The organism is Rhodococcoides fascians A44A (assembly GCF_000760735.1).
GTDB lineage: Bacteria > Actinomycetota > Actinomycetes > Mycobacteriales > Mycobacteriaceae > Rhodococcoides > Rhodococcoides fascians_E.
Genome location: NZ_JMEX01000009.1, coordinates 58,630 through 116,300 on the forward strand (window position 1 = coordinate 58,630; position 57,671 = coordinate 116,300).

The window sequence follows — 57,671 nt, forward strand, 5'->3', positions numbered from 1 at the left end:
CACTCGTAGCACCTGGGGCAGTGCTGCGAGATCGGAGGCGTACCGAGCGAGGCCGTCCGGTGCGATGGTCGGTGCGACGAGCAGAATTGCGTCTGCATCCTCGCTGGCGTAGTCGTCGCGGATGGTGTCGTACAGGGCGCGGACCGGAACCGACTGCGGCAGGATGCGATCGTCCGGTGCGCCGAACCGAACGCCTAGTACCGGCGCTCCGAGCAGTATCAAGATCACCACACCGGCGATCGCGAACACTGCAGGTCGGCCGGTCGTGGCCACGGTGATCCGCCGCCACACGGTACTTCCGTCGGTGTCCGGTTCCTTGCGCCGTAAGGCGCGGTGCCCGAGCAGCACCAATGCGGCCGGGAGTACGACCGTAGCGGCGAGCACGGCGGTGGCGACGACGGCTATCCCGGCGTAGGCGAACGAGGCCAGGAACGGGAACGGGAAGACCAGCAGAACGGCCAGTGACGCGGCGACGGTGGCGCCGGAGAACATGATGGTGCGTCCGGCTGCCTGCGCTGCTCGCTGCACGGCCAACGTCAGGTCAGCGGTGCGGCGGGCTTCCTCTCGGAAGCGGTAGATCAGGAACAGTCCGTAATCGACGCCGAGTGCAATGCCCATCACCAGCGCGATGTTCGCCGCGAAGGTCGATACTTCGGTGAAGGCTGCCACCACGCGCATGATGGCCAGGGTGCCGACGACGGAGAACAGTCCGGTTGCGAAGACCACTGCGGCGAGACGGAGCCGCCGTAGGACGGCCCACAACAGTGCGATCACCAGCGGGGCGATGATCAGCTCTGCTCGGAGAAAGTCGGTCCTGGATTGTTCTGCGACGGAGCGGAACACCTCGTCGCTGCCGCCGAGAGCGATGTCGATGTTCGAGGTAGCCGACCGGCTGAGTGCCTCGTCGAGAGCGGGAAGGACCTGTTGCCGGATTTCGGTGGCGTCGCCCGGTGCCCACGCCTGGATCAGCGCCGAGCTGCCGTCCCCGGCGGCGAGGGTCGGAACCTCTTCGGTCCAGTAGGACCATGTGTCGTCGATGCCGGGGAAGGTGTCGACGAACTCGGTCAGACGTAACCCGTCCGCGGCGACGGCCGAGCTGTCGACGTCGCCGGTCTTCGCGGTGACGAGGATGGTGATGTTGGGTGTGCCGGTCTGAAAGGTGTCGTTGAGCAGCGCCTCGGCTGCCGCAGACGGGGCGTTGGTCGCCTCGAACCTGTTCAGGGACAGTGCATTCATCGCACCGGCAGCGACTGCTGCGAGCACGAGGAAGAGGACGCCGGCCACTACGAGGGTGAGGCCGGGTCGAGTTGTGGCGAATCGGGTGGGCATCGCGGGTCCCCCTGCTACCGTGGATACGAGCGATTGCTCGTGATTTGCGAGAATACGAGCGAAAGCTCGTCTTGTCTACCGGAAAGCCTGGAGTTCACATGCCGAATACCTCGACGCCAACTACCTCTCCTGCACCCAAGCGTCAGGATCGCGGACTCAAGCGCATCGCTGCGATCCTCGACGGTGCGGAGGAGTTGTTCGGAGAAGTCGGGTTCGACGCAGCGACCACGAACGCTATCGCCAGCAAATCGGGCATGTCACCGGGTTCGCTGTACCAGTTCTTCAGAAACAAGGAAGACATCGCCGCAGCATTGGCGGAACGCTACGTCGTGGAGTTGACCGACGCCCAATCGGCCGCGGTCGATCCGCGACCGGACGGCTTCGTGGAATCTCTACCGCAGTTCATCGACCGGGCCGTCGACAATATGGTCGCCTTCAATGCGGCCAATCCGGCTTTCCTGCAACTGTTCTCGCGAGCAGATACCCAGCCTGCCCTGTATACCGCAGTCGTACCATTGCAGAGCGAACTCTCCCAGAGGGTCGCCCAGACCTTGGCCGCACTCGCACCGACCCTGTCCAGCGAACGCATCGACCTCCACGCGCTGGTGGCCTTGCAGATCACCCGCGGAATGATGCCCGTCATCGCCGCAGAAAAAACTAACAAGAAGGACCAGCTCGTGACCGAGCTCAAGGCGGCACTGATTCGTTACCTGTCCGAGGCACTCGCCTCACCCTGACGGAACAGAGACCCGCGCCGCCGCAGGCCGTGCGTACTCCCAGTCTGAAAAAAGCTGCAGCAGTAGCTGTTTTGACGTTTTTCAGTTGTGCTGCCAGCAATCACTGCTTTTCGTACACTATGGGATCCGCGCCGATCGATACTTCGATGCGTGGTGGAGCATTCGGTCGAGGCTCAACGCCCCGCGTCGTATGCTCGGTCAGCGATCGGCGACCTTAGGCGCGCACCCGGCGGCGGACCATGCGACCGGCGTGCATCGCCGCAACTTTGGTCCAATCAGGGTGTGCAATTAGCCGTCACAGCTGGACCGATGACCGCCGGACTCACGCAGGTTCCGGTGTTGCCGCGCCGGTCACCGCATGACCTGGGGGACGGTTCGCTGTTTTTCGTTCTTTGGGTGTGTCGATCAATGCGTTATGTGCAGCATCGCGTACCCAGCCTGTGATTCTGTCGAGGGTTTCGGATGGCAGGTGCCATCGTTGCCAATACAGGGGAATGGTGACGTTGTGGTCGGGGTCGAGGTGAACGAGTGTCCCGTCGGCGAGGTCGCGTGCGATTTGTCCTTCCGGTAGCACGCCCCACCCGAGTCCGAGTCGAGCTGCAGTCAGGAATTCGCGGTTCGATGGGAGGTAGTGGATCGGGGGCTCACGGTGCGCCTTGATCTTGCGTAGATAGGCGTGTTGCAGGTCGTCCTTTTTGTCGAATCGCAGCATCGGGAGGCGGCTGGGATCGCAACCGTCGGAGTCGGCGTCGCGAATGAGTGAGGGTGCGCACGCGGGCCAATAGACCATGGCTCCGAGCGGTTCGACCGTACAGCCAGGTGCTGCGGTGCGTGAGGTCGTCACGGCGGCCATGACCGCGCCTTGACGCAGTAGAGCGTCTGTATGGTCCTGATCTTCGATGTGGAGGTCCAGCAGTATCCGTCGGTCGACGGCTATCGCTTTCATCACCGGTTGGAACCACGTCGAGACCGAATCGGCATTGATAGCAAGTGAAAAGCGCAGCGGTGCAGCAGTATTCGTTGTCGTTGAGCCGCCGCGTAGCTCAGCGTCGGCGTCGACGGTGAGGACTTCGATCTGCCGCGCGAGTCGGAGCAGGGCTTGCCCGTTTCTGGTGGGTAGTACCGGCCTGGTTCGCTGTAGCAGCGCGGCCCCCGACGCTCGTTCGAGCGCGGTAATGCGTTGGCTGACTGCAGAAGACGAGATGTGCAACGCCGTTGCAGCTCCCTCGAACGACCCTGAATCGCAGATCGCGGCAAGTGTGGCGAGCTGATCGTGGTTGTACATCCACAAATACTAAACCTAGATCAGCGATACTTAGGAAACGTGCATCGATGCTGGAGCGGTCGTACCGTTCTTGCCGTGAACAACCCCGTTCTGGCCTATCTCCCCGTCGCTATCGTCTTCGGAATAATCCCAGGTCCTGACGTCATGTTGGCGGTCAAGCACTCGCTTACCGGCGGTGTGCGTCACGGCATCGCCGTAGCTTTGGGTGCGGCGACGGGGTCGATGGCCTGGGGCATCGCTGCGGCCGTGGGGTTGGCGTCCTTGCTCACCAGCGTCCCCGGGGCATTCGACGCGGTACGTATCGCAGGTGCCGCCTACCTGGTGTTTCTAGGAATTCAGAGTATCTGGCAGCGCAAGGGCAGCTTCACCGACGTCGATGCCGCGACTTACAACGCGCACCAGCCGAAGTGGTCGCGAGCGTTCATGACCGGTTTCGTCGCGGACCTGTTGAATCCGAAAATGGGTGCGTTCTACCTGGCGGTGCTGCCGCAGTTCATTCCGCGCGACGGGAACGTTTTCGTTTGGTCCATGCTGCTCATGTCGATCGAGTTCGTGGTGGCGCTGATATGTCTGTCCTCGTACGCACTTCTTGCCTCGTCCGCTCGCCGGTTCTTGGAGAAGGGCCGCTTGGGGGCGTGGCTCGAGCGTGGACTGGGTGTTGTTCTGGTGGGATTCGGCGTCCGGCTGGCCTTCGAGTAAACACCCCCGCCGTCCGAGCCCTTCTCCCTTCGCTCTTTCAACTACTCGACCCGAGCCCGACGTGACTTGATTGTGTAACGACGCCTTGGCCCGGGTCCGCGCCCCGGGCCGTCCAATCCCGCCAGGTCTTGGCTTTGCCGTGCCCTAACCCGAACTTTCCTGTACCGAAACCGAACCATCACGCACACAGAGGGGTACCGATCAATGAGCGAAAAGCTCTGGGGTGGAAGATTCTCCACCGATATCACCGACGATGTACTTCGCTACACAGAGACAGCATCGGTAGACAGCAGAATGCTCGAACACGACCTGTGGCAGAACATCGCTCATGTTCTGATGCTCGGTCGCGCGGGAATCAACACCGAACCCGACACCAAAGCGCTTCTCGCTGGGCTGCTCGACATGGAGAGCAGCCGAGCCGACGGTGGATTGCAGCTCGACGTCCGACAAGAAGATGTGCACCTCAACACCGAATTCATGCTCATCGAACGGATCGGACCCGTCGGCGGCCGCATGCACACCGCACGGTCCCGAAACGATCAGGTGCAGACCGACGCACGCATGGTCACCCGCGAGTGGCTGCTCGATGCCAGCGAAGAACTGCTCATGTTCGTGCAGGATCTGCTCGGGTGCCCCGAGTCGGAACGAGAAGCAGTTCTACCCGGCTACACGCATTCGCAGGCAGCGCAACCGATTTCGGTAGCATTTTGGAAGGCTGCGCACGCACAGGCCTTGCTGCGTGATGCCTCCCGACTGATGGATGCCTGGAAGCGCATCAACATCAATCCGCTCGGCGCGTGTGCGCTCGCCGGAACTACATTCGCCCTGGACCGCGATTACACCTCCCGGCTTCTCGGGTTCGATGCACCGATGGTCAATGCGCTCGATGCGACGTCGACGAGGGACTGGACAGTCGAAGTAGCGGGCGCAGCTGCCAGCGGTGCTGTGAATCTATCTCGCATGCAGGAAGAGATCGTCACCTGGAGCTCGAACGAATACGCTCTCGCCGAAGTGCACGATTCGTTCGCGACCGGTAGCTCGATCATGCCGCAGAAGAAGAATCCGGTGGTTGCAGAACTGGCGCGAGGGAAGTCCGGTCGCGCGGTGGGTGCGCTGGTGCAACTGCTGGTGATGGAGAAGTCGGTCGGTCTCGGGTACAGCTGCGACCTGCAGGAGGACAAACCGGTTTACTGGGGCGCCCTCGATACGTACCTCGACACCATTCGCCTGTGCCGACGCCAGAACCTGCACACCGCGTTCGACGGTGCTCGCGGCAGAGCCCTGTGCTGGGACAACTTCTCGACCGCGACAGAGATCGCCAACATCTTGGTCTCTCGGTTCGACGTTCCTTTCCGCACAGCCCACCGCATCACCGGTGACCTCGTCAACGCCGCCCTCGCAGCCGGTCACACCCTGCGCAACGTCGCGTTCACCACCACTTTCCTCCGCGAGGAACACGACATCGACATCAGTGAGGTCGACATGAAGCAGATATGCGATCCGCTCCACACACTGCGCAGCTACATCTCTGCCGGATCCACCGGACCGACGCGGGTCTCCGAACAGCAGGAGCAAGGCCTGGCCGACGTGACCGACAGACTCGCCGAAATCCGGCAAGCCAGAACCCGCCTCTGGGAGGCGAAGGCGGAATGCCTACGAGCAGCGCGATCCGTCGTCGGCGGCGTGAGCGTGCCCGAACTCGCGATGGAGGTCGGGGTATGAGCATCGTCCTGGCATATTCCGGCGGATTGGACACATCCGTTGCCGTGCACTGGCTCAAAGAGCGCTATCAGACCGAGGTCATCGCGTACTGCGCGAACCTCGGCCAAATCGAGGACCTCGAGGCCGTCTCGAAGCGCGCAACCGCGGCCGGCGCGTCGGAAGTTATCGTCGAAGACGTCCGAGACCTGTTCCTCCACGACTATGCAATCCCGGCTCTCGCCGCCGGCGCTGCATACGAGGGAAAATATCTTCTGGCTGCACCGTTGTCTCGACCGTTGATCGCCGAGCGGCTGGTCAGCATCGCTCGCGAACGCGGTGCATCCGCAGTCGCTCACGGTGCCACGGGCAAGGGAAACGATCAGGTCCGGTTCTACACCTCCGTGCGGGCGTTGGCTCCCGAGCTCGACATCCTCGCACCTGTCATCGATTGGGAAATGACCTCCCGCGGTAGCGAAATTGCCTACGCCGATCGTCACGGTATCGATGTGGGTGTCAGCAAGACGACGCCGTACAGCATCGACACCAATATCTGGGGCACCAGCATCGAGTGCGGGGATCTCGACCTCATCGACCACGCTCCACCGCCCGATGCATGGCAGATCACGACCGCGCCGGTGCAGGCACCGGATCGTCCAACAACGATCACGATCGAGTTCGAAGCAGGCATCCCCGTCGCTCTCGACGGCCGCAAGCTCGACCTGATCGACCTGGTCAGCGAACTCGGGGACACAGCGGCCGCGAACGGTATCGGGCGTACCGAAATTCTCGAGAGCCGCATCGTCGGATTCAAGAGCCGCGGAATCTACGAAGCACCCGCTGCAACAGTTCTTCTCGCTGCACGAACCGATCTCGAAGCACTCGTACTGGACCGAGAGACGCTCCACCACAAGCGGTCCATCGCCGACCAGTACGCAGAGTTGGTCTACTACGGCTACTGGTTCACCGATCTGCGTGCAGCACTCGATGCTTACTGCGCCCGTCTGGCTCACCGCGTGACGGGCACAGTGACCGTCGAGCTGTACAAGGGCTCCGCTCGATGCATCGGCCGGACGTCCCCGAAATACGGCCGATACAGCTCGGCTCTGGCCGATTACGAAGAGGCAGACACCTTTCTACACGAAGCAGGTGCCGGATTCGCGTACTGCTGGGCTCTCCCACTCACCGAAGGAGTTGTCACTCGATGAAAGACACCCGCTCTGTTCTGCTCATCTCCGACGGATCACGGTGGGGCGAACTCGCCCACGACTTTCTCCGCCGCAGATTCGCCGACGTCGACTGGTTTGCCTGGGACTACGGCGATCCAGTAACTCGATCGTTCGATCAGTGGCACGGGTGCGACCTGCTTCTGTCCTTCAAATCGGACTTCATCCTGTCCGAGGCCACACTCGATCGAGTGCGGGAACTGGCCGTGAACTTCCACCCGGCGACCCCGAACTACCGAGGGATCGGCGGATATCGCTACGCGATCGACGACAACCAGACGCAATTCGGGGCCACCTGCCACATCATCACCCCGAAGGTAGATGGCGGTCCGATCATCGCAGTCGACCGATTCGACATCGTCCCAGGCGAATCCGAGACGAGCTTGAGCGAACGCACCGCCGCCGCCGCACTGGCTCAATTCCATCGAATCGTCACCACAATATGCAACGGCACCGCTATCAGCGCCGATCACAGCGAACAATGGGGACAACGTCTCTACACACGCCGCGCCCTCGACGCAGACCGCCGAAAGCGTGGGGAGCTGGTCGAAGCGTGAGAACACTGCACTCACCCTCCGCCACCCACGAGCCCCACGATCGGCCCAGGTCGCCCGAAGCCCATGGCGGTACTGCAGTTCGCAACGGCCCCTTGGCGATCATCGAATTCGACGGTGAAGGACACAACACGTTCTCCACAGACAAGATGCGCGGCATCACCGAGTTGGTCTGGCAGCTAGGGGACACCCCGGATGTCGAGGGGCTGGTTCTGTACGGGGGAGACGGTCGATCCTTCGGTGTCGGCGGTGACTTCAACGAAGTCAAGGACTTCACGGGAGGCTCCGAGGTCAACCGATGGATCGACGCCTGCGTGGACATGTATCGAGCAGTTCTGTCGATCTCGAAACCGACCGTGGCAGTCATCGACAAATACTGCATCGGCATCGGTCTTCAGTTGGCACTGTGCGCCGACTGGCGCATCGGAACGTCGACGTCGGACCTCCGTATGCCCGAGCTCAAGTTGGGTATCTCCTGCATACTCGGAGCTCCGCTCCTGCAACGCCGAGTAGGGCCTGCCGTGGCGAATCGAATGATCATCGGGTGCGATCGATGGCTCGGTACCACCGCACTCTCCGACGGCCTCCTCGATGAACTCGTTGCAGCCCATAGTGACCCGCTCGCTGCAGGATGCACCCGAGCACAGGCACTGGCCGAGTACCAATCGGTGCCGTTTGCCCGCACCAAGGCGTTCGTCAACCACGATCTGCTGCTCGACATGGAACGAGCCCGTATTGCAGCAATAGCCGGCCACCGAGCGGGGTTCGCTGCAGGCGATGCGGCCCAACAGAAGATGCGCACAATTGTCGGAGACAACCCATGACCCCAACCGATCATGGGTGGGTCGTCTTTTCGCACAGCGGCCGCATCCGCCGTGTTGGCGGACATACCGGCCCCGTTCTGAACCGCAACGACGGAACAGTCATGATCACGACGCCGCTGCACGGCGAATGCCGAGTCTTTCTCTCCCGCACCGATGATGCACGGACATGGGCGGTGGGAGCGCAATTCGCGGCGACCGCCGCGAGTGTCGGTCACCGCGCAGGAACCACCACGGCACTTCGCCCCGGGACGACTCTGGTCTGCTCCGCCGACGGAGAGTTGTCGGTGCACCGCGCTGTCCCCCGATCGTCGCCGTCGGGCGGTGTCCCAGGGTGTTCGCTCGAACAGGCCATGGGGTGGCTCGACCATGGATTACGCACTGCAGCAACGGAAATCGCATCGTCGGGTCGTCCCATTCGCTTACTGCTCTCCGGTGGTGTCGACTCCGGACTCCTCGCCTCCTACTTGTGGAGGGCCGGTGCCGACGTCCGTGCACTGACCCTCCGCACACCCTGGGGTGACGAAATCGACGGTGCCTCTCGAACAGCGCGCCACGTCGGTCTGCCGCTCGACGTCATCGACGTCACCGCACAGGAATCGACAGCGGCGATCTACCCGTGCATGCAGCACACTCAATCCGATGATGCAGAAGTCATCACCGTGCATCTGCTGGTGACAGTGGCCTTCGAGTTGGCGCGAGCATGTGGTGCCGACCTCGTGACCGGACTCGGCAGCGATCTGCTCAACGCCGGAAGCGATTTCGGTATGGGCGCAGTCGCCGGCGATCTGAACGAACGTATCGACGACGCCAGCGCATCAGGAATGATGGTGACCGGCCAATTCACCCCAGGGCCGCGCATGTACCACCCGTACTGGAGTCCTGCTCTACTGCACCTTCAACAGAGTGTCCCCGCTCAGCTGAAGACCGTCGACGGCATCGAAAAGTACTACCTCCGCGAGCTCGCGGCCTACCAACTGCCCCGTGAGACTGCGTTCGGGAGAAAAGTCGCAATCCACCAAGGGGCGGGTTTGTCAGCAGGGTTGGACGGCGCGCTCGGAGAACAACTGGCTGCCGTCTGTGCCCAAATCCGGGCACAGACCCTCGATGAGGTCCCTCTGGGAAACCACGATGTTGCGGTCGGCGGTGAGCAGCGGTGACGGCCACCGATCCCGGAGATCTCGCGGCAGTGGCCACCCGGGATGGATTCGCTCTGGTCGGCGACGTCGACTTCGGCAGAAGCGACTTCGAGGTCTTCGTGCAGGGGCTCGGGACTCTCGCCACACATCGGTTCGGCACCGGAAGCGCAGGTCTGCTCGATCTCGACGCAAGCCCGCTACCGGACCGCGTCGTCACCGGGCGCAGTGCCCTGCCTCTGCACACCGACGGCACACTTGTCGGGACCTGTCCCAAATACATTGCGCTGTATTGCAATGCAGTCGATCAGCCCACAGGATCCGGACGCACAGAACTCTGTCTGCAATCGGATCTACTCGATGCAACACTCCCACCGGACCTGAGCACGGTGACCGACGTGGATTGGGAGTACTACGTCACCGACCAATCCCACTTTCCCGACGTCGCGCACCGCTGGCTGTCGATTCCACCTGCAGTGCGATCAGCAACGGGGACAACGCGGTTGAACGTGGCACTCCCGTTCACCGAGGAACGGACCACCCCCGCAGGATGGTCGGTCCGTCTGGCGGGCTCGACCGAAGAAGACAGCCGGGCCGTCTTCGCACGGCTCGACTCCTACCTGCGGGGCAGTACCAGCTTCTACTCGCACGACTGGGCCCCGGGTGATCTTCTCGTCCTCGACAACGAACAGGTTCTGCACGGGCGGACAACGATCGAACCGGGCAGCGTCAGACACTTGTTCCGAGGACAGATCAATGTCTGACGCGCGAGGGTTCCTCGCCGCACTGAACAGCATGCCCCAACAGGATCAGGACGCACTTCACCAGGGACGACGCCATACGACGTTCGGGGAGCTGTCGGCCGCGGCGATGGCATGGCGTGATGCACTGGCACCGGTGATCGACGAAGGCGACGTGGTCGTCGTCGATCATCACCCCGGGGCCGCAGACTTCGTTGCAGCACTACTGGGAACGATGGCCGCCGGCGGCGTGCACCTGGCGAGCCGGACGCGGCATCCAGCATGGGACCGACTGAGCGCACTGGGCCGCCGCTGGCACGCCATTACCGACCACGACATCGACCCCGACCTGCCCGAACTGGCCTCCGTGTTCGATGCAGCAACCCGAAAGCTCCGATACTGCAACCCAACGCGTCAATGCGACGTGACCGAGCACGACACCGTGCGAGGAAGAATCCTCGAAACATCCGGATCGAGTGGTGAGCCGAAATGGGTGTACTGGACCGAGGAATCGCTGTTCGCCGACCGCACCGACTGGTGCCAGCAGCTCGGTCTGACAGCCGACGATGTGATCATCAACATCCACCCCCTCGATTTCGCGCACGGGATGGACGTTCACGTTCTCGCGGGCTTGCTCTCGGGAGCACCCACGGTGCACCTCGACGCCGGTCTCCCGGCCTCTGCCCACGCGAGAGCGATTTGCGACTGGAACGGTACCTATATGAGCGCCCTTCCCTCGCACTACGACGCGATCGCAGCGTCACCGGCGGCATCGGAGCGAATGGGTGAACACCTGACCACCGCACTGACGGGCGGGGCTCTCCTGACGCCGACCACTGCGCGACTGATCCACCAGCGGTGCGGGGTCCACCTACGCAGGCTCTACGGGGCCACCGAGTGCGGCATCATGTGCGCAGATCTGCGGCCACAGTTGCAGAGCGCGGCCGAACTGCGGCCCCTACCCGGGGTGGAGATGCGAGTGCGCCCCATCCACGGAATCGACGCAGATACCTATCGAGTGGGCGAGCCCGAATTCCGCCGAGCGCACCGAGCCGAAGGCTACTGGGGACACCCGGACCGTACACAGAGCGCATTCACGGACGGCTGGTATCGAAGCGGGGACGCGGTGATGGTCCACGACAACGGTGCCATCAACGTCCTGGGCCGCATCGATGACGTATGGACAAACAACCACGGTCAACTCTGTTCGGCAGGCGTCCTGGTCGACGAGATCACCGCACTCGACGAGGTCGACGAGGTCGTCGTCTTCGCCCCAACGGCCACAGGAGCAGACACACCGACGACAGTACTGTGCCGCCTGGCACCCACCGGGGCAGACCTCGGACGAATCCACCTTCGCGTCACCGAAGTGATGAACAGCTGCGGTCTCATCGGAAAGATCACTCTGATGTCCGACTGGCCGAAAACGTCTGTCGGCAAGCCCGACCGGCGCGCATTGCTGGCATGGTGCAGAGCGTCCTGAGTTCGACATCACACGGATCAGAAAGGGCAGACATGAGCGCCGCGTCCCCACAAGGGTTTCACTGCTGGACAACCCATTTAGGACTGGCAGACGAAGGTAAAGACGACTTCTCCATGGTCATCTCCGACAGGCCGTGCACCTCGTCGGTCGTTTTCACGAAGTCACTGTTCGCGGGCCCCTGCGTCACCTTGAGCAAGACCTCGATCGAGCAGACCAGTCCGCGCGGGGTCCTCGTGTTGGCGAAGAACGCCAACGTCGCGACCGGCGCGGAAGGGCTCCGCAACGCCAGCGAGATACGCGCATCCGTCGCACGAACCGTAGGAATCGAACCCGATGCCCTGATAATGGCCTCCACCGGAGTCATCGGAGTGCAATATCCGATGGACACCATCCGCGCCGGACTCGACGGGCTCGGCCAGGGAACACCACTCGACGCGCACGCGGTGGCCCGAGCGATCATGACCACCGACACCCGCGCCAAGGTCTCCGAACGAGCCGTCGGCACCAGCACCATCGTTGGAATCGCGAAGGGCGTCGGGATGATAGAACCGGACATGGCGACCATGCTGTCGTTTGTCTTCACCGACGCCGACGTCCCCCAGGACACGCTCAACCGAATCTTTCGTGACGTTGTCGACCGCACCTACAACTCGGTCTCGATCGACACCGACACCTCCACCAGCGACACAGCGGCGGTCTTCGCCAATGGTGCCGCCGGCCCGGTACCCGATACCGAGTTCGAGCAGGCTCTCGAGGAAGTGTGCACGGATCTGGTGAAAATGATTGCCAGCGACGGCGAAGGTGCGACCAAGCTGATCGTCACTACGGTCTCGGGTGCATCGAGCGAGCGCCAAGCGCGCGTGGTCGGGAAGTCGATCATCAACTCTCCCTTGGTCAAGACGATGATCCACGGTGAAGACCCCAACTGGGGTCGAGTTCTCATGGCTATCGGAAAATGTAGCAACGAGGTGGACATAGAACCCGACAGAATCCGAGTCGCATTCGCGGACATCGATGTGTATCCGAGCTCGTCACTCGACCAGCACGACACCGTCGAGGTGGTTCGTGAACACCTTGCAACTGCCACCGTCGAGATCAACGTAGACCTCGGAATCGGCACCGACACCTGGAGAGTGTTCGGTTGCGACCTCACCGATGAATACATTCGAATAAACGCGGACTACACCACATAGAGATCACTCCAATCACTTCACCAACAGGCCGCAGTAACGTGGAGTGGGCATCCGGCCTCGACGCCTCGACCTGTCGAAGCCGTTACAGCACGTCGCCTGTGGCCGTTGATGTTGCCGGTTCTGCCGGACTCTGGACATGAGCAAATTAAAGACCGAACACGATTCGCGCCGGGGGGCGAAAATGGCTGCAACCGATAGAGAACCTTCAAAAAGGTTCCGAGACAATGCCCATAACGACCGCAATGCCACAACTCTGATCAAAACTTCCGACCACGCATCTAGCGAAGAGCGTAGTCACGAGCTGTACACCGTGTACGGAACCGCGTGTCACGCGCCTGAACGACAGTGTATGACACGACTCACTGCGCGAATAGTCGATGGGGACAGCTTAGCGTCGATTCGGTGCGGACCAGGAGAAATTACTCGTCGACAGGTTGATCTCGAAGCCGATCCACGATTCTCCGTGAGGATTCAATACGTCTTATCGGGCGAAGTAATTCTGTCGCAGAACGGCGTCCAAATATCGCTGAAGAGTGGAGGCATTGGCCTATACTATAGCGATTACAGTTATACAATGACTGTAACCCGTGCCAGCTGTTTAGCGGTAGTCACGTTACGGCAGAGGGTGGGCTCAAGAGAAGACTTCGACGCCGCCTCGGGTCGAGGTCTTCGCGTTGTGCCAAACGCTGAAGGTACGGGGAAAATACTCTCAGATACTTTACATTCTACTTCGAGAGAAATTGGAATGCTGAACACGTTCACGGCTCATAATGTCATCTCAGCCGTTCGATTACTGGCGTGGGAAGGAATGCACCCGCCCCATGGCCACGCACCGCCTGACCAGCAATCCGGCCTCGTAGCGACGGCGCGCTTGATGATCGAGAAGAATCTTTCTGATCCCACGCTCAATCCCGACCTACTCGCGCGCAAACTACATGTATCGGTTCGTCAGCTGCATCGCGCTTTCGAGCGAGAGGAGCGAACTCTGTCCGCTTATATAGCATATGAGCGCATTGAAAGGTGCGCTGCCGATTTGATCGACCCAAGCTTACAACAGATACCGATAGGCGACATCAGTGCGCGGTGGGGGCTTAGTGACCAGTCGAGACTTTCTCGGCTATTTCGCGAGTTGAAGGGTTGCTCGCCTTCGGAATTCAGAAGGTTTTACGCGGAACCCAGCTAATTCGAGAACACATCCACCGATCAATTCCGAGTGGTCAAGACCGGAACGAAGGTTCTCGTACCGGCGCGCCGCGTCGACGTGATCGAACTCGCTGGGCAACAAGTACACGACCGGGTGACGGATTCATCAAGACAAAATTCTTGACCTTGCTCGAGGTAGTGACGGTCCGGCTATCCGTCCACGGTAGCTACCACGCAACTCCGTCACGTCCGCGCGCACTCGCGCCGATCGGGGCATCGCCTTCACGGCATAAGACGATTGATCTGCGGGTTCTCGCGGTAGACGTGGCTGTAGTCGTTGTCGACTTTGGAGGGCCCGACTCCGAGGACTTGATCGTTGGCCGGTTGCGGCTTCCATGGTCTCCTCACGGCCGGCGCAGATGGGTGCCTACCTGCACTGGACCCCGTAGGGGACTTCGACCCCACTTGTCGCACGGTGCCAAAGTTTTGTCGCTTCGCGACGAAGAGCTGTGGAGGTATTTCCGCAATTAATTTCGATAAGTAGCGTCGAAGACATCATCAAGTCGCCGACCTTGCAGGTCGCAATGGTTCATTCGACATGTCGACTTGAGATACAGAAATGATGGGGAGAACCGAAGAAGGAGACTGTGATGATCTCGGCAGATCAATATGCGCGCGATAGCTATGAACGTGAGTTGAAAGCTCACTGGGACGCTAAAACAACCGATGACATCAATCTCCTACTGGGCGCTGATGATGATCTTTACCACCATCACTACGCGATTGGCGATTTCGACCGCTCTATTCTGGATTCCGTAGGTGAGGAGCGAGAGAACGCGATTTTGCGAGAGTTGCATCGAATGGAGAATGATCAAGTCGGACTGATCCTCGACGCCCTCGGTCCTTTGCCGCCCAACTCTCGCGGCATGGATGCCGGGTCAGGTCGCGGGGGAACATCTTTTCGTCTCGCTGGAGCGACGGAGAGCCGAATCGACGGCGTCAATTTTTGCGAACATCACGTCGCGTTCGCCGAGCAGATCGCACGCAAACGCGGTTGGGATAGCCGCGTTCAATTCCACCTCGGGAACATGCTGCAGGCACCATTTCCTGATCACACTTTCGATTTCGTGGTCTCAAACGAGACGACGATGTACGCCGACGCGTACGAAGCAATGGCCGAGTTCTCCCGCCTACTGCGACGGGGCGGTCGCTACGTAATGACCACCTGGTGCCGCAACGACGCAGTCGACCCACGCTCGGACGCGACAAGGCAGATCGATGAACATTACGTATGCCGAATGCACCGCCGAAGCACTTACTTCAAGGCCTTCGCGGCAAACGGCCTGATTCCGTACCGCGTGGCTCAGTACACACACGAAGCTATGCCGTACTGGGAGCTACGCAACAACAGCAAACTCCGCACCGGCGTTGAGGATGCGTTCCTCAGCGGCTACAGCGACGGTTCACTGAACTACCTAGTGATTGCGGCCGAACGCATCTGAGACATCCACCCGGAAACCACAAACTTGAAGGAGCCTGAAATGCCGAACCTCGACGTGGCAGTCCTCGGCCAGCATGACGTACAGCAGCGCCGCTACTGGGATGCCAAAAAATCCGACGATATCAACCTGCTGCTGGGCACTGAAGACGGCTTGTACCACCACCACTACGGAATCGGTGACTACGATCACTCTGTACTCGCTGCACCTGCGGAGCTGCGGGAGTCACTGATCCTGCGCGAACTTCACCGGATGGAGTCGCTGGAAATCAACCTTATCGTCGATGCATTAGGGGAGGTCTCACCGAGCTCTCGTGTCATGGACGCGGGATCGGGGCGAGGCGGAACGACCTTCACAATCGCTGATCGATTCGGCTGCCGGGTAGACGGGGTGAACTACTGCGCTCACCATGTCGAGTTCGCAGAGAAGTTGGCCCGTGAACGCGGGAGCTCGGACCGTGTGCAATTCCACTTCGCAAACATGGTTCAGGCCCCCTTCGAGGACAACACCTTCGATTACATCGTCTCCAACGAAACCACGATGTGTGTCGACCTAGGGGAGGCGTTCACCGAGTTCGCCCGGTTGCTGCGCCCCGGCGGCCGCTATGTCGCAGTCACCTGGTGCCGCAACGACGTAGTTGCTGAGCGTTCCGAGGCATCACGGTTGATCGACGAAGAATATCAGTGCGCTATGCACACCCGCAGTACTTATTTCCAAACTCTGGCAGCAAATGGTCTGGTGCCGTATCACGTTCAGCGATACACCGACGAAGCCATCCCGTACTGGGACCTGCGCAACCAGGCAGCGTTGCGCACAGGTGTCGAGGAACCATTCCTCCAGGGCTTCCGCGAACGCAGCATCGACTACTTGGTTATCGCGTGCGAGCGTCTGTAGCGGTGGCCTGAGATATCCGAGTTATCCACGCGCCAGCGATCCTCGGCATCGGCGCGCCACTTCGTCCTTCTACAAACAATCGAAGGGATTCCGGTATGGCCGGAACGGCTGATTTACCTTTAGAAATGCGACGCAACGGCCTGAACCCGACCGAAGAGCTCGCCCAGGTCCGTGACCGCGACGGTGTTATCCCAGTAGGAGAACTCTACGGGGCCCCGGCTTTTCTCGTCTGCCGTTACGAAGACGTCCGGCGAATCTTCGCAGACTCAAACCGGTTCAGCAACGCCCACACGCCAATGTTCGCAATACCCAGCGGCGGCGATGTGATTGAAGATGAACTAGCCGCCATGCGCGCCGGTAACCTCATCGGACTCGATCCCCCCGACCACACCCGCTTGCGTCATATCCTTGCTGCGGAGTTCTCAGTGCACCGGCTCAGTCGCCTGCAGCCGCGCATCGCAGAGATAGTGGACAGTGCATTGGATGGTCTCGAGCAAGCCGGGCAACCCGCCGACCTTATGGACCGTTACGCGCTACCAGTCTCTTTGCTCGTACTGTGTGAGCTGTTGGGAGTGCCCTATGCCGATCGCGACGAATTGCGAGATCGAACAGCACGCCTCCTGGATCTGTCGGCATCTGCAGAACAACGAGCGGTTGCCCAGCGAGAAGACCGTCGATACATGGCCACCCTGGTTACCCGTGCGCAGGAACAACCCGGTGACGACTTGTTGGGAATTCTGGCGCGCAAGATTGGCGACAACCTCAGCACCGACGAACTTATCAGCATCATCAGTCTGATCATGCTCGGTGGACACGAGACCACAGCAAGCATGATCGGCCTCAGTGTACTGGCCCTTTTGCATCACCCGGAACAAGCCGCCATGATGATCGAGGACCCGAACTGCGTCAATTCCGGAATTGAGGAATTATTGCGGTGGTTGTCGGTCGCCCATTCGCAGCCACCGCGCATGGCAGTAACCGAGGTGCAAATCGCCGGGGTGACCATTCCGGCAGGATCTTTCGTCATCCCGTCCCTATTGGCCGCTAATCGCGACAGCAATCTGACGGACAGACCCGACGACCTCGATATCACCAGGGGAGTAGCCGGTCACCTCGCCTTCGGGCATGGCGTCCATTTCTGTCTTGGGCATTCACTCGCTCGGATGACCCTGCGCACGGCCGTGCCGGCGGTACTGAGGCGCTTTCCCGACCTAGCCCTCTCACCCTCGCACGACGTTCGGCTCCGCTCCGCCAGCATTGTTCTCGGCCTCGAAGAACTACAGCTGACGTGGTGAGAAGCGAGCGGTCATGAAAGTCGTCGTGAACGAGCGGAGGTGTTTCGGCTCCGGTCAGTGCGTGCTCGTCGCGCCCGAGGTCTTCGAGCAGAGTAACGACGGCACAGTCACATTGCTCGTGGACAAACCTTCCCCAGACAACCATTCGCTGGTACGCGCGGCTGCACGTTCCTGCCCAGCTACTGCTATCCGCTTCGAAGAGAATGCGATGCGACAAGAGCCAACCGAATTCAGCTATGACGATCTGCCTGCTCTGATCTCCCGTATGCGGGGAGACGAAAGGCACTCGTTCTCATCCTCATCGACGATGGACGTGCTGTGGGTACTCTACGACGAAATCCTCAACGTATCCCCCGAGAGCCCCGACGACGACGACAGGGACCGCTTCTTGCTGTCCAAAGGTCACGGCCCGATGGCCTACTACGCGGTACTTGCGGCCAAAGGGTTCCTCCGACCAGAGCTCCTCGATACCTGGGCGACAAAGAACTCACCACTCGGCTTCGCGCCGGATCGAACCAAAATCTCGGGTGTAGAAATGTCGGGTGGCTCGCTCGGCCATGGCTTGCCGCTCGCAGTGGGCGTCGCGATGGGACTCCGTATACAAAATCGTCACGCACCGAGAGTCTTCGTGCTCATCGGCGATGGAGAGTTCGATGAGGGCAGCAACCACGAGGCGATGGCTTTTGCAGGACGCGCGCGCTTGAACCAACTGACGGTCATCGTCCTGGACAACGGCACGGCAAGTATGGGTTGGCCGCATGGAATCGATAAACGGTTCGACGGTGAGGGTTGGGACACAATCAACATCAACGGTGCTGACCATGAGGAGATCGCTGCGGCACTGAATCGAGATCACAACGACAGACCGCTCGCGGTGGTCGCCACCGTGACTCGGCAATCGGCCCGTTCGTCCATTCAGCAGAGATGAATCGCCATGAATTCCGCAGACACGCAAGAACCAAAGTCCTTCAACCACACTGACATGTGGACCGCATTCGGAACGACCATGTCTGGTGCATTGGAAACAGACCCCCGCGCCGTAGTTGTGCTGGCCGACATCGGAGCCCACCTCTTCAAAGCGGCCGCGATCGCAGATCCCAACCGCGTGATCAACGTAGGGATCAGGGAACAGCTGATGATGGGGGTAGCCGGCGGGCTCGCCATGTGTGGCATGCGACCCGTGGTACACACAGTCGCCGCCTTTCTCGTCGAGCGGCCTCTTGAACAAATAAAGCTGAACTTCGCCCAGCAAGATGTCGGCGCAGTCCTGGTCAGTTGGGGAGCCTCCTACGACTTGTCGGAGTTCGCCTTCTCCCATTTCACCCCGGGCGATATCACCGTCATCGATTCGATGCCCAACTGGACAGTTCACGTGCCAGGCCATCCACAGGAGGCCGCCGATCTTCTCCTCGAATCGCTACCAGGCGATGGACGGGTCTACCTACGGCTGTCGAGTCAGGTCAACCGTTACCCCCATGCGGTCCGAGGGACATCGTTCACACCTATCAAGTACGGCACCCGCGGAGTCGTCCTCGCAGTCGGGCCCTGTTTAGATGCGGTGCTGTCGGCAACCTCCATGCTCGACGTAACCATCCTCTACGCGGCGACGATTCGCCCCTTCGACGCCACGGGCCTGTGTGCCGCGGTGCAAGCCGTGAACCGTCCGAACGTCGTGTTGGTCGAGCCCTATCTGGCAGGCACCTCGGCGCACCAAGTCTCGTCCAGTCTCGTCAGCCATCCCCATCGGCTGCTCTCCCTGGGCGTTCGACGTGAGATGGAAGATCGCCACTACGGAACCCCCGACGACCACGACCACATTCACGGACTTGACGCCCGTTCCCTGAGTAATTCGATCAATTCCTTCCTCGGCTGAGCACGACCCGCGAGAGAAAGGAATCGGGATGAAGGAATCAACCATGGCACAGACGCAAGCAAGGTTTGATCGGGTGCGATGGGAACCCGGCGTATACGCAATCGTCGGTGCCACCGGAATTGGAAAGAGCGCCGAAGCGAGCAAGTTGGCATTGAGTCACTCGGCTCCGATTGTTGTTGCCGACCGTATCCAGTGTTACTCCGATCTCCTGGTCACCAGTGGTCGAGCGTTCGACGCGAAAGTGGAAGGGCTCAACCGCGTTTGGCTCGACAACCGGACCATACATCAGGGCAACTTCGATCCGGACGAGGCCTTTGACCGGCTGATAAAAGTACTGACCTCGTACGTTGATCGCGGCGAAGCGGTGGTAATGGAGGGCGGTTCGATATCGCTCATTCTTCGATTCGCGCAAACGATATCCAACCTACCGTTCCCAGCTGTCGTGAATGTTATGCCTATTCCTGATAGGCAACACTACTTTGCCCAGCAGTGCGCAAGGGCACGACAAATGTTACGGGGAGATTCAACGGGCAGGAATTTACTCACCGAACTGGCGGAAGCGTGGGTTCTAGGCGATCAGCACAACTTCATAGCCTCGGTTGCGGGTCTGGACTGTGTACTCGACTGGTGCGCCACGCATTCCGTAACACCAGAGGAGTTGGCCAACCGAGACCTCACCACGGAGGTGCTCGACGAACTGGCGGCATCAATGGGTGGCCGGTATGTCGAGCACGGCGTCCTTCAGCAGGAAATATTTTTAAGAACCTTCGGTGCCCCAGGTGTGACCGCCAGATGAGCGGGATCTGGCACACCGACGACGTGCACCTGACATCCGCCGGGGCTGATTTCGGAAACTGCATCCATGCGAAACCGTCCGTCGTTGTCGTGCCACGGACCGTGGCCGACGTGCAGGAAGCCCTGCGCTACACCGCGGCGCGGAACCTATCGCTCGCGGTGCGCGGATCCGGACACTCGACTTACGGGCAATGCCAGGCAGATGGCGGAGTCGTGCTGGACATGAAAAGGTTCAACACCGTCCACGACGTTCGATCGGGGCAGGCCACGATCGATGCGGGTGTGCGATGGAGCGACGTGGTCGCTGCCACGCTCAGCCGCCAGCAAACCCCTCCGGTACTCACCGACTATCTCGGGACCACCGTCGGCGGAACGCTTTCGGTCGGCGGCTTCGGGGGATCGAGTCACGGCTTTGGCTTGCAAACCGACAACGTGGACTCTCTTGCTGTAGTTACCGGATCGGGAGATTTTCGGGAATGCTCCGCCGTATCGAACAGTGAACTTTTCGACGCCGTGCGCGGCGGCCTCGGTCAATTCGGCGTAATCGTCAACGCGACAATCCGTCTGACCGCTGCTCACGAGTCGGTTCGACAGTACAAATTGCAGTATTCCAACCTCGGCGTATTCCTTGGCGACCAACTCCGCGCCATGTCCAACAGACTATTCGACCATGTACAAGGACGAATTCGTGTCGATGCCGACGGCCACTTACGTTATCGACTGGACCTAGCCAAGTACTTCACCCCACCACGAAGGCCAGACGACGATGCGCTGTTGTCATCGCTCCAATACGATTCGTGCGCCGAATACAACTCGGACGTAGATTATGGTGACTTTATCAACCGTATGGCGGATCAGGAGCTTGATCTTCGGCACACAGGTGAGTGGTTCTATCCACATCCATGGGCCAGCCTGCTGATCCCGGCAGACAAGATCGAGCAGTTCATCGAAACTACCAGCTCCTCATTGACGGATGACCTAGGAAACTCCGGGCTGATCATGGTTTACCCGATTCCAACAACACCGATCACCGCACCGTTCATTCCGATTCCTCACTGCGACACATTCTTCATGTTGGCCGTACTTCGAACAGCATCCCCAGGGGCCGAAGCCCGAATGATTGCCAGCAACCGCCTGCTCTATGAACAGGCTCGGGATGTAGGCGGGGTGGCCTACGCAGTCAATGCTGTCCCCATGTCACCGGGAGATTGGTGTACGCACTTCGGTTCGCGATGGCAGGCCATCGCACGGGCTAAGCGTCGCTTCGACCCATACAGGATCCTCGCCCCTGGATACAGAATGTCATTCGACTGATGAACCTTCGACCAATGCCCGCGACTACGGTCTCGGCACAGGCCCGCCCGACCCCCAAGAGCGTCACGGTCTTCTGCGGAGCTATGCCAGGGCGCGGGACCAAATATGGACAGCTCGCAGAGGGGATGGGGCGTGCGATTGCTAGATCGAAGCTGCGCCTCGTTTATGGTGGCGCCCGAGTCGGCCTCATGGGCACCCTCGCGAACGCGGCCTTGGACTCCGGCGGAACCGTCGTTGGCGTGATCCCTGAGAGCTTCACTGCGATACCCGAGGCTGCGCATCATGGACTGACAGAACTACACGTCGTCCATGACATGCACCAACGCAAAGCTCTCATGGCCGAACTCGGTGACGCATTCATTGCCCTCCCCGGCGGTGTCGGAACCGCAGAAGAGTTCTTCGAGGTCCTTACGTGGTCACACCTGGGGCTTCACAATAAACCCTGTGTACTGCTGAACGACAACGAGTATTACCGCCCCTTGCTCTCCTACATCGAGCACGCTGCCGTCGAAGGATTTATCACCCCCGCAACCCGGTCTCGCGTAATCGTCTGCAAAGACATCGAGGGGGCTATCGCGGCCATTCGCTCACCCTAATTAGTGGGACTTCTGCCTGGCCGGTAGATCTGCTCCGTCCTCGGTGCATTCTATATCGCTCACGTTCCACCCAGTTCGTCCGTATACGAAATTTGGAGGCACGTCGATGTCTGTACGAAAATTTCACCTAGGCTGGTTTGTCGGTTTCTTTGCTAACGATTTCACCGGCGACTTCTCGCCGCCTGAAGAGCCATGGGATGGCCGATTCTATGTCGAGATGGCGAAGTCGCTAGAGCGCGCAGGATTCGACTACATGATGTTCGAGGACACGGTGTCGGTACCCGATGCATACGGGCGATCCTTCGATGCGTACCTGAAACACGCCCTGTGGGTGCCGAAACACGACCCAGTGCCGTTGGCGTCGGTGATCGCGGCCGCGACCGACCGCATAGGCGTAATCGCTACGATGTCGACGGCCTTCTATCCCCCATACATGCTGGCACGCACTGTCTCTACGGTCGACCACATCGCTGGTGGGCGCTTTGGATGGAACATCGTCACCACCGGTCAAGATCAGGCCGCGCGCAACTTCGGCATGGATCGTCTGCTGCCGCACGACAAGCGCTACGAGGTAGCACATGAGTACGTCGACCTTGTCCGAGATCTATGGAATTCCTGGGATCGAGACAACATCGTCCGTGACCGCGAGTCAGGGACTTATGTTGCGCCCGGCACTGTTCGGGCAGTGAACCACACTGGGGAGCATTTCCGTTCGGCGGGTCCGCTCAACACGGTGCACCCACCCAATGGGCAACCAGTTTTCGTCCAAGCTGGCGGATCCCCCAAGGGCCGCGACTTCGCCGCGAAGTACGCCGACTCGATTGTTGCCAACGTCAACACCGTGGAGACGATGCGGGAGTTTCGTGACGATGTCCGTAACCGGGCGCAGGCACACGGTCGAGACCCTGACGACATCAAGGTTCTCTTCATCGCGATGCCAGTACTCGGTGCCACTATGGATGAGGCTCAGGCCGCGAATAAACGGAGAATGACCAGCGACCGGGCCATCGAAAACATTCTTTTGCAACTGTCTTTCGTCACCGACATCGACTTCTCTCAGTTTCCGCTCGACGAAGTACCTCCGCAAGACTTGACAACCAATGGCGAGCAGTCATCACTGGAGAGCTTCCTGCAGCACGGTAGCGGTAAAACTCTGCGCGAGCTGACCATTGATTACCTCGCTCCGTCTATCGAACTGGTGGGGACGCCTGATCACGTAGCGGAGCGCATGGGGGAGATCGTCGACGAGGTAGGCGGTGACGGATTCTTGATTTATACCGGGTCGAACTCGCTCACCCGCCGATTCATCGCTGAGATTACCGACGGCCTCGTGCCAGCTTTACAACGAATTGGGCGAACGCGGGTGGGATATTCGTCGGTGTATCTACGTGACAACCTTCGTGAGTTCTAGTTTTGGTGCTCGTTCGCGCCATCTCCCGAGGCCATCCCATGATCAGAAACGCTCCTGGTGGTGCCGGGCTCGTGATCATCGAGCTGCACGTCCCCTATCGAACAGCAATTTAAGTGACAGGAATTTGTGGTGACTGTGGATTACTCTATTCGGGGGCTCGCTCCCAGTGAGGCGCTCTACGTCGACTTGGGAGTTTTCATCGGGTATTCGGTGCGGGCTCGCGGCGATTTGAACATATCGGGGCTCTCGGCGGCATTTGCGACATTGCGACGCTCGTATCCTGTGTTGGCTGCGCACGTGGAGACGATCGATGGAGACCATATGATCGTCAAACCATCCGGTCCGCTGCCCGGCCTCAGCGTGCACACAGGGGATCCCGGTCAGCCGCTGAGCGGGGTGAACCTCAGTGCGGGCCGCGCCCTTTCCGGGCTACACGTCGTCGGCGATTCCGCCTGCGCGAGTGTGACTTTACTAACCCACCACTGCATAGCCGACGGTCGCCATTCTGTAGATTTGCTCAGCGATCTGTGGTCTTTCTACACCGACATTGTGGAAGGAAAGACCCCTGACGCGGTTGTTCATGGCTATCCCGAGTCGCTGGAAAAGCTGTTCTCCGAGAGAGGAATCGACACACCCGATGTCGGCAATGACGAACCATTAGAGTCGGCATTAAACAGGCCGCCGACGGCTGGCTATACCGAGCCACATCGTGCGATGACCCAACTGCGTTGTCGTTTGAGCAGGCGAGTCACGACCGGGCTCATCGACTTCGGACGTCACCATGGAGTTACGGTAAACGGCCTAGTATCTGCCGCTATCATGCGGACCGAGTCAGATCTGAGAAGTGTTCGGCTCGCCGACATCGCCTACCATTTTATTGTGGACCTCAGGCCTCACGTCACACCTGCAGTGGATTCCACCGCGGGAACAAATATTGTCGGCTTCCCCGTCTATCGGGCTACGGCCGAGTCCGTAGAAATCGTGGATCTGGCTCGCAGTTTAAATGAGGAATTGCACATCGATCTCGCCGCCGGCCACCTCCAAAGTGAAGCCCTGACAGCCGCGAAGATGGCAGTGCTGTTGCCTGAACCCAACGAGGTTCGTTGCACCAATGGAGGCACGGTTCCACCATTGCGATCGCCCGCAGGACTCAAACTCGAGGACTGCCGGCCCGCGCCAGCTGGGTTTTCCTTTCCTGTTTACATCGTCCATGGGTATGGCGGTCGACTGAACATCGAGTTTGCTTTGCCGCACGGAGCTTCCCGCTACGACATCGGCCGAGGCCGGGAACGGATCAGAACGCTCGAATCCCACCTTCGTTCCGTGGCGTGATTGACCAGGCACCGGTTCCGTGAGGCCGCGCCACGCAAGGTCAGCGGATCAACCGTTATTCAGACAGTCCCGGTCTCGCAGACGAGGCTCAGCGAAATTCCGCAACGCTTCGGAGATGCGTGGGGCGTTGAGATCGGTGATCGTGGCGAGGTAGACGTTGGCGCGGTGTCCGCGGTGAGCGAGGACGGACAGGAGTTGGAGACTGCGGTTGCAGGTGAGGCGGAGGGTGTCTACGACGCCTTCGAGGGAGTCGATGACGAGGTATGCGGGGGTGAAGTCGTGGGTTGTGGCTTGACCGTTGTCGATCAGAGTTTTGCGTTGGGTTGTGAATCGCCAAACGGAATCCATGATGTCGACAGGGTCCGGGTCGGTGTCCGCGGTGGTCGAGAACGTGGGGGTTCTGGACGGGCCAGTGATCATCCATACGTGCGGAGAGTGGCCGCTGAGGGTGTCGGCGAGGGTGTGTGCGAGGTGCGTCGACGCCGCGGGATCGGCGTTCAGGAGGAGATGACCGTCGCGCTGGGGGTGCCACGTTTTGGTACCCCCAGCGTCGTGCACGTCGATGCGGACAGCGATGTCGGTGTCGGGGTCGTCCAGCTCTGTCAGCATCGTGACGGTTCCTTGTGTTCGAGTAGGGAGGTGGGTCGGCTACGAAGCAATCTGTGCCGTGGGGTTGGTGATGCGGGTGCGGAAGAGGTTGGTGAGCTCGTCCGCTCCGGTTCGACCGTTGTCGGCCATCGGTTCGTTCGCGTAGGAGTTGTGCGAATCGGTGGCGAGCGAGGTGGCGTAGTTGAGCACCTCGTCGAGCACGCGGCCTGGGGTGAGATTATCGGCCAGCCGGTTCAAAAGGGGGAACTCGTCGAGGGGGAGTGCGCGGAGGGTCTTGCGGACCGCGTTGTTGACCTGGCCCACGAGTTTGCCGAGATCGGCCGGTAGAGCCACATAGTTCTGGGCCGCGGCGTTGGTGGAGATCCGCGCTGCGGTGGTGCCGATCGCGATGTACTCGTTGATAGGCAGCTTGGACACCACGGTCCCGATCATCGAACTGAATTGGCTCGCGAAGCTGATGACTTGGGGTGTGAGGGTCGCCAGCAGTGCCGGAACGGCGAACATGTCACCGCGGTGGATTGCATCGGTGAGCTGCGAGACGGTGGTGGCCATCGGGGCGATGTCTGCCCCGGGGATGGTCATTTCTGCGACCTTTGCGCTCAGTGTTGAGACGTTGCCGGCGAGGTCGAGTGCGAGCTGCGGCACGGTGAGCATGTTGCCTGTGGTCACTGCGGTGTTCAGTTTGCCGAGCGTGTCGGTCAGGGGTTGGCCGTCGAGACCGAGAAGCGTGGTGACGACTCCGGCGACCGAAGACGCGGGATCGGTGGCGTCGATCTTCGATCCGAGTTGCCCGATGAACTGTGTGGCGATGGCGTCGTCGGGGGTGTTGCAGTACGTGTCGTCGGGATCGCACACGCTGGCGGTGACGTTGTTGAGAGCTCCGAATCCCTTGGGTCGCGCACCGACGAAGCCGTTGCCGGTGGTCTTGGTTCCGAGTTGAACGCCGGCGGTCGGGCTCTGGCCGGGGTCGGCCATCAGGCCCACGGCAAAGATGCGATCGGCGCTCACCGGGCCCTCGCCGTTTCCGATCTTGCTGGCTAGATCTCCCGCGGCGTCGGCCCCTTGGGAGAAGCCGGTCAGCCCGAACTTGGTGCTCGGGCATTCGGCTGCCTTCTCGGAGATGTGTTGCGATGCGCGATCGATCGCTTCCTTCTTACTGGTTCCGTAGGTCTGGGCCTTGTCGTTCACGATCGTCGCGACGTAGGGAACTGTGTATGTCTGCAGTTCCTGGGATGAGAACTCGGAGTCGAGTGGGTCCACGACGTTGCGGAGCATTCCGACCGGCACATTCGGATCGGCCTGCTCGTTGGTTTCCGTGGTGCCGGGTATGGCCACCAAGATGTTGTCCGGGCATGCCGGAGCACCGGCTTGCGGATCGGCAATGGCGGAGGGAATGACGACGATGCTGGCAGCGACGGCGAGCCCGACTGCGCTGACAACGATCCTCTTGCGTGTACGAGATGCGGTCATGATGTGCGTCCTTTGTAGGTGAGAGCGGGGTTGGTGCAGGTGGACTTCAGCTCGCCAAGGCGGACTCATGGTGTGATCGGGTGTAGAAGAACGTCCGCTTTCCCGGCGAGGGAGTGTTGCCGGTGCGTGCTGCTACTCCGTCGCGGACTCGCGCGACAGCGCGGCTCAAGCGCTGTCGAAGGGCTGCCGGTGAGCAGTTCTCCTCGACGGCGAGCGATGCGAGATCGGCACCTTCGGTGACGAGATATGCACGGATCAGAAGTGAGTGCTCGTCGGCAGTGATGGTCTTGGACTGCACTGCCCATGCAAGAACCGAATGCAATTCCCGTGCCGATACCTCCCCCGGATTGCTGGTCGTGCGGTCATCGGATCCGTCGGCAACCCGGTGGAGCTGGTCGGGTTCGGCCGGCGTTTCCACCGCAGATTCGCAGGTCTTGGTGATCAGACCCAGCGTCCGAAGCGAGAGTGCCCCGGCAATCCCAGTGCCGCCGGGACGGTGCGAAGCGATCACCTCGTAGAACGCGGCGATGGTACGCGAGGCACGTTCTTCGCGGCTGTGATCGGTTCCGTCCAGCCGCGCGTAGCGATGGATTCGGACCAGCTTGGGGAGCATCAACCGGACCAAAACTGTGCCGGCGAGGGCGCTGCCTGCACTGTGCTCGGTGAGCAGAAGGGACAGGGTGGCGTCACTGTCCTGAGCGGCAAGCTCAGCGATGTCGGCCACGGAGCGAGCGGACGACCATGCGGGGTGTCGATCGGCCCACGTGCGGACTTCGCGGCCTGCGAGAGCGTCGACACAGAGATTGGTCCACTCGGCGTTGATCGTCGTAAACAGCGATGTGCTGTATCCGAGTGGGGTGGAGGAATGCGAGGAAGGCTGCGGCGAGGTCACTGGGGCGCTCCTGATAGAGGCAACTGAAGTTCGATCGCCTCTGACACAAACAGCGCCTTATATCCGCTGAGCTGCGGATTCTTACTCGAAAAGGCGGAGCTGTTATACCCGCCGGGTCCGGCGGAACCAGAAAACGGCAGCGCCCCGCGTTCGACATAGACCGCTGTGACCTGCGGTTACACGGCGACGGTGATAACAGCCCGACGAATCGCAGCGGGGCGGTGAAAAAAAGTTCGAGAAATTTCCGGTCGCCTCTGTCACAGACCCGCCCGCGAAGGGATCTACCTGTTCTCAGAAGCCCGTACACGGCGGGCTACCGACAGGAGGACCCCGGATGGACGACCACGATCCGTCGGCCGCATTGCTCTCGGACACCGCTCGCGTGCACTCGGTGTCCGAAGAGATCCGCGGCCTCGCGGCGCAACTCGGCGACAATCCGCTCAGCGCAGAGATCGCCAGCCGCGTCCGCGAGGTCGTGCTCGGTGAGCCGGCCGAGCAGGCGCGGGCAGCGCTCGAACGGATGATGGCGACCCGGGGTCGAGGCGCTCTGCGATTGGTCGACGAGGGCTTCGTACCCGCCACGGTCGAGCCGTCTCGGCACGAGGAGATCTCATGAAGATCCATCTCCGTAAGAAGGGCTCGAACAAGCCGACAGAAGCTGCGCCGGCCACCGAGCTTCATCAGTGGGCCGGCAAGCAAGCGGTCGCGACCAAGGCGATGAAGTGGGGTCTGTTCGCGGCGATCGGCTCCGGAGTGGTGGCACTGGTTCTCGTCTTGGCCGGCGTCGGGTCCACGACGCCGATCCAGAGCAAGGCAAACCCTCAGACGGTCATCGACACAGCCCGCGAAGCAGCAGCGACCGACCTCGCGCAGGACTTCGTGTTGACGTGGTTGCAATCCAAGCGAGGAGACGAGAAAGCCCTCGCGCGCTTCGTCCGCACCGACGGCATGTCGCTTCCGGCTCAGGCGAGCTATACCGCGTCCGAACCTCGAATCGCGAGCGTGAAAGCAATCGACCCGCCGGCGCGAAATCAGGGTCCCACAGGATCGACATCGCAAGGAGGACCGCTACAGGCGGCCGGCCAGAACTACGCGATCGTTGTGTCGGTCTCGGTGGTTCCGATCGGGGCAGACCCGGCGACGAAGCCGGAACGTCGATACTTCTCGGTCCCTGTCGTGTTCGTGGGAGACGACGCGCGGGCTGCAGCAGTCCCTGCTGCTGTGGCGGCCCCGGCAACCGGCGGTGACCTCACACTCGGCTACCGATTCCGAGTCGGCCTCGATCACTCGCTCACCCAGTCGATCAGCCAGTTCCTCTCGGCAATGGTTGCCGGTGCCGGAGAAATTTCTCGCTACACCTCACCCGGCACACCGATCCGTGCCGTCACCCCCGCGCCGTACACCAGTGTCCAGATCACCGACCTCGTCTCGGACACCGACTTCTCGGCGGGTGCGTCCGGATCCCCGGCAGATGGTGCGACGGTACGGGTGCTCGCCACCGCGACCGTCACAGCCACGGACCGAGCGCAGACCTCGACCGTGCAATACCCGCTGACAGCGATCGCCCGGGGTGGCCGGTGGGAAGTATCCGCGCTCGACCCGATGCCGTTGCTCGCGAACTCGACCGGACTCAGCGCAGCAACCCCAACCATTGCGGTGCCGACCTCGACTGGTGCCAGCACTACCTCCTCCGTTCCCGCAGCGCCCGTTCAACCGAACTGACGCTCTGCTCCCCCTATCCGAAAGGTACGAACAATGACCATTACCTCGATCCTGGCCGATCCGTCGTCGACCGTCGTCGCCGAAGGAATCATCGAATGGGCCAACAACAAAGGTGCGGAGGTGCAGGGCCTCATCCGCACTCTCGTGGGCGTCGGCGTCGCCGGGTTCATCGCCGCGATTGCTTTCAAAAGTCACTTCGCCATTGCCAAAACACTGGTGGCGATCGTGGTCGGCGGGGCACTGATCTGGGTGATGTGGAACATCACCGCCGTCAAAGACAGTGTCGGCGACGAGCTTCCCGGCTCCGCCTCGCCACAAAGCAGCGAGGTCGTCGTGGTGCCCGATCCGATCGCGGCGTTCATCTGACACTGCTCGGCCAACTCACGAACACCTCGATTCAACGACCCCCGCAGGAGTGTGACCGACCATGACCGAACAGCAGGCCTCCTCGCGGAGCGTGGTCAAGATGTTCACCAAAGCGCGCAATTTTCCGCAGCTGATCGGCAAAGCGCCAGACGGCCGAAAGATCCCCGGTGGCCCCTACACCCTGACCCAGTTCGTCGGCGCGGGTATTGCAGGCGGACTGCTGTGGCTGACCCAGTCGCTGTGGGCGCAGGGCAGTGTCATCACCAACGGTGTCATCTTCCTCGGTGTCACCGGCGGCACCCTGTGGGCGTTGGGGAGGCTGCCGCAGGGAGCACGGAATCCGATCTCAGTAGTCCGGGGTGTCGGGCGCGCGGCTACCGGGGCGATGTCACCGTCGAGGATCAATGGCGAGCCGATCCGGATCAAACGCCCTCACGCGGTACTGGGGTCGGTGATCATCCTCGACACCCCGCCAAGCCACGACGCTGCTATCAGTGAACCAGCAGTCATCAGAGCATCCAGCGATCGAGTAGAGAACGCCGCGGCACCGGTGGAGCTCGACGACAACGCAGCGCCGGCCGCACCAGCATTCAGACCTCTGACCCAACCGCGGCCGGAGCGAAAGATCGCACCAGCGCCAGCCCGGCCGCGATCGGACGGCGAACGCCAGCGCTCGCAGAGTCCAGCCCTGGCCGAAGCGTTCGGCGTCGCCAACCTGGCACCGGCGAGCAGCGTTCAGCAGCTGCTTGCCATGGCTGCAGCGGCCCCCACCCCGACCCGAGAGAAGGCGTAATGCAACAACCGAACCGGCTCGTCACCTCGAACTTGCGCTGGACCCGCTCCGGAGTCGTCTGGGCGGACTACGTCCTGACCGGAATCCCGTACGGGTACCGGCCGATCGAAGACCGACAGACCGCGCGGGCGATGCACAAGATGTTGCTGCGCGCTCTTCCTGGCGAATCTCTCCTGCTCAGTGTCGCGGTCAGTCTGGACCCAATGACCATCGTCGAGCGCATGGAACGGGGTGTCGATCTCGATCTCCATCCCGCGTGGGCAGACGAATGCGACGCCACGATCGACCGCCTGGAGGAGATCCGACCCGGCCAGCGAATCTACTGGCTGTCCATCCCCCTGGCCAACCACGGCTTCGGTGACACCGTCAAGGCCGCAACGTCCGCCGCATGGTCCTCGGTGGCCGATCTGCTGGGGATGCCGCCCTCGTCGATTCCCGTCGAGGAGAGAGAACGCCGCGCAGCTCAGGCCGCGCAGATCGCCGCGGCCATCCCTGCCTTCTACGATGCGACCCCCGCAACCCCCTCCCAGATGGTGTGGCTGCACCAACATGCTCTGCAGCGCGGCCTCGGCCTCGATACCGACATGCCCACCGCTCTAGATCATCCGGCAGGCACTGCTCGAGGATCCTTCACTGCCGCGCGGCTCGACGAAGGGGCTCAAAGCGATCGCCCCGAATCGGGCTGGCGGGCCAAGGCGCCGACCTTGTCGCGTGTGCTCAAAGTCGACCAGCCGTGGGAGGTAACGCCACCGCCGGCCAGCTATCAGTGCTTCCTGGTGCTCGCCGCCACTCCTTCGGGCGGCACGCTGTTTCCAGGCTCGGAGTACCTGACCCTCGCGGACAACCTGGGCGGCGTCGATGTCGACTGGGCAATTCGGTTCAAGAACTCCGCTGCATCGGAGGTTCTGAAGAAGAACCGCCGCGCCTTGGTGCAGATGAACGATCAATACACCCAGCGAGAAGACGAATTGAGCACCGGCAGCGTCCTCGACGACGCTGCCGTCGCCCTCGCGGAATACAACGCGCTTCTGGAGGCGGACGCAATGGAGATGGAAGTGCAATCCACCACCGTCTTCTGTGTCGCCGCCGCGGACGAAGAGACGGCCATCGCATATCAGCGCGAGCTGGCGAAGGAGTTCGAGGGTTCGACCTACAGGTTGCAGTCACCGATCGGATTCCAGGAGGAGCTGTTCTGGGCAATGACACCCGGCGTGCCGACGCCGGCGATCTGCAACGAGTTCGCGCAGATCACCACATCCGAACATTTCGCCGCGTACGTACCGGTCACCCGCAACGATCTCGGCGACGGAGACGGCCCGCTGATCGCACTCAACATTTCCTCGGCCCGCACTGGCGTCGTGCACCACGACATCGCCAAGAAAGCGTCACGTGACGTTTCGGGTTCGGTGGGAGTGTGTGGCAACTTGGGATCAGGCAAGTCCGGCTACTTGAAAACAACCGGTAACCAGGTCGTCGACCGCGGCGGCCAAGTCATCGTGGTCGACCGGACCCCTCTGGGCGAATACGCACTGTGGGCCGAAGCGATCACCGACGCGGTGGTCGTCGATACCGCAGCACCGGACGTCACGATGGACCCTCTTCGGCTGTTCTCGCCCGCACGAGGAGGGGAAGTTGCGGTGTCTATTCTGTTGCCGCTGTTGCAACTTCAGCCCGACGACCGTTTGGGGGTACTGCTGTCTCAAGTGCTCGAGCCGGAATACCGCGCTCGCTTCGGCAATTTCACTACCCCAGGCCTGGTTTCGCACCTCGAGAAGGACTGCACCCTCGACGGAGCTGCCGAGCTTGCCGGAAAGTTGAAGGTCTACGCGACCAAATCCTATGCAGCAGCGCTGTTTCGGCCGGACCTAGAGCCGTTCAATCCACGCGCAGGAGCCATCGTCTTCCGCACTCACACACTGGAATTGCCCTCGGAGCGAGAAGTGGAGAACGAGCATCTGTTCAAGCAGATGTCGCTCCAGAAGCGGGTAGGGCGAATGATGTACACCCTCATCGCGCAGATCGCCCGCGGCATTTGCTTCGCGGACCCCAACACCCTCGCGGTCTTCCTGCTCGACGAATGCCATCACCTGACGCGCTCGAGCGAAGGTGTCGAGATCATCATCGACTTCATTCGAGACGGCCGCAAACACGACGCCGCGGTGATGCTCGGATCGCACGACCCCGAAGCAGACTTCGGCTCCGAGACGCTGCGAGGGCTCATCCCCACCCGGCTCGTGTTCCGGCAGACGGATCGACGACTAGCGCAAAAATCGTTGAAGTGGCTCGGCGTCGGGGAAGACGATCTCGGACTGCTCAAAGAGCTGATGGAGAACACATCGCCCGTCGAAGGCAAAGACGGATACGTCGCACCGCATCGCCGCGGAGAGGGCTACATGCGCGATCCCGCCGGCAACGTCGGCCGCATCAAGGTCTTACTTCCGGCATCGGAAGCGAGATACCAAGCGGCGAGTACGACTCCGAAAGAATCGACTACCGAGCGCGCTGCGGAGTTGGCGACATGGTGATGTCGAAACGAGTTGTGCGCCGGCCAGGTTCGATTGGCGGCGGCGTCAAGATGGTTCTCGAGCTCGTGCTGTGGTCGTGGATCCCGCGGTCGTGGTGCAGTGTTCTCGCTCGCTTCCTCGGCCCTGTCTTCAAGTGGGTAGTGGCATCTCGAATCCGCCGCGCGATCGTCACAGGTGTCGCTGTCTGGCACATGATCGGTCTGCTGGCGATCGCCCTGGCGTCACCGGCTCATGCCGACCCGGGTGAAACCCTGCCCACCAACAGCACATTCAGCTGGATGGAAGTCCGTGACTCTCACGGAATTCTGGTCTGGGACTACTTCATGTCCATCGACGAAGGCTCGGTCGGGCACCCGATGTACACCGTGTTCTCCACCTTCATCATGCTCGAGTACGAGGTGTACCGCGGGGTGACCGGCTTCGCGATTTGGTTCGTCACCTACGCCTTGCGGTTCGAGTGGCTCGAATTGTTGACTGCGCCGTTCCGTTCGATCGGCGATGCCATGCAAACGGTCACCGATCAGTTCCAGCTCACGGGCCTTCTTCTCACCGCTGCTGCAGGCATCGGAGCGTGGTGGGTCATTCGCGGACGGTGGACGACGGGAGTGTACGAACTCCTGATGGCAGCAGCGATCGCCGCTGCGGCAGTGGGGATCCTGTCCAATCCAGTCGAACGGGTCGCAGGACAAGACGGCCTGATCATGCAGGCGCGCGACGCCGGCGTGCAGCTTGCGGCAGGCCTGGCCAACAAGGGAGACACGACGTCGAGTTCCGACGAACTCATCGACCAGATCTCGGAACAGATGGCCGACACGTTCATCAGGCAACCCACCCAACTGCTGAACTTCGGCCGAGTCATCGACGGCTCGCCCGACGGAGAACGTTGCACTCAAGCCTGGGACGCCGGCCACGAAAAAGCAGACGGCAACACACGAGACACCCTCAAAGACAACATCAAAGGCTGCGGCGGCGAAGGCGCAAAACAGATGAAGGACTTCGCCGATCACCCCGGACCGGGACAGGTCGGGTCCGGGGTCGCGATGCTACTGGCCGGTGTCATCCTGCTCGGATTCGCCACAATTCTGGCGTTCACCCTCATCCTCGCGGTACTCACCGCCCTCGCATCGGCCGTCAAGGGAATTGTGGTGACCGTCGTTGGAATTCTGCCCGGATCCGGCCGCGGAGCATTGTGGAAAACCCTCGCCGCGGTGCTGATGTCGATGGTCATCGTTATCTTCGCGGTGGTGTTCCTCGTCGGATACATGATCGTGATCGGACAGTTGTTCAGAGGAGACGGCGACTCTCCGCTGATGATGAAATTCATCCTGACCGACATCGTTCTGATCGCGGGCATCATTCTCTACCGCCGCGCAGTGAAAGGACTACGCAAAGCTTCCGACGCCCTCGCACGCAAGCTCGGAAGCAGACCAGGAGCCGCGCCCACCGCGATATCGACCAAGACACCGACCAGCCCCCTCGCCCAAGCTGCCTACGCCGGACAAGTGGCCCGCCAGGCCTATCAAGGTGGAAAGGGACTGGCCAAGACAGCCAGCCATGCAACGGCCCGAACCGCCAAGGCGAGTAAAGCTCTCGTCGACGGGACGGCAGCCGCCAGCAGCGCAGCCACACTTGGAACTGCTGCCGTGGTCTACTCGGCCGGGAAGATTGCAACCGCGGGCGTCAAGAAGGTCGTCGGTCGACGGAGCGACGCCAAAGCTACCCAGGCGGCCACCGACACCACCAATGCTTCCGAAACCCACCCCAGCCTTCGCAAACCGATCAACATCGACCTTCCCCCGACGCAGTCGGTCGTCGGCTCCGGTCACTCCCACACTCCGGTCTCCAGCCCCGTCGGAGACCGATCGGCGGTCCGCTCTCACGGCGACAAGACAACGAACGCACCCGGTATCAAGCGGCCGGTGGCCACCGCTCCCGCACTGTCGACTCCAGGAAACCGAGAAGTTCGGGCCAGCCGCGCCACGGTGACCGGCCCTGGAGGCGGACGATTCCGTGAGTACTCCACCGATGAGGGCTCGCCGCTTCTGCTTCCCGACCGGTCCACGCGGCCGTCGAGTGCTCCGCGTCGTGCCCGACCGACCGTCCAACCAGGTGCCACCACGAATCCGACGGAAATCCTCCATCGAGCTGCGTCAGGCGCACGGCGATGACCTTGGTGGCCCCGCCTGAGACAGCGGTGTCGCCGAACTCGAAAGCGCCACGTCGATGGTGGAAACTCGCCCTGGCGGTCGGTATCGCCGCTCTCGGTGTACTCGTCGTCATTCCATTGATGGTCGTCGTACTCGTCACATCGTCAGGTTCCAGCGGTTGTGCCCCCACGGTCTCGTCCGGTACCGGTGGTGATGATGCATCGCCGTTGACCCCGTCCGGTCCCATCGGCAAGCCGACCCGCGATGGCACGACCACGATGACGTCCCCCTTCGGGCAGCGGTGGGGCACGATGCACCAAGGCGTCGACTTCGCGGGCCCGATCGGCACCCCGATCTACGCAGCCCTCGACGGCACTGTGGTCAAAGCCGGACCCGCTCAAGGCTTCGGAATGTGGATCGTCCTCGACTCGATCGTCGACGGAAAACCGGTCTCCACCGTGTACGGGCACATGTATCCCAACGGCGTCCTCGTCAAGGAGGGACAACAGGTCAAGGTCGGCGACCACATCGCCGACATCGGCAACGCCGGCGGCTCCACCGGACCACATCTGCACTTCGAGTACTGGGAAGGCGGCCGTTTACAGGGCGGAACCGCTATCGACCCGATGAGCAAACTCGGTCAGGCGGGAAGCCCCCAATCGTCCGGCGCTGATTCACCGACCGGCGCCGGTACCGCTGTCGATTGTGGCTTCGGCACGGCCGGCGGAGATCTCCGAACCGGATCCGTGCCGCCGGAGTTCGAGCCGTGGATCCGCAAAGCAGGAGCCGTGTGCCCAGGCGTGGGTGCTCCCCTGATCGCATCCCAACTCTCCGCCGAGAACGGTTTCCGCTACGGCCCGTCCGCTCCGGTATCGAGCACCGGAGCGTTGGGGCCCGCACAATTCATGCCGGGAACCTGGGCAACGTGGGGCAAGGATTACGACGGAGACGGGCGAGCCGACCCGAACTCCATCGGAGATGCAGTGATCTCACAAGCCCACTTCATGTGCGCCATCAACGGAGATATCACCGCAGCCATCGCCGCGAGAAAAGTGAAGGGCGACCCAACTGCACTGACGATTGCCGCCTACAACGCGGGCCCCGCCGCGGTGCTCGCAGCCGGTGGAATGCCATCCGGCGGTGACTACACCACACAAACACAGCCCTATGTGGCGAAGATTCTGGCCGGCCAAGCGCAGTACACATCCGAAGGTTCCACAGGCCGGTTCGTGCCGACCGGAGCTGACGGAGACAATGTCGTCGAGGCTGCACGCCAGTACCTCGGAACCCCCTACGTCTGGGGCGGCGGAGATATCAACGGCCCCTCCCGAGGAGGATTCGACTGCTCAGGACTGACCAGTTTCGCCTACTTCGCGGGCAAGCACATCACCCTGCCCCGCACATCCGAGGCCCAATGGGGAGTGGGTTCGGAGATCCCGATCGATCAAGCGATGCCCGGTGATCTCGTCTTCGGATCATTCGAGGCGAACGGCCCTGGGCACGTCGGTATCTACATCGGCGGCGGTCAGATGATCCACGCCCCCACCACCGGAGACGTCGTCAAACAAGCTCCACTCATGGCTGGAATGAAAGCCCGGAGGATCTGATGTCCCTTGCCGGCCGACGTCTTATAGCCGTCCTCCTCGTCGTTGTAGCCGTGGTGACCATCGCCTGGTCCTGCAGCTCACCCGCCACCGATGAGCCGGAATCGGCACCGGAGACAACGAGCGCGCCAACCGCGCCGTCGCTACCCGAAATCAACACACAGCCAACCGAGACAACCGCTGTACCCGCTCCGATCAGCAGCGCCGCCACAGACGCGGAGACCGCAATCCGTCAAGCACTGACGACCGCCTTCACCTGGTACCCCAGCACCGACACGAGCTCGACCGACGCGTTTCTACGCGCCCGCCGATGGTTCACCGACAACCTCGCTGCAAAACTCTCCACCCCTGCAACGACCGAGCGAGGCCCCGGTGCCCAGTGGGAACAGTGGAAGAAAGAAGACGCCGAAATCACCGCAACCGTCTCGATCGGCTGCTCCGGATGCCCGGCAGATACCGCCGAGCGCATCTATCGAGTCGCGGAGATAACGCAATCGGCCGTCACCTCGGATGCCACGGTCCCCGTCGACTCCACCACGACCGTGTGGGTATCGGCAGTGCCGACCGCAGCCGGGTGGAGTGTGGACACTCTCGATTTCTGACCCTCGCCGCACATGACCCGGAGAGGGTCGCCGGCCACTGAACCGATCGCCCTGTACAGGCAACATGGAACGCACTATTTCCCGTGATCGGTGCCGCCGTTCATAGCCCTGTCGCGCTACGTGACAACCGGCTTCCGTCGGCCCTTAGCTCGCGGATCCGCGAGGAGGAGCCCCACCCCAGGCCGGTCGGGGTGGCTTGCGTATACCGAATCTCGTGGCAGTCACGCCGACGCTGGGGTTGGCGGATGGACGTTGCCCGAGGGTGCGTAAGAGAGGAATCGAACCGCATCCGATGAGCAGTTGATGAGGCGCCGATGCTGCCGCGAATTGGTGGTTATATGCCCCGGATGTGGGAAGGTCGCTGCAAGCCTTACTCGCTTCGCATCGCCGTTTGCAGCGTACCCCCCATGTCAAGGGGTGTCGAGCGCACATAGCTGTTCCCGCGACGGTCAGTCGCAACACGGAACGCGACTTGCCCGTCCCCAATCGCACCCTCACCGATAGAGCACTGGTGACCGATCGGTGCGCCACTGATGGGGCCATGAACGCATGCGCTGCAGCGCGAGATGAAAGGTTGTCGGAAAAAGATTCACCGCGGCTGTCACAGAAGTCGACGCACCTGGATCTACCTGTTCTCGAGAAGGCACGACGAGACAGGGAGTCCCCATGAGCGCACCGACACGACTACACGTAGCGAGGGCACGTTCGAGGAGCAGTCGATCTACGGCCGGCCCCCTGAGTCCTGTCATCGATCGAGGAGCGCTGCCGAACTTCGCTCGGATCGAGACCCTCAGGCTCGACGATCCCACCAACCGGATCGTGACCCTCGCAACCACCGACGAGGTCTGGTCGCTCGTCGTCGAGTGGAATTCGAGCAACCTGCTCGTCGACACCGAAGACGAACGATTGATCAGACTTGTCGATGCGGCTCTCCGCGCTGCGCACTGCCAGCCTCACGCCGCGTGCCGTTTCACCCTCGACTACAACCCGACCCATCTCAACAACGAAGTCGGCCGACGCAGCGTGGCCTTGACCGCAACGATGCGCCCAACTTCCGGTGACGGGATCCTGATCACGATCACCCGGGATGCATGATGTGCGCGCTACCCAACCCGACTCAGGCACCCCTCGACGGATACCGGTCGCTACGTGATGCACCCTCGCTCGACCCCCAGAACAATCCGTGGATCCGCAACTGTGTGCTCTACGTTGCCGGTGGAGTCGTGTCGGCAGCACTGGGCCCGATCCTGAACCTCGACACAGCGATCGCATGGGGTGGAGCAGCACTCGGCGTCGGCGCGGGCGCGGCCGTCAGCTACAACGGCTATCGCGCCACGATCCGAGCCGAAGAGACCGATCGTGCGATCGAGCAGCTCTGCCGGCTGACCGCGTCACCGCCGACCCGTGATGTCCTGACGGCGACTCGGTGGAGCGGCCAGTGGCCCGGCCGTCCGGGCAGAATCACCGTCCGCTACCAGTCGGCCGCGCTCCTTCTCGACGAACAGTGGGAGCCCCGCGTCGTCGAATTGCTCTCCCAGCAGAGCTGGGGCCGGTACCGGATCCAGAAGCACAACACACGCAAACGCCGTCTCGTTCTCGTCCCGGACACACGGTCCGTCTCCGAGACGCATGTCTCGCCCGAACTCGTCAAAGCCACGCGCACGATTCTCGCGCTGCTAGGGCCGACCGGAAAGATCACCAGACACGAGACGGACCCGAGCACCGGGGATCTTGTAGCTGTCGAAGCCACCCATGAGGTCGGACATCGACTCGAGTCCGAGGGCTATCGGGCCCGAGTACAACGAGTAGTGAGCGTCAATCTGCCCGGTCGGTGGCGTGCTCGCTGGAACCTCGAAACGGACTGGGTGCGTTTCGAGGTGCGCCCGACCTTTCCGAAGAAGCTCTACAACCCGGCCGGCCTCGGCGACGCGGAATCCACGACCGATCTCGGCGACCTCGCGCACTCCGACTACGACTCGGTCGCGATTTCGTACGGCGAGGACGAGGACGGCAACCCCATGGTGTGGCGGCCGGCGATCGACCCACACTTCATGCTCGTCGGTGCATCCGGAACCGGAAAGACCGTCACCGCACACACCCTGCTGACACAGCTCACCGCGCACGGTTGGCCGGTATGGGTCGTCGACGGAAAAGGGGTCGAGTTCTTGGGCTTCCAGGACTGGCCGAATGTACAGATCGTCGCCAGCCACATGGAGCACCAGGTCGCGGTCATCTATCGGTTCTGGAATCTCATGGAAACCCGGTACTCGCTGATCGTCAACGGAGAAGCTACCGAGGCCGACTTTGAGCCCGTCGTTCTGTTCATCGACGAGTACGCCGACTTCCGAGGCAACCTGCTCAACTGGTACTCGAGCATCAAAGGTAAGGGTGATCCCACCAAGCCGAAGACCCTCCAGGAAGTGGCGTCGATCGGACGAAAAGGCCGCACAGCGAAGTGCCACATGGTGCTGGGAACGCAGCGACCCGATGCCGAGTACTTCGGCGGCGACATGCGAGACAACTTTCGCCAGCGCGTATCGATGGGCCGTCTGAGTCCGCAGGGCGCGTTGATGATGTGGGAATCGGCAACCACTGGAGTCGGTATCCCGCGCGGATGTCGTGGGCGGGCGACCAGTGTCAACGACCACAACCAAGCGGTCGAAATTCAGACCTACTTCACTCCCGACCCCCGCAAGACTGAGCCCGGGGCCGACGACGCAGCGGTGCTGGACCGCCTGCGTCCTCTCGAAGTGCGGCACGAGCGGTTGGTGATCCTCGACCCGGATCCCGGCGGCACCGTGGACGGCGACGAAGAGATCCGTTTCCATCACGTCTCCGGCGCGCCCTGGGCGCGCGCGTCGGACCATCCCAATCTCGATCCCGTCGCCAGGCGAAAGACGCGCGCGGACAGTGATTCAGCTCGTCGCGCATCGTCGCCGATGGCAATGCTCAATCTCGACACCCCCACCGTTCGCCAGCCCAAGCCCGACGCGCAGACGCCGAAAGAAAAAGCCGTGTCCGGCGTCCCGGGCTCTCCGATGCACAAGGACCGCCCGCACCTGCAGGTGGTCCCCGACGCCGGTACCGACGTCGACGACTGGGAGGGCTACGGCGAATCCGAAGACACTGCTCCGGTCGACCTCGTTGCCGGCGACCTAGTTCTCCTCGACGAGGACGCCGGGATCTGGGTCGTCGTCGACAACGAACCCGACATCTACGGAGACGAGTCGGGTGACGACATGGTCGGGCTGACCTGGCGTGGCGACGGCGACGACGAGGGGGTGCTCGACATTCCTCTCGACGCGACTGTTCAAGTTCGTCGCCCCCTTGCCCTCGCCACCTGAATCACTCTGCGACACACACGATCAGAAGAGGAACAACCACATGTCCCAACACGGCAACAACAGCAAAGCCCTCTCCGACGACGATCAGATGGCGCTGATCTGGATCGCCCCACTCGCAGCCACCATGGCTCTCGGATCCGCAGGCCTGTGGTGGTCGACGGCAATCGCCTGGCTGGTCGAGCACTCCATTCTGATCGCCAGCGAGGCATCCCCGATGGTGCAGATCCCAGCATCGGACGGTGCCGGGCTCGACGGTCGACGACTGATCATCGCTCTCGCCGTCGTCGTCGCCCTCGGTGCCGTCGCGATCAGCGCCGGCCGCTCGGCCTACTCAGCCCGACAGGCTCGACTGCACCGAGGAGACCGGGGATGAGAACGAAAGCCACCAGTGGTCGCCGCGCAGAACTACGCGCGATCGCGAGCAGAGAATCGTTCACGATGCCGCTCGGTCAGTGTGTCCGAGACAGCAACTGGGCCGCCCGCGAAACGGCGGTCGCAGAGCTGCTGCAGTCACGGATCCCACGTCTCGAACGGCGCCGGAAAGCAACCGTCGCTGCAGCGCATCTCCTCGAATCGTGCGAGACCTGCCCGCTCGCGGCCTTCGTCGCATGCCGCACAAGAGCCGAGGCAGATAGCTATACCGGCGTCGCGGCAGGCGGACTGTACGACCGAGGAACTCTCATCACCGAAGAAAAACGACCCGACGGTCTGGACGCGATGCACTCCCGCGAGGTAGTGTCCCCAACATCTGATGTGCGGTCTGACCAACCGCATCAACTGAAAAGGGATGCACCATGACTGACGTCGACGTGGTTTCGCGTACGCAAAACAATCTTTCCCCCGCACTGTGTGATGCAGTGCCCGATAGCAATACAATGAATCCTGACCGGAATACCGGTTCATGGAGTCGCTCGACGACGTCGAGGGGTGGTTCCTTCGGCCCGACGAGCGACGGCAGTGACGCTGCGCGTGCGCGACGTCGCTCCACTCCCGCGGCGGGATCTAACAGAACATCCCGCCGCGGGAGTGCCTCGTCGGTACCCTCCGGACCCGCCCGCCGCCACCTGCTGTCGTTGCGGCTCGGCGGTATGCCCGACCAAATGATCCTCGATCTCACGAAGCTCAGCCTCAGTGATGTGGAGACAGTCGCCAACCACAAATGCTTCGAGACCACCGCAAGCATCTCGAAAGCTATTCTCGACGTCACCTTCCACCCCACCCGGGGACGGGCGATGACCTTAGGTGTCGGAGCTCAGCGACGGATCCGGGCCCTCGTCGCGATGGGCTACTCGGTGCAAGCGCTGTCCGAACTGACCGGGCTGTCGGTGCCCAAGCTTTCGACGTTGCCATCGGATCAAGTTGTCCCCAGTGAACTCTGGTCCGTCATCAACGACGTCTACGACCAGATCTCCATGACACCCGGCCCCGACGAGCAGGTCCGGAATGCAGCCCGTGAGCAGGGATGGGCGACGCCTCTTGCTTGGGACGATGACGAAATCGACGACCCCCGAGCACGTCCACATTCGCCCCGAGGCATCCGCGGCGTGGACGAGGCGGCCGTCTACCGTCGCCTGTGCGGCGAATGGAGACTGCCGCTCACTCTTGCAGAGCAAGCCGAGATCGTAGGAATTTCGCTCCGTCGGCGGTGGTCAACCGAGCACCTGGCCGACGTACTCGGAATCGATCTCGACTCAGCGGTGAAAAAGAAGGTCCGCTACCGTGCCCGGATGGCCGTGCACGCCGCTCGCTCCGATGGTGAACGAGAAGCCGATGTTGCGTAGCGACTACGTCAGAAGTGTCGTGGTCGCTCTGGCGGCAGGCGTCCTATGGGCCTTGATCGAGGCGTCGTCGGCATCCTGGGCCAGCACTCAGGCATCAACTGCTGCGACTGTCGGCCGCGTCTCGATTGTCGCGATAGCAGTGATCGTCGGGGTAGCTCTGTCGGCCGCGCTGCGGACCACCGTCATCGCGGTGTGTGCACGGGTCGAGATCTCCGTCGACGAGGCGGCGCTGGGGACGAAAATTCCCGTCATCGTCTCCGGTGTCGTGTGGGGCGTCATCTCCGCTTTCGTCAGTACTCCGACGAGTGCGCCGCCGGCGGCAATGCTGTTCTTGGCTCTGGTAGTGCCCTGGATTGCGTGGATCGACCAACGCGTGCAACGGATTCCGACTGCTCTTGCGTATCTGGCCGCCAGCGGAACTGCAGCAATGATCTTGCTCACCGGTGTCGTTCACGGCACCTGGGGCGCGGTCGGTCGCGCCCTTCTGGCCGGCCTGGCCGCCGGCATATTGTTCTTCGCGCTTGCAGTGCTTCTGCGCGGCGGAATCGGTATCGGCGATGCGCGACTGGTGGTCTCGCTCGCGATGGTCCTAGGCTACGTCGGCTGGACATCCCTCGGTGCGGCGCTGGTGTTCTCGATCCTGACGGCTTTCGTCGGAGTGATAGTCGTGCGGGTCCTTCGAGCGATCAGATCCGAGCCTGCACGGTCGCATATCGCGCTGGGCCCGTACCTCGCACTCGGCACCGCGCTCACTCTCGTCGCATCCTGATCCGCCTGCGCGCAGTTGCGTCCTGCTTTTTCTTCCCTCCCCGAACTCGACAGCTCCCGAAGAGGTGATTGCCATCATGGCGAAGACACATCAGACCGCATGGACAGCCATTGCCGCAGCCGTGATGGTCGCTGTGGCGGCCGCGGCTGCCGTGGTGATCACGACGGATCACCACGAGGCCGACACTGCGCCACCACCACCCCAGGTCTTCCACGACGTCATCACCGTTGCGAGCCTTCTCGACGCCCTGCCCGTCGTCGACGATATCGACAGCACGGCCAGGTGGCCCGACGGTCAGCGCTTGGCGGAACTTCTCGTGCGGCCGCCAGGCAGCGATCACGGATGCGACACCAGGAACATCGCATTGGCAGCGGAGCTCGAGGCCGTCACATTCGCTGCCGGAACGGACAATTGCGTTGTGGCACAGGGCGTGTTGAATGATCCATACACCGGTGTCACCGTCGAATTCGATGCAGCATCTGAGAAAGATGCTGCAGCAAGCGATTACGTCTACCCGCTGGACGCGGCGTGGGCGTTGGGTGCTGCTGCATGGGCACCCGAACAGCAGCAACGCTTTGTCAGCGACGTACAGACCAACATCATCGTCGCCAGCGCGCAGGCAGTTGAACATCGAGCCCAACGTGGGCTTTCTCAGTGGCATCCGAGCAACGACGACCTCGCATGTGCATTTGCGGCGAAATATCTTCGTGTGGCGCAGACATACGCCTTGCCCATCACCCGCGGTGATGCTGTCGCGGCCACGCAACTCTGCGGTCTCGGCAACACCGCGGTGACAACTGCGGGCGAGACCGAACCGGCGAACTGACCACACGATCGGCCACACAAATCTCCTCCCCAAGAGGAAATGAAAGTCCCTCGCACACAACATGAAAGAAGGAATCTCATGCCCAAGACCGCCGACCAGGCCGATGCAACCACCCGCGAGATCCTCGGCCCGCAGTTCACCGCAATGCGCAACCTTGTCGAAGCAGCCGAGAACAGCCGGCAGAAGGCCGAAGCAGTCGCCAAAGCGCAGGCCGAACATGTCGACTCGACCGCCGAATTCATCGTGGCCTACGACGCCGCCAAAGCTGCAGGCTTCACCACCGCCCAACTGAAGAAGGGCGGCTACGTCCGGCCATCACTGAAGGGAGTCGCAAAACCGGCCACCAGCAAGAAAGAACCCACGCAGACCCCGCCGGCAGAAACCGCCGCCACCGGCGGCGAACCCCACGGGCACGACAGTGGGCAGCAGAACCATGCCGCACCGGCGTCGGAGGAACACCGGAGTGATCACCACAACGAGCACGGCGAGCACGACGCCATGGCGAGCTGACATGACATCCCGTCGACAACCAGAGGGGGCTGTGCGATGAGCACCGACCGAACCGACGCGATCACCCATATCGAGCTGGCCTGCGACGTCTGCGCGCTGGAACCCAGGGACGGGGGAGCGGGACCGCGGGGCGCATGGTGGGCGGTGGCCATGAAAGATTGCTGCGCCGGCGGACAGCTCATGGCCCACCTCGCGTGCGACGAGCACTTCTTCGATCTGATTTCACAGAAGCTGCCCGGCGTATGCACGAGTTGTGGCCACCTGAGCCGGACCCTGTCCGACGTCGTCGATGTCGCATGGACGATAGGAACCGGAACCGACCTGCCCGGCCGGCCGGGACGATGACCCAAGCTGTCGCACTGCTCGGTGGAGGCGTCCGCCGAGCGTGCACTTGCTGCAGCGCTGTCGAATACTTCGGCGGCGCTGCAGGTCGAGTCGGTACCGCCGCCCCCCGCGGGGCCGCAGTACCGACTCTGTATCCGGGACCGCAAGACCCCCTCCGGGTGAGGTCCGATGTCCTCCGCGCGCCGTAGTCGTAACCGCGTCACCCCAGACGGGGGCGCGTTCGACCCCGATCGAGGATCCAGCGGAGAGCTGGAGAAGAAGCAAGGGGTGGTGCTCCCGCACGCATCCTTCGCCGACCGAGCCGCGAATCGCGAGCATGCCCGCGGCCTCGATACCGACATCGAAGGACTGCCCGGTCTGACACGCGCGCGCCGCGACCTCGAACGCGCCTTCCCCCGCAACACCGCCGCGCCGATCACGAACGAACGAAAAAGACGTTCGCTGCCGGCCGCGATCGAACTCCGTCGAAGCCTCAGCGCCCGCCAGCGCAATGCGCGATCAGCCACCAAAAGGACTGTCGAGCAGAGCGTTCCCCGAGCCCAGCACCGTGCGATGAGCACACTGATCGGAGATCCAGAAAATTGGAAACGCACCAACGACGCATTGTCCGATGTCAACGGTGATGCAGTTCGGCTCGACGACGACCAGCGCCGCCACATCCAGAGAGTCGACCGCGCAATCCAGCGATACGAGCGTGAGTCCGGACGTGGACACCTGGTCTACACCGTTGTGAGCTTGCCCCACGCCGTCATCCATCCATCCGAGCTACCCGAGACCCTCTCACCCGGCTCGGTCATAGCTTTCGACCGCTTCACCGGCGCCCGCCACTCGATCCACGAACTCGACGCACACAGCCATCCGACGGACGCCGTATTCGAGATCCAAACAACACGAGGGCTGTACCTCGGAGCATCGGACAAGGGCGACGACACGAGCCACCTCCTCCCACGGGGCACCCGCTACCGAGTCGTCAACTCGCACTTCGTCCCCTACGAGCGACCAGGTCAGAGGGTCAGGGAAAGGCTCGTCGTGCAACTCGAAGACATCGACACGGACTGACCATCAGCGAAAGGAACAAACAGACATGCCCACCGAAAAGGCCTCACCGCCACCACACCGACGAGAACGCCGCGCACCATGGCAATTTCATCCAGACATCATGCCGCGCGCCGACTTTCGCGCCGTCCAAGCCGAAGACCCCCAGACCGGACCCATCGACGGAGCCATCGACACCGGCGAAGAATCGGAATAGAGACGGTCACTTGTCATGGGCCCTGCGCGATCGGATGCTCTCGTCGAGCCACTCCGCACCATGATGACGGCCACAAAACGTGATACGCGCCCAAAACAAACCTCATCGGTTGCTTCTAACGTAGCCAGGGTGGAGCATACGAGTCATGCCTGTCTCTGAACTTCTGCGCCTCGGCAATGCTCGACCAATCGTCCGATGGGGCGACCCTGTCCTGCACACATCGGCTCGACCGGTGACCGACTTCGGTCCTGATCTGCAAAGTCTGCTTGCCGATATGTTCGCGACCAATACTGCTGCGGACGGTGCCGGCCTCGCCGCTCAGCAGGTAGGCATCGACCTTGCGGTGTTCATCTACGATTGCAGTGACGAGACCGGGACACGGCGAACTGGTGTCGTCTGCAATCCGGTAGTCGAACTCGCCGAAGGAAACGATCGACACCTCATCGATTTCGGTGAAGGATGCTTGTCCCTCCCCGGCGCATACACCGACCTCGCACGGCCAGAGTTCTCTATCTGTCGAGGACAGGACCAGTACGGTAACCAGATCGAACTCAACGCAGGCGGCACGCTCGGGCGTTGTTTCCAACACGAAACCGATCACATCAACGGTATCGTTTTCGGCGACCGCCTCTCGAAGCGCAAACGTAAACAGCTCTATCGTGACCACGAGACGGTCTCTGAGCAGTACAGCAACGATTGGCCAACACGATAGATTCTGCTCCGGAAGCAGTGACCGCTCTGCTCCGCCTACCCACCCGGTGACGTCAAGACCTTCACGAAGCCTGACATTCATCTACACGAAACAGTAGGTCGAACCCTCAACGCATCCATGGCTCGCTATTGCACGGCAACGGACCATATGGTCTTGTATCCTGGGCTAGGGAACAGGAGTTCGGGGAACATATGCCTTACGCAATGGCTGCGGCGTCGCTACGGGCCGCGATTCCAGAGGTAGTGACGGCGTACAGAACCACTTTGCTACGCGAGAATAGTCCCCTCGGGATCAATCCGGGGGTGTGGTCACAGTGCCGCCGCCAAGCACTGGCAATCCTCAACGAGTGCGTAGATGCATTAGGCCTTCCCACGTCTTCGACTACTCGGTCGGCGATTCCAGACGAGTACACCCGGTTGCTCGGCTCGCATCGAGCCCTACAGGCAATACCGGCTTCGGAGTCCGTGCGAGCTGTGGAGATTCTGTGGTCATCCCTTGAGCCTGCAATAGAGCTGGCCGCCAAAGAGGCACCCTTGACACACCGACCTGGGGTCTGGAGACGCATCAACGCCGCTTTTCGCCTTGCTGCCGGTGGCCGCCTTCACACGGGCATGCTCAGCTACGAGGAGACCCGAGGCCATTTGAGGGACAGGCAACTTCGAGTGCTTGAGGCCGCGTCAGACGCATCTTTGACCAACCGGGAGCTTGAAGTCTTGGAGGCTGTGGCGTTCGCGATGACCAACCGGCAGATCGCTCGCACTCTGAATATTTCAGAGCTCACAGTCAAGCGGCATCTGTCCAACGCCTATCTGAAACTTGGGGCGTCGTCCCGTATGGACGCGTTGCACAGGCTATTCGGCAGCCGCATCTAGCGGCCCGCAATTTCATACCGCGCGCACCAGGAGGGTGCCGAGCATCGCGAGGTTTGCTGCGTACTGGGTGGCCATGAAAGCGCGGTACCCGCAGCGCCGTGCCTTCAGGTCATAGTCGTTCGCCCGCGCGCATAGCGCCATCACCCAGAGAGCTCCAGCAGTCAACGGCAATGTTCCGAACAGTGCGAGCGGTGCCCATAGCAGTGAGGCGATCGGTGCGCATACTCCAACGACAGTCGTTCCGAATATGGCCAGCCGCCGTGCAGAGCTGAGTCCACGTTGCGCTGCCAGAGTGCGCCTCCCACCAATGGCGTCCCCGTGGGCATCGGATAGGTCCTTCACGACCGCTCCCACCAACGCCATCCATGTTGCCATCGATGCGCAGAAGACTTGTTCCGTACGCCCAAATCCTCCGCCGCCGGCGGCCGCTCCGGCAGCATAACTTGCCCAGCCGAGGCCGAATATCACTACAGAAGAAGACAAACTCCAACGCTTGGCAGCCAGTGGCGGTGCCGAGTACACCCACCCAAGCGTCAGGAAGGCGAAGGTCCAGCACCACATCTCGCGCCCCGCAACTGCAGCCATCAGCAGGGCTGTGATCGCCGTAGCCACGCTGACCCACCGGGCTGTACGGACTGCCAGTTCCCCCCGCGCAATCGGTCGCTGCGACGCGTTTGCCACATCCTCAAGGACGTCAGTCACACCATTGAACAAGTACGTCGATATCACGACGGCCCACCAGGTCAACGCGCCGGCCGCTAATTGTCCGACACCGACAGGCCCTGCAGTCGCTGATACGCCGGCAATTCCAACCGCGAATCGAAGCAGATAGACACCTTGGACCTGCGGTCTGGCCTCCACGAAGCACAACCATGCATTTCTTGCGGGACTCGACGCGCCCCCAGGACGACCTACCTGTGTGCCGTGCTTGACCGACTCACACCGATACGACCACCCATCTGACACAGCCGGAGCCTAGCTGTCGCAGTGCACGAAGGTTTCTGCCCGGACTTGTCTTCGCTAAAACTACATCCAAAGTTGTAGTTTTCTGAGGTATTACCTACTCCCTTCGTGCCACAAAGGGGACCAACGTATTCGCTGCTAGGCAGACTCGACTGGTACCGAAATGCACAGCAGGCGTACTGCAACTCTCCGAGTAAGCGAGGACCATGAGCAATCCGTTCGACGATGAAGACGGCAGCTATTTCGTTCTCACCAACGAGGAGGGGCAGCACTCTCTCTGGCCGGTCTTTATCGACGTCCCGGCCGGTTGGTCAAGAGTGTTCGGCGAGGCCAAGCGGACTGCTTGTCTGGAGTACGTCGACACCCACTGGACCGATTTGCGCCCCAAGTCACTCGCCATTGCTCAGGCCGAAAACCGCAGCCAGACAACTAATGTCGGACCAACTATGCGGCCGGGAACGACCAATTCGGTTGAGGGCATCCCAGCCGATGCCTACCACAACGAAATTAGGTCGTAGCTCGATGGGAGCACAGTCAGGCTCGTCCGTCGCGGACGTTGTTGGGGTCGGTTTTGGACCCTCCAACCTCGCTCTCGCGATAGCTCTTCAAGAGTCCATCCAGCCCGGACCGGTGCCGGCAAAGTTCAGCATGAAGTTCTACGAGCTCCAGCCTCGTTTCGGCTGGCACCGTGGGATGCTCATGGAGGATGCGACCATGCAGGTCTCTTTTCTCAAAGACCTTGCCACCATGCGCAATCCGATGAGTCGGTATACGTTTGTGTCCTACCTCCGAGAGAAAGAGAGAATTGCTGAGTTCATCAACAGCAAAACTCTCTACCCACTGCGGGTGGAGTTTCATGACTACCTGGAGTGGGCAGCTAGCCAATTTCAGTCAAACGTCTCGTACGGGTCCGAGATCAAAGACATCCGACCAGTAGTCGAGAATGGCGTGGTGGAGTACGTCGATGTAGTCGGCCCAGATGACGTTGTTCAGCGGGCGCGGAACATCGTGATCGGAATGGGTTTGACGCCTCGACTTCCCGATGGTGTCAACAGATCTGAGCGGATCTGGCACAGCTCCCAACTGCTGGGCAGAGCAGCCGCAGTTACATACGTCCCTCAAAATTTTGTCGTCGTGGGCTCTGGCCAAAGTGCCGCCGAAGTTGCTGACTACCTTCATCGGACTTTCCCTCGCGCCAATGTGCACACCGTCCTGTCCCGCTACGGCTACAGCGTCGCCGATGACAGCCCGTATGCGAATGGAATTTTCGATCCGGAGGGAGTTGACCGGTTCTTCTCCGCTCCGACCGACGAGAAGCAGAGGCTCCTCGAATACCACGCCAACACCAATTACTCAGTGGTCGATCTCGATATTTCACAGTCGCTGTATCTCAAGAGCTACCAGGAGAAGGTCCTGGGCAAACAGCGGTTACGGATGATCAACACCTCGCGCGTCACATCCGTCGACGAGGACACAGACGGCGTACGGGTCGAGGTCACATCCTCGGCCACCGGTCTGACCCATACCATCGAAGCAGACGTGATCGTCTACGCCACCGGCTACCGGCCAAGTGACCCGGCACCGCTACTCCAGGGCCTGATGCGCGAATGTAAGCACGACGAGCAGGGACGGCTCAGCGTGGGACGCGACTACCGAGTGACGACGTCGGATGCGGTGCGCGCCGGTATCTATGTGCACGGTGCCAGTACCGAACACAGCCATGGACTTTCTGCTGGTCTCCTGTCCAACACTGCAGTCAGATCCGGTGAAATCGCCCAATCCATTCTCAGGAGATGACCATGTACGTCCCCCGGATCTACAAGGCAAGTGATCGGACATGGCTGCGCCGCGTGGTTGCGCAGTACCCTTTTGCGGCTCTGATCTCAAACGGCCCCAAGGCCCCGTACGCCACCCATTTGCCAGTCATCTGTGCTCCCTGCGCCCCTTCAGAGAGCGAGGACTTAGAAGGATCGACACTGTTTGGGCACATGAACCGGGCCAATCCCCACTGGGACTCGCTCGTCGACGGTGCGGATGCCCAACTTATTTTCACCGGGCCTCATGGGTATGTCACCCCAAGTGTCTACCAACGCGATTCTGTAGCACCGACCTGGAACTACGTCTCGGTACATCTCCGAGGAAAGCTGCAACCTGTTGCCGATTTCGAGGAGACGCTCAAGGTCGTTCAATTGACAGTCAGTACGTACGAGCAGAAATTCGGCAGCGGGTGGGAGATGGACAGTTCGCTGGACCACTACCGAAGGATCGGTCCGGCTGTGGGTGCATTCAGTTTTGAGGTGGAATCGGCGGATGGCATGTTCAAGCTCAGCCAGGAGCAGAACCTCGAGACCAGGCGACGGGTGGCGGACCACTTCAGCGCGAACCACGCCGGGCGAGGCAAAGAACTAGCTTCGTTCATGCGGGAGTACAGCCATGGTGACTACAACAACTTCTGATGGGGACATGTCGGACGCACCGACGGAACCCACGGCCCGGGAGCCTTTTGCGCCAAAAGAGCATTCCGTGCCCGCCATTTGTAAACCTTCAATTTCGCACCGGCTCAGCCATTTCGGCCTGGTCTGTTCATCGGTTTACGGATGCAAGCGGAGTTTATAAATTGTGCTACTGCTCTCACGCACCTTGTCCGCCGCCATTCCGACTCGTCGAGCAGGTCAATCGTTCTACCTTCGGAATGAAGTTGGGATTCCGGGGGATTGCTTCCGGACCAAAATCCGGCAAAAGAGCCGACCGGCGAACGTGACCAAGTCGGTGTCATCGCCAGAGAAAGCCAGAAGGTTGGTAATGGATTACGACGTTGTTGTTGTTGGGGCGCGATGTGCCGGCGCTTCGGTGGCACTGCTGTTAGCCAGACAGGGGCGAAGTGTTCTGCTGGTCGATAGGGCCTCCTTTCCGGCGGACACCATGTCCACGTTGTATATCCAGCACCCTGGGGTCGTGAGACTCGCACAGTGGGGGATGCTCGATGATGTTGTGGCCTCCGGTTGTCCGCCTTTGGGCACTATTAGTCACGATGTGGATGGACTGAGTCTGATCGCTGCTACCCCGGCGAAGGACGGTGTTAATGCCGCTTACGCACCACGGCGGTACATACTCGACGATCTACTCATTCGAGCTGCCGTGTCAGCGGGCGCGGAGTTCTCGGATCGGACGTCGGTCCTAGAATTGATTTGGCACGACGAACGCGTCGCCGGAGTTCGCCTCCGGAGTGGAAATTCGACCACATCGGTGTCTGCTCGATTGGTTATTGGGGCCGACGGTATGCGATCAAAGGTCGCGGAACTTGTTCAGGCACCGATCCTCCGATCGGCACCCATAGCAAGCTGCGTGTACTACACCTTCTGGCAAGGCTTGCGAACAGGATTCGGATTCCATGAGCGAGTCGGCCGCTGGATAGCCCGTATTCCAACACATGACGACCTGACAATTGTGGCAGCTTACCTGCCGCAGAGCGAATTCTCGGTCGTTCGGCGGGACCCGCAGAGGGCGTACTTGTCCGCGATCGAATCGACAGCGCCGGATTTATACGAACAAATTATGGCACTCGACCGAGTGGATCGGTGGTGGGGTACGGGGGACCAACGCAACTATTTCCGTAAATCGCACGGTCCGGGCTGGGCATTGACGGGGGATGCGGCTCACCACCTTGACTCGATCAGCGCCCGCGGCATCACCAATGCGCTGATTCAAGCCGACCTGCTCACCGATTCTATTTCCGGGGTGGATGTCGGGAACTCGGTCGCAGTAGATGAGGCGATGGTGCACTTTGCACTGTCGACAGGAGCTGTTCTAGAGGAGCCGTACATGAGTACTCTCGCCCTGGCGAAGCTTCAACCGACGAAGTCCCGGTTGCGCATGCTGCATGCCATTGCCAATTCGCCCGAACTTACATCTCGGTACTTCGGTTTGGTTTCGGGGGCCATCGGGATGCGCGAATTTATGTCGGCCGAGCTCGTCGACTTGTTGTAGCTTGCTGATGAAATATTTCGGGTCTGAATCTAACGCTGAGGGTGGTCACCCGAGTGGTTCGCAAGGAAGTGTTTTGCTGGGCGCTGAAAGGGTTGAGCATTGATCCCGTTGTCTTTTGCGCAGCGTAGGCTGTGGTTTATCCACCAGTTGGAGGGATTGTCGTCAACTTACAATATTCCTCTGGTCTTACGCCTGACTGGTGAGCTCAGTGTTCATTCGCTGGGCAGGGCAATCGGCGATGTCGTGAGTCGACACGAAAGTTTGCGGACTGTTTTCCCCTCCCATGAGGGTGTGCCGGAGCAGCGTGTTCTTGGCTCGGCCGACGCAGACTTCGGCTGGGACGTAGTCGAAGCGTCAGGGTGGTCGACAGACGCGTTGAACGATGCAGTCGCACAGGCAGTGGGATACAAATTCGACCTCAGCTTTGAGATTCCGTTCCGAGCGCAGCTCTTCAGACTATCGGCCGATCAGCATGTATTGGTGCTCCTGATGCATCACATCGCGTCAGACGGCCAGTCCCTCACGCCCCTCGTACGCGACGTCGGGCTGGCGTACAGGGCCCATGTGGGCGTAGAGGTGCCTGCCTGGGTGCCGTTGCCATTGCGATATCGGGATTACACGCTCCGTCAGCGTGAGTCGCTCGGCGACGAGTCCGACCCCGACAGTGCGCTGAGCCGGCACCTCCTTTACTGGAAGAACACGCTAGCCGGATACGAGGGGCGGCTTGAGCTCCCAACCGACCGCCCTTATCCGGTCGTGGCCGACTATCGAGGCAATCGAATCCCCATCGAATGGCCCGTGTCGATGCAAGAGCAGGTGCGACAGTTGGCCCGGGAGCATCGTTCTACCGGCTTCATGGTGATTTCGACGGCGCTGGCGGTGCTGTTGTCCGAACTAAGCGGCACCTCCGATGTCGCTTTCGGTGTTCCAACTACGGGCCGACGTGACGCTGATCTTGCGGAGATGGTCGGTTTCTTCGCCAACACAGTAGTGCTCCGCGTTGATGTGTCTGCCAGTTCGACGTTCCGTCGCCTCTTGCAAAAAGTACGGGACGCGGTTTTGGACGCATTGGCCCACCAGGATGTCCCGTTCGACGCGCTGGTGGATCTCGTCAAACCTGCTCGGTCACAATCGCATCACCCACTGGTCCAGGTCATGCTCGGATGGCAGAACCAGATCTCCACGGAGTTGGACTTGCCGGGGGTGCTGGCAGAGGCGGTACCCACCATTTCTCGACAGGCCCGGATGGACTTGACCTTCAGTCTCCGGGAGCGGTACTCCGAGTTCGGCGAGCCGCAGGGAATCGACGGAGTGGTCGAGTACCGCTCTGATGTCTACGACGCTGCATCGGTCGAGACCATGATCGTCAGGCTTGGGCGAATCATCGCCGAGATGATCGCCGTGATCGACCAGCCAGTCATCTCGATCGACGTACTAGACAGAAACGAACACACTCATCTTGACCGCCTGGGCAATCGTTCTGCGCACTCTCAGACTGCCGCCAGTATATCCATAGCCGAACTGTTTGCAGCACAGGCGAATCGAGCGCCGGAAGCGCACGCCATGGTTTTCGAGGATCAGGTATGGACTTACAGGGAAGTTGACGAGGCCTCCACGCAACTGGCACATCTACTAGCCGTTCGTGGGGTACGCGGAGGAGAAGTTGTTGCTCTCATGCTCCCGCGTTCCAACAAGACAGTAATCGCGATCCTGGCAGTGTTGAAACTGGGCGCAACCTATGTACCCATTGACATCAAGCACCCCGATGAGCGGGTGGCGTTCATCTTGGGCGATGCCGCTCCAGCTGCCCTCGTGACCACTGCCGAACTGACTTGCCGGGTAGACTGTTTTGGTATCGAAGTTGTGGATGTCGACGACGACGCGATTGCCGTGCAGCCGGTTACGGCTCTGCCTGCGCCAGAGGCCGGCCAAGTCGCGTACATCATCTACACCTCCGGTACCACCGGTGTCCCCAAAGGGGTTGCCGTTACCCAGGCGAGCGTCACGCGATTGTTCAGCTCGACGGCTCCGGGGTTCGTGCCGTCCTCAAACCAGGTGTGGTCACTCTTCCACTCCTACGCGTTCGATGTGTCGGTATGGGAGATGTGGGGCGCGCTGCTACACGGTGGCCGACTGGTTGTCGTACCTGGAGAAATTGCCCAGTCCGCCAACGACTTTCATCAACTACTGCGAGACCAGAACGTATCCGTTCTGAGTCAGACACCGTCAGCATTTTATGCTCTGCAGGCAGTCGACATGCGCCGGCCGGGCGAGTCTCGGCTGAGCGGTCTAGAAGCGATTGTCTTCGCAGGCGAAGCTCTCGAACCGTCGAAGTTGCGACCTTGGCTAGATCAGCTGGATTCCTGGCCGCACCTGATCAACATGTACGGCACCACAGAGACCACCGTCCACGCATCGTTCCGGAGGATCGTTTCTTCTGACCTCGACAGCCATGTCAGTCCCGTGGGCGGTCCGCTTGCTGACCTTGCCTTCTTCGTATTGAATACCGGTCTCCGCCGCGTGCCGGTAGGAGTAGTCGGAGAGTTGTATGTGGCAGGTCATGGTGTCGGCCTGGGCTACTTGAAACGCATGGGGCTGACGGCGTCGCGGTTTGTTGCTTCTCCGCTCGGCCCGCCGGGCTCGCGGATGTACCGGACGGGTGACGTAGTGCGGTGGAACCGCGAGGGCGAGCTGGAGTATGTGGGCCGCTCGGACGACCAGGTGAAGATCCGTGGTTTTCGTGTTGAACCGGGTGAGGTCGAGGCTGCTCTTTCCCGTGTCGCGGGGGTGGAGCGCGCCGCGGTCGTGGTGAGGTCTTCGAGTTCGGGCAAGCAGCTGATCGGCTACGTCGTACCTGCGGAGACCGGTCCAAAAGTAAATGGTGCTGTGGTGCGTGGTGATGTGGCCGCGCACCTACCGGAGTACATGGTCCCCACAGTGGTGATGATCGTCGATGACCTACCGCTTACGGTCAACGGCAAGTTAGACAAGCAGGCATTGCCGAATCCAGAGTTCGCAGGCGGATCCTACCGAAATCCGTCGACCTTGGTTGAGGGAATTTTGGCTGAAATCTTTGCGCGTGTGCTGGACCTACCGCGGGTAGGGGTGGACGACTCGTTCTTCGACCTCGGCGGAAATTCGCTATCGGCGATGCGAGTGATCGCGGCCGTGCAGGAGTCGTTTGATTCATCGATCGGCGTGAAGGCGCTCTGGGAAGCCTCAACGGTATCGGGGTTCGCACGGTTGGTGGGTGGATCGCCGGGTGGCGGCGTGGCATGGGTCCCAGTAGCTCGTCCCAAGCGATTGCCGTTGTCGTTCGCTCAGCGTCGGCTGTGGTTCATCCACCAGATGGAAGGGCAGTCGGCGACGTACAACATACCGCTACTGATTCAGATTACCGGTTCTTTGGATGTCTGTGCGCTGCGCGCGGCGATCGCTGATGTTGTGGAGCGGCACGAGAGTCTGCGGACAGTGTTTCCAGCGGTGGCTGGTGTGCCGGAGCAGCGTGTCCTTGCAGCTGAGACTGACTTCGACTGGGACATCATTGACGCCACCACCTGGACGGAACTTCAAATATCCGACGCAGCGCGTGTTCGGGGTCAGCATGCTTTCGACCTAGCCGAAGACCTTCCTTTCCGCGCGGCGCTGTTTGTCGTGTCTGCCACTGACCATCGTCTGGTCGTGGTCATGCACCACATTGCAGTCGACGGGGGGTCACTTCCTCCGCTCCTGCGTGACCTATGGAGCGCCTACGGAGTCCGCGCTGCGGGCGAGTCGCCTTCCTGGTCGCCACTTCCCGTCCAGTACGCCGACTACACGCTTTGGCAACACGCTCTGCTGGGTGACGAAGCGGATTCGCAAAGCGTGCTCGCCGGGCAGTTGAAATTCTGGGAACACGCCCTGAAAGATCTACCCAGCAGGTTGGAGCTTCCCACGGACCGGTCGTACCCGGCGGAGACCGACACGAATGGGGGTCGAGTCGTCGTCGACCTGCCCGCGGATTTCCATGAATTGGCGCAGCGGATCGCGCGGGAACGCAATGCGACGACGTTCATGGTGATGTCGGCGGCGCTTTCGGTGCTGTTGGCGCGTTTGAGCGGGAGCGCGGATGTGGCGTTCGGGGTGCCGACGGCGGGGCGGGGGCGAACCGAGTTTGACGGCATGGTCGGGTTTTTCGTCAACACGCTGGTGTTGCGTACGCGGGTTTCAGCCGAGATGAACTTCGGTGATTTGTTGGAGGAGGTACGGGAGCGGAGCCTGGACGCGTTCGCGAACCAAGATGTGCCGTTCGATGCGCTTGTCGAGCGCCTCAATCCGGTCCGTACGCAGGCTCACCATCCGTTGATCCAAATCCTGTTCGCCTGGCAGAACGACCCGGTCCCCGACATCTCGGTGCCGGGTCTCGACGTGGAGACGGCGTCAGTCGACATCGGAGCCGCTCGAATGGACCTGGCATTCAGCCTGCGCGAGCGGTTCACTGCGGACGGTCAGCCCGATGGGATCAGCGGAATCGTCGAGTACCGCACC

52 protein-coding genes (2 of these 52 only partly in view) are annotated in these 57,671 nt (G+C 61.3%); 46 read left to right on the top strand and 6 right to left on the bottom strand.

All coding sequences use genetic code 11. The features are described 5' to 3' along the window. Positions 1-1,329, bottom strand: the 5' portion of a protein-coding gene (locus tag BH95_RS27015) for an MMPL family transporter (protein WP_052069823.1). The gene continues 873 nt to the left of window position 1, outside the view; 1,329 of the gene's 2,202 nt are visible here — the first part of the coding sequence; it begins with the start codon at positions 1,327-1,329; its stop codon lies beyond the left edge, outside the window. A gap of 98 nt (positions 1,330-1,427) precedes the next feature. Between BH95_RS27015 and BH95_RS27020 the strand changes: the two genes are divergently transcribed. Continuing rightward, a complete protein-coding gene (locus tag BH95_RS27020) occupies positions 1,428-2,066 on the top strand; it encodes a TetR/AcrR family transcriptional regulator (protein ID WP_015586117.1) in 639 nt (212 codons plus the stop codon). A gap of 322 nt (positions 2,067-2,388) precedes the next feature. Here BH95_RS27020 and BH95_RS27025 read toward each other — a convergent pair whose 3' ends face one another. Beyond that, on the bottom strand, positions 2,389-3,351 hold the full coding sequence (locus tag BH95_RS27025; RefSeq protein ID WP_015586118.1) for a LysR family transcriptional regulator ArgP: 963 nt from the start codon (positions 3,349-3,351) through the stop codon (positions 2,389-2,391). 75 nt (positions 3,352-3,426) lie between these two features. Here BH95_RS27025 and BH95_RS27030 point away from each other — a divergent pair, with 75 nt between their 5' ends. From BH95_RS27030 to BH95_RS27125, 20 genes are all read left to right on the top strand, one after another. Then, positions 3,427-4,050, top strand: a complete 624-nt coding sequence (locus BH95_RS27030; protein ID WP_032364998.1) for a LysE family translocator — start codon at positions 3,427-3,429, stop codon at positions 4,048-4,050. 204 nt (positions 4,051-4,254) lie between these two features. Next, on the top strand, positions 4,255-5,772 hold the full coding sequence (argH, locus tag BH95_RS27035) for an argininosuccinate lyase (protein WP_052047792.1): 1,518 nt from the start codon (positions 4,255-4,257) through the stop codon (positions 5,770-5,772). Beyond that, the gene (locus BH95_RS27040; RefSeq protein WP_015586121.1) at positions 5,769-6,956 is read left to right on the top strand and encodes an argininosuccinate synthase; all 1,188 of its coding nucleotides are present in this window, start codon (positions 5,769-5,771) and stop codon (positions 6,954-6,956) included. The genes argH and BH95_RS27040 overlap by 4 nt, the downstream gene beginning before the upstream one ends. Beyond that, positions 6,953-7,531, top strand: coding sequence for a formyltransferase family protein (locus BH95_RS27045; protein WP_032364999.1), 579 nt, complete (start codon positions 6,953-6,955; stop codon positions 7,529-7,531). Before BH95_RS27040 ends, BH95_RS27045 begins: the two co-directional genes overlap by 4 nt. Further along, positions 7,528-8,352, top strand: coding sequence for an enoyl-CoA hydratase/isomerase family protein (locus BH95_RS27050; protein WP_052047791.1), 825 nt, complete (start codon positions 7,528-7,530; stop codon positions 8,350-8,352). The genes BH95_RS27045 and BH95_RS27050 overlap by 4 nt, the downstream gene beginning before the upstream one ends. A gap of 101 nt (positions 8,353-8,453) precedes the next feature. Next, entirely contained in the window at positions 8,454-9,509 is a 1,056-nt protein-coding gene (locus tag BH95_RS28010; protein ID WP_033188359.1) for an asparagine synthase C-terminal domain-containing protein, read from the top strand. Then, on the top strand, positions 9,506-10,249 hold the full coding sequence (locus BH95_RS27065) for a TauD/TfdA family dioxygenase (protein ID WP_015586125.1): 744 nt from the start codon (positions 9,506-9,508) through the stop codon (positions 10,247-10,249). Before BH95_RS28010 ends, BH95_RS27065 begins: the two co-directional genes overlap by 4 nt. Further along, the gene (locus tag BH95_RS27070; RefSeq protein WP_032365002.1) at positions 10,242-11,708 is read left to right on the top strand and encodes a class I adenylate-forming enzyme family protein; all 1,467 of its coding nucleotides are present in this window, start codon (positions 10,242-10,244) and stop codon (positions 11,706-11,708) included. The genes BH95_RS27065 and BH95_RS27070 overlap by 8 nt, the downstream gene beginning before the upstream one ends. Before the next feature lie 32 nt (positions 11,709-11,740). Beyond that, positions 11,741-12,901 (top strand): bifunctional glutamate N-acetyltransferase/amino-acid acetyltransferase ArgJ, encoded by a 1,161-nt coding sequence (gene argJ, locus BH95_RS27075; RefSeq protein WP_032365003.1) that lies wholly within the window; start codon positions 11,741-11,743, stop codon positions 12,899-12,901. Between the two features lie 874 nt (positions 12,902-13,775). After that, positions 13,776-14,084, top strand: a complete 309-nt coding sequence (locus tag BH95_RS30040) for a helix-turn-helix transcriptional regulator (RefSeq protein WP_368665489.1) — start codon at positions 13,776-13,778, stop codon at positions 14,082-14,084. Between the two features lie 610 nt (positions 14,085-14,694). Continuing rightward, positions 14,695-15,546 (top strand): SAM-dependent methyltransferase, encoded by an 852-nt coding sequence (locus BH95_RS27080; RefSeq protein WP_015586129.1) that lies wholly within the window; start codon positions 14,695-14,697, stop codon positions 15,544-15,546. A gap of 39 nt (positions 15,547-15,585) precedes the next feature. Next, positions 15,586-16,437 carry an SAM-dependent methyltransferase gene (locus BH95_RS27085; RefSeq protein ID WP_032365004.1) on the top strand — a complete coding sequence of 284 codons (852 nt, stop codon included), beginning with the start codon at positions 15,586-15,588 and terminating at the stop codon, positions 16,435-16,437. A gap of 95 nt (positions 16,438-16,532) precedes the next feature. Further along, positions 16,533-17,732 carry a cytochrome P450 gene (locus BH95_RS27090; protein WP_015586131.1) on the top strand — a complete coding sequence of 400 codons (1,200 nt, stop codon included), beginning with the start codon at positions 16,533-16,535 and terminating at the stop codon, positions 17,730-17,732. 13 nt (positions 17,733-17,745) lie between these two features. Beyond that, positions 17,746-18,660 carry a 4Fe-4S domain-containing protein gene (locus BH95_RS27095; RefSeq protein ID WP_080730063.1) on the top strand — a complete coding sequence of 305 codons (915 nt, stop codon included), beginning with the start codon at positions 17,746-17,748 and terminating at the stop codon, positions 18,658-18,660. A 6-nt stretch (positions 18,661-18,666) separates the two neighbouring features. After that, entirely contained in the window at positions 18,667-19,605 is a 939-nt protein-coding gene (locus BH95_RS27100) for a transketolase family protein (RefSeq protein ID WP_015586133.1), read from the top strand. Between the two features lie 28 nt (positions 19,606-19,633). Continuing rightward, complete coding sequence (fas4, locus tag BH95_RS27105) at positions 19,634-20,401, top strand: adenylate dimethylallyltransferase Fas4 (RefSeq protein ID WP_015586134.1); 768 nt, start codon at positions 19,634-19,636, stop codon at positions 20,399-20,401. Continuing rightward, positions 20,398-21,714 (top strand): FAD-binding protein, encoded by a 1,317-nt coding sequence (locus BH95_RS27110; protein WP_032365005.1) that lies wholly within the window; start codon positions 20,398-20,400, stop codon positions 21,712-21,714. The genes fas4 and BH95_RS27110 overlap by 4 nt, the downstream gene beginning before the upstream one ends. A gap of 14 nt (positions 21,715-21,728) precedes the next feature. After that, on the top strand, positions 21,729-22,310 hold the full coding sequence (locus BH95_RS27115) for a TIGR00730 family Rossman fold protein (RefSeq protein WP_202902193.1): 582 nt from the start codon (positions 21,729-21,731) through the stop codon (positions 22,308-22,310). Between the two features lie 106 nt (positions 22,311-22,416). After that, positions 22,417-23,721, top strand: coding sequence for an NtaA/DmoA family FMN-dependent monooxygenase (locus BH95_RS27120; protein ID WP_015586137.1), 1,305 nt, complete (start codon positions 22,417-22,419; stop codon positions 23,719-23,721). A 129-nt stretch (positions 23,722-23,850) separates the two neighbouring features. Then, positions 23,851-25,053 (top strand): phthiocerol/phthiodiolone dimycocerosyl transferase family protein, encoded by a 1,203-nt coding sequence (locus BH95_RS27125; protein WP_032365006.1) that lies wholly within the window; start codon positions 23,851-23,853, stop codon positions 25,051-25,053. Positions 25,054-25,101: 48 nt separating this feature from the next. Here BH95_RS27125 and BH95_RS27130 read toward each other — a convergent pair whose 3' ends face one another. The 3 genes from BH95_RS27130 to BH95_RS27140 are packed head-to-tail and all read right to left on the bottom strand — an operon-like array spanning position 25,102 to position 28,024. Further along, positions 25,102-25,662, bottom strand: coding sequence for a hypothetical protein (locus tag BH95_RS27130; protein WP_015586139.1), 561 nt, complete (start codon positions 25,660-25,662; stop codon positions 25,102-25,104). 39 nt (positions 25,663-25,701) lie between these two features. Next, positions 25,702-27,132, bottom strand: coding sequence for a cutinase family protein (locus tag BH95_RS28015; RefSeq protein WP_015586140.1), 1,431 nt, complete (start codon positions 27,130-27,132; stop codon positions 25,702-25,704). Positions 27,133-27,178: 46 nt separating this feature from the next. Further along, positions 27,179-28,024: a hypothetical protein gene (locus BH95_RS27140; protein WP_015586141.1), complete on the bottom strand. Its 846-nt coding sequence runs from the start codon at positions 28,022-28,024 to the stop codon at positions 27,179-27,181. 334 nt (positions 28,025-28,358) lie between these two features. Here BH95_RS27140 and BH95_RS27145 point away from each other — a divergent pair, with 334 nt between their 5' ends. The 20 genes from BH95_RS27145 to BH95_RS29880 all read left to right on the top strand — a co-directional run bounded on the left by BH95_RS27145 (position 28,359) and on the right by BH95_RS29880 (position 48,194). Then, on the top strand, positions 28,359-28,640 hold the full coding sequence (locus tag BH95_RS27145) for a hypothetical protein (RefSeq protein ID WP_015586142.1): 282 nt from the start codon (positions 28,359-28,361) through the stop codon (positions 28,638-28,640). After that, a complete protein-coding gene (locus BH95_RS27150; protein ID WP_015586143.1) occupies positions 28,637-29,746 on the top strand; it encodes a conjugal transfer protein in 1,110 nt (369 codons plus the stop codon). The genes BH95_RS27145 and BH95_RS27150 overlap by 4 nt, the downstream gene beginning before the upstream one ends. 33 nt (positions 29,747-29,779) lie before the next feature. Next, positions 29,780-30,112 carry a hypothetical protein gene (locus BH95_RS27155; protein WP_015586144.1) on the top strand — a complete coding sequence of 111 codons (333 nt, stop codon included), beginning with the start codon at positions 29,780-29,782 and terminating at the stop codon, positions 30,110-30,112. Positions 30,113-30,173: 61 nt separating this feature from the next. Further along, complete coding sequence (locus BH95_RS28020; protein ID WP_015586145.1) at positions 30,174-30,905, top strand: hypothetical protein; 732 nt, start codon at positions 30,174-30,176, stop codon at positions 30,903-30,905. Then, positions 30,905-33,430 carry an ATP-binding protein gene (locus BH95_RS27165; protein WP_015586146.1) on the top strand — a complete coding sequence of 842 codons (2,526 nt, stop codon included), beginning with the start codon at positions 30,905-30,907 and terminating at the stop codon, positions 33,428-33,430. The genes BH95_RS28020 and BH95_RS27165 overlap by 1 nt, the downstream gene beginning before the upstream one ends. Before the next feature lie 50 nt (positions 33,431-33,480). Further along, on the top strand, positions 33,481-35,598 hold the full coding sequence (locus BH95_RS27170) for a hypothetical protein (protein ID WP_141214634.1): 2,118 nt from the start codon (positions 33,481-33,483) through the stop codon (positions 35,596-35,598). 119 nt (positions 35,599-35,717) lie between these two features. Next, on the top strand, positions 35,718-37,184 hold the full coding sequence (locus BH95_RS27175) for a peptidoglycan DD-metalloendopeptidase family protein (protein WP_072692242.1): 1,467 nt from the start codon (positions 35,718-35,720) through the stop codon (positions 37,182-37,184). Next, positions 37,184-37,783: a hypothetical protein gene (locus BH95_RS29740; RefSeq protein WP_015586149.1), complete on the top strand. Its 600-nt coding sequence runs from the start codon at positions 37,184-37,186 to the stop codon at positions 37,781-37,783. Before BH95_RS27175 ends, BH95_RS29740 begins: the two co-directional genes overlap by 1 nt. Positions 37,784-38,449: 666 nt before the next feature. Then, positions 38,450-38,878, top strand: a complete 429-nt coding sequence (locus BH95_RS27185) for a hypothetical protein (protein ID WP_015586151.1) — start codon at positions 38,450-38,452, stop codon at positions 38,876-38,878. After that, positions 38,878-41,127, top strand: a complete 2,250-nt coding sequence (locus tag BH95_RS27190; protein WP_052049378.1) for an FtsK/SpoIIIE domain-containing protein — start codon at positions 38,878-38,880, stop codon at positions 41,125-41,127. The genes BH95_RS27185 and BH95_RS27190 overlap by 1 nt, the downstream gene beginning before the upstream one ends. A gap of 40 nt (positions 41,128-41,167) precedes the next feature. Next, positions 41,168-41,500, top strand: coding sequence for a hypothetical protein (locus tag BH95_RS27195; protein WP_015586153.1), 333 nt, complete (start codon positions 41,168-41,170; stop codon positions 41,498-41,500). Positions 41,501-42,359: 859 nt separating this feature from the next. Further along, entirely contained in the window at positions 42,360-42,908 is a 549-nt protein-coding gene (locus BH95_RS27205; RefSeq protein ID WP_141215466.1) for a hypothetical protein, read from the top strand. Continuing rightward, positions 42,898-43,677, top strand: coding sequence for a hypothetical protein (locus BH95_RS27210; protein WP_015586156.1), 780 nt, complete (start codon positions 42,898-42,900; stop codon positions 43,675-43,677). Before BH95_RS27205 ends, BH95_RS27210 begins: the two co-directional genes overlap by 11 nt. Before the next feature lie 76 nt (positions 43,678-43,753). After that, positions 43,754-44,503: a hypothetical protein gene (locus tag BH95_RS28025; protein WP_015586157.1), complete on the top strand. Its 750-nt coding sequence runs from the start codon at positions 43,754-43,756 to the stop codon at positions 44,501-44,503. Between the two features lie 78 nt (positions 44,504-44,581). Beyond that, positions 44,582-45,013 (top strand): hypothetical protein, encoded by a 432-nt coding sequence (locus tag BH95_RS27220; protein ID WP_015586158.1) that lies wholly within the window; start codon positions 44,582-44,584, stop codon positions 45,011-45,013. Positions 45,014-45,049: 36 nt separating this feature from the next. Next, positions 45,050-45,358, top strand: a complete 309-nt coding sequence (locus BH95_RS27225) for a hypothetical protein (protein WP_015586159.1) — start codon at positions 45,050-45,052, stop codon at positions 45,356-45,358. A gap of 168 nt (positions 45,359-45,526) precedes the next feature. After that, positions 45,527-46,417 carry a hypothetical protein gene (locus BH95_RS27230; RefSeq protein ID WP_015586160.1) on the top strand — a complete coding sequence of 297 codons (891 nt, stop codon included), beginning with the start codon at positions 45,527-45,529 and terminating at the stop codon, positions 46,415-46,417. A 25-nt stretch (positions 46,418-46,442) separates the two neighbouring features. Beyond that, complete coding sequence (locus BH95_RS28955) at positions 46,443-46,610, top strand: hypothetical protein (RefSeq protein WP_155289036.1); 168 nt, start codon at positions 46,443-46,445, stop codon at positions 46,608-46,610. A gap of 145 nt (positions 46,611-46,755) precedes the next feature. Continuing rightward, positions 46,756-47,322 carry a peptide deformylase gene (gene def / locus BH95_RS27235; RefSeq protein WP_015586162.1) on the top strand — a complete coding sequence of 189 codons (567 nt, stop codon included), beginning with the start codon at positions 46,756-46,758 and terminating at the stop codon, positions 47,320-47,322. Positions 47,323-47,933: 611 nt separating this feature from the next. Beyond that, positions 47,934-48,194, top strand: a complete 261-nt coding sequence (locus tag BH95_RS29880) for a helix-turn-helix domain-containing protein (protein ID WP_080730074.1) — start codon at positions 47,934-47,936, stop codon at positions 48,192-48,194. Between the two features lie 12 nt (positions 48,195-48,206). On the opposite strand, the gene BH95_RS28035 is transcribed toward BH95_RS29880, so the two are convergent. Further along, positions 48,207-49,160 (bottom strand): UbiA family prenyltransferase, encoded by a 954-nt coding sequence (locus BH95_RS28035; protein ID WP_080730065.1) that lies wholly within the window; start codon positions 49,158-49,160, stop codon positions 48,207-48,209. Positions 49,161-49,363: 203 nt separating this feature from the next. On the opposite strand from BH95_RS28035, the gene BH95_RS27250 reads away from it, so the two are divergent. The 5 genes from BH95_RS27250 to BH95_RS28040 all read left to right on the top strand — a co-directional run. Further along, a complete protein-coding gene (locus tag BH95_RS27250; RefSeq protein ID WP_015586165.1) occupies positions 49,364-49,675 on the top strand; it encodes an MbtH family protein in 312 nt (103 codons plus the stop codon). Positions 49,676-49,679: 4 nt separating this feature from the next. Continuing rightward, the gene (locus BH95_RS27255) at positions 49,680-50,954 is read left to right on the top strand and encodes a lysine N(6)-hydroxylase/L-ornithine N(5)-oxygenase family protein (protein WP_015586166.1); all 1,275 of its coding nucleotides are present in this window, start codon (positions 49,680-49,682) and stop codon (positions 50,952-50,954) included. Continuing rightward, complete coding sequence (locus BH95_RS27260) at positions 50,951-51,613, top strand: FMN-binding negative transcriptional regulator (protein WP_202902192.1); 663 nt, start codon at positions 50,951-50,953, stop codon at positions 51,611-51,613. Before BH95_RS27255 ends, BH95_RS27260 begins: the two co-directional genes overlap by 4 nt. Before the next feature lie 346 nt (positions 51,614-51,959). Beyond that, the gene (locus tag BH95_RS27265; protein ID WP_015586168.1) at positions 51,960-53,144 is read left to right on the top strand and encodes an NAD(P)/FAD-dependent oxidoreductase; all 1,185 of its coding nucleotides are present in this window, start codon (positions 51,960-51,962) and stop codon (positions 53,142-53,144) included. Positions 53,145-53,243: 99 nt separating this feature from the next. Next, positions 53,244-57,671 carry part of the coding region annotated (locus BH95_RS28040) for a non-ribosomal peptide synthetase (protein ID WP_208601219.1) on the top strand (this coding region is incomplete at its 3' end). The annotated region continues 111 nt past the right edge of the window, so 4,428 of the 4,539 annotated nt are shown.

What these genes read in the sequence shown, in the direction of transcription:
- BH95_RS27020 (WP_015586117.1), top strand. Translation starts at nt 1,428, where the DNA reads ATGCCGAATACCTCGACGCCAACTACCTCTCCTGCACCCAAGCGTCAG.
- BH95_RS27025 (WP_015586118.1), bottom strand. Translation starts at nt 3,351, where the DNA reads ATGTACAACCACGATCAGCTCGCCACACTTGCCGCGATCTGCGATTCA.
- argH (WP_052047792.1), top strand. Translation starts at nt 4,255, where the DNA reads ATGAGCGAAAAGCTCTGGGGTGGAAGATTCTCCACCGATATCACCGAC.
- BH95_RS27040 (WP_015586121.1), top strand. Translation starts at nt 5,769, where the DNA reads ATGAGCATCGTCCTGGCATATTCCGGCGGATTGGACACATCCGTTGCC.
- BH95_RS27045 (WP_032364999.1), top strand. Translation starts at nt 6,953, where the DNA reads ATGAAAGACACCCGCTCTGTTCTGCTCATCTCCGACGGATCACGGTGG.
- BH95_RS28010 (WP_033188359.1), top strand. Translation starts at nt 8,454, where the DNA reads ATGATCACGACGCCGCTGCACGGCGAATGCCGAGTCTTTCTCTCCCGC.
- BH95_RS27070 (WP_032365002.1), top strand. Translation starts at nt 10,242, where the DNA reads ATGTCTGACGCGCGAGGGTTCCTCGCCGCACTGAACAGCATGCCCCAA.
- argJ (WP_032365003.1), top strand. Translation starts at nt 11,741, where the DNA reads ATGAGCGCCGCGTCCCCACAAGGGTTTCACTGCTGGACAACCCATTTA.
- BH95_RS30040 (WP_368665489.1), top strand. Translation starts at nt 13,776, where the DNA reads ATGATCGAGAAGAATCTTTCTGATCCCACGCTCAATCCCGACCTACTC.
- BH95_RS27080 (WP_015586129.1), top strand. Translation starts at nt 14,695, where the DNA reads ATGATCTCGGCAGATCAATATGCGCGCGATAGCTATGAACGTGAGTTG.
- BH95_RS27085 (WP_032365004.1), top strand. Translation starts at nt 15,586, where the DNA reads ATGCCGAACCTCGACGTGGCAGTCCTCGGCCAGCATGACGTACAGCAG.
- BH95_RS27090 (WP_015586131.1), top strand. Translation starts at nt 16,533, where the DNA reads ATGGCCGGAACGGCTGATTTACCTTTAGAAATGCGACGCAACGGCCTG.
- BH95_RS27095 (WP_080730063.1), top strand. Translation starts at nt 17,746, where the DNA reads ATGAAAGTCGTCGTGAACGAGCGGAGGTGTTTCGGCTCCGGTCAGTGC.
- BH95_RS27100 (WP_015586133.1), top strand. Translation starts at nt 18,667, where the DNA reads ATGAATTCCGCAGACACGCAAGAACCAAAGTCCTTCAACCACACTGAC.
- fas4 (WP_015586134.1), top strand. Translation starts at nt 19,634, where the DNA reads ATGAAGGAATCAACCATGGCACAGACGCAAGCAAGGTTTGATCGGGTG.
- BH95_RS27110 (WP_032365005.1), top strand. Translation starts at nt 20,398, where the DNA reads ATGAGCGGGATCTGGCACACCGACGACGTGCACCTGACATCCGCCGGG.
- BH95_RS27115 (WP_202902193.1), top strand. Translation starts at nt 21,729, where the DNA reads ATGCCCGCGACTACGGTCTCGGCACAGGCCCGCCCGACCCCCAAGAGC.
- BH95_RS27120 (WP_015586137.1), top strand. Translation starts at nt 22,417, where the DNA reads ATGTCTGTACGAAAATTTCACCTAGGCTGGTTTGTCGGTTTCTTTGCT.
- BH95_RS27130 (WP_015586139.1), bottom strand. Translation starts at nt 25,662, where the DNA reads ATGCTGACAGAGCTGGACGACCCCGACACCGACATCGCTGTCCGCATC.
- BH95_RS28015 (WP_015586140.1), bottom strand. Translation starts at nt 27,132, where the DNA reads ATGACCGCATCTCGTACACGCAAGAGGATCGTTGTCAGCGCAGTCGGG.
- BH95_RS27145 (WP_015586142.1), top strand. Translation starts at nt 28,359, where the DNA reads ATGGACGACCACGATCCGTCGGCCGCATTGCTCTCGGACACCGCTCGC.
- BH95_RS27150 (WP_015586143.1), top strand. Translation starts at nt 28,637, where the DNA reads ATGAAGATCCATCTCCGTAAGAAGGGCTCGAACAAGCCGACAGAAGCT.
- BH95_RS27155 (WP_015586144.1), top strand. Translation starts at nt 29,780, where the DNA reads ATGACCATTACCTCGATCCTGGCCGATCCGTCGTCGACCGTCGTCGCC.
- BH95_RS28020 (WP_015586145.1), top strand. Translation starts at nt 30,174, where the DNA reads ATGACCGAACAGCAGGCCTCCTCGCGGAGCGTGGTCAAGATGTTCACC.
- BH95_RS27165 (WP_015586146.1), top strand. Translation starts at nt 30,905, where the DNA reads ATGCAACAACCGAACCGGCTCGTCACCTCGAACTTGCGCTGGACCCGC.
- BH95_RS27170 (WP_141214634.1), top strand. Translation starts at nt 33,481, where the DNA reads ATGGTTCTCGAGCTCGTGCTGTGGTCGTGGATCCCGCGGTCGTGGTGC.
- BH95_RS27175 (WP_072692242.1), top strand. Translation starts at nt 35,718, where the DNA reads ATGGTCGTCGTACTCGTCACATCGTCAGGTTCCAGCGGTTGTGCCCCC.
- BH95_RS29740 (WP_015586149.1), top strand. Translation starts at nt 37,184, where the DNA reads ATGTCCCTTGCCGGCCGACGTCTTATAGCCGTCCTCCTCGTCGTTGTA.
- BH95_RS27185 (WP_015586151.1), top strand. Translation starts at nt 38,450, where the DNA reads ATGAGCGCACCGACACGACTACACGTAGCGAGGGCACGTTCGAGGAGC.
- BH95_RS27190 (WP_052049378.1), top strand. Translation starts at nt 38,878, where the DNA reads ATGTGCGCGCTACCCAACCCGACTCAGGCACCCCTCGACGGATACCGG.
- BH95_RS27195 (WP_015586153.1), top strand. Translation starts at nt 41,168, where the DNA reads ATGTCCCAACACGGCAACAACAGCAAAGCCCTCTCCGACGACGATCAG.
- BH95_RS27205 (WP_141215466.1), top strand. Translation starts at nt 42,360, where the DNA reads ATGACCTTAGGTGTCGGAGCTCAGCGACGGATCCGGGCCCTCGTCGCG.
- BH95_RS27210 (WP_015586156.1), top strand. Translation starts at nt 42,898, where the DNA reads ATGTTGCGTAGCGACTACGTCAGAAGTGTCGTGGTCGCTCTGGCGGCA.
- BH95_RS28025 (WP_015586157.1), top strand. Translation starts at nt 43,754, where the DNA reads ATGGCGAAGACACATCAGACCGCATGGACAGCCATTGCCGCAGCCGTG.
- BH95_RS27220 (WP_015586158.1), top strand. Translation starts at nt 44,582, where the DNA reads ATGCCCAAGACCGCCGACCAGGCCGATGCAACCACCCGCGAGATCCTC.
- BH95_RS27225 (WP_015586159.1), top strand. Translation starts at nt 45,050, where the DNA reads ATGAGCACCGACCGAACCGACGCGATCACCCATATCGAGCTGGCCTGC.
- BH95_RS27230 (WP_015586160.1), top strand. Translation starts at nt 45,527, where the DNA reads ATGTCCTCCGCGCGCCGTAGTCGTAACCGCGTCACCCCAGACGGGGGC.
- BH95_RS28955 (WP_155289036.1), top strand. Translation starts at nt 46,443, where the DNA reads ATGCCCACCGAAAAGGCCTCACCGCCACCACACCGACGAGAACGCCGC.
- def (WP_015586162.1), top strand. Translation starts at nt 46,756, where the DNA reads ATGCCTGTCTCTGAACTTCTGCGCCTCGGCAATGCTCGACCAATCGTC.
- BH95_RS29880 (WP_080730074.1), top strand. Translation starts at nt 47,934, where the DNA reads ATGCTCAGCTACGAGGAGACCCGAGGCCATTTGAGGGACAGGCAACTT.
- BH95_RS27250 (WP_015586165.1), top strand. Translation starts at nt 49,364, where the DNA reads ATGAGCAATCCGTTCGACGATGAAGACGGCAGCTATTTCGTTCTCACC.
- BH95_RS27255 (WP_015586166.1), top strand. Translation starts at nt 49,680, where the DNA reads ATGGGAGCACAGTCAGGCTCGTCCGTCGCGGACGTTGTTGGGGTCGGT.
- BH95_RS27260 (WP_202902192.1), top strand. Translation starts at nt 50,951, where the DNA reads ATGACCATGTACGTCCCCCGGATCTACAAGGCAAGTGATCGGACATGG.
- BH95_RS27265 (WP_015586168.1), top strand. Translation starts at nt 51,960, where the DNA reads ATGGATTACGACGTTGTTGTTGTTGGGGCGCGATGTGCCGGCGCTTCG.